Source organism: Extibacter muris (genome assembly GCF_004345005.1).
GTDB lineage: Bacteria > Bacillota > Clostridia > Lachnospirales > Lachnospiraceae > Extibacter > Extibacter muris.
The window spans coordinates 1-55,591 of record NZ_SMMX01000018.1 but is presented as its reverse complement, the minus strand read 5'-3'; the positions used below and the strand labels follow the sequence as shown (position 1 = coordinate 55,591).

62 protein-coding genes, 8 tRNA genes and 5 pseudogenes (1 of these 75 cut by a window edge) are annotated in these 55,591 nt (G+C 47.5%); 54 read left to right on the top strand and 21 right to left on the bottom strand.

Features of this window, described 5'->3' with window-relative positions:
* Positions 1-368: the beginning of an IclR family transcriptional regulator gene (locus tag E1963_RS16345; protein ID WP_132280277.1), read on the bottom strand. It extends 436 nt beyond the left edge of the window; the window shows 368 of its 804 coding nt (coding positions 1-368); it begins with the start codon at positions 366-368; the stop codon falls past the left edge of the window.
* 247 nt (positions 369-615) lie between these two features.
* On the opposite strand from E1963_RS16345, the gene E1963_RS16340 reads away from it, so the two are divergent.
* The 7 genes from E1963_RS16340 to E1963_RS16310 all read left to right on the top strand — a co-directional run bounded on the left by E1963_RS16340 (position 616) and on the right by E1963_RS16310 (position 7,200).
* A complete protein-coding gene (locus E1963_RS16340) occupies positions 616-1,503 on the top strand; it encodes a dihydrodipicolinate synthase family protein (protein ID WP_132280275.1) in 888 nt (295 codons plus the stop codon).
* 11 nt (positions 1,504-1,514) lie between these two features.
* Positions 1,515-2,504, top strand: coding sequence for a Bug family tripartite tricarboxylate transporter substrate binding protein (locus E1963_RS16335; RefSeq protein WP_132280272.1), 990 nt, complete (start codon positions 1,515-1,517; stop codon positions 2,502-2,504).
* Positions 2,505-2,581: 77 nt separating this feature from the next.
* Positions 2,582-3,055, top strand: a complete 474-nt coding sequence (locus E1963_RS16330; RefSeq protein ID WP_132280269.1) for a tripartite tricarboxylate transporter TctB family protein — start codon at positions 2,582-2,584, stop codon at positions 3,053-3,055.
* An 11-nt stretch (positions 3,056-3,066) separates the two neighbouring features.
* A complete protein-coding gene (locus E1963_RS16325; RefSeq protein WP_201272055.1) occupies positions 3,067-4,590 on the top strand; it encodes a tripartite tricarboxylate transporter permease in 1,524 nt (507 codons plus the stop codon).
* A 1-nt stretch (position 4,591) separates the two neighbouring features.
* Positions 4,592-5,551 carry a bifunctional 4-hydroxy-2-oxoglutarate aldolase/2-dehydro-3-deoxy-phosphogluconate aldolase gene (gene eda / locus E1963_RS16320; protein ID WP_132280266.1) on the top strand — a complete coding sequence of 320 codons (960 nt, stop codon included), beginning with the start codon at positions 4,592-4,594 and terminating at the stop codon, positions 5,549-5,551.
* An 11-nt stretch (positions 5,552-5,562) separates the two neighbouring features.
* Positions 5,563-6,570: a dihydroxyacetone kinase subunit DhaK gene (locus E1963_RS16315; protein ID WP_132280263.1), complete on the top strand. Its 1,008-nt coding sequence runs from the start codon at positions 5,563-5,565 to the stop codon at positions 6,568-6,570.
* Positions 6,571-6,579: 9 nt separating this feature from the next.
* Positions 6,580-7,200, top strand: coding sequence for a dihydroxyacetone kinase family protein (locus E1963_RS16310; protein WP_132280260.1), 621 nt, complete (start codon positions 6,580-6,582; stop codon positions 7,198-7,200).
* 329 nt (positions 7,201-7,529) lie between these two features.
* Here the strand turns inward: E1963_RS16310 and E1963_RS16305 are convergent, their stop codons facing one another.
* Positions 7,530-7,856: a sporulation initiation factor Spo0A C-terminal domain-containing protein gene (locus E1963_RS16305; protein WP_066579976.1), complete on the bottom strand. Its 327-nt coding sequence runs from the start codon at positions 7,854-7,856 to the stop codon at positions 7,530-7,532.
* 243 nt (positions 7,857-8,099) lie between these two features.
* Between E1963_RS16305 and E1963_RS19810 the strand changes: the two genes are divergently transcribed.
* From E1963_RS19810 to E1963_RS16225, 17 genes are all read left to right on the top strand, one after another.
* Positions 8,100-8,285 carry a hypothetical protein gene (locus tag E1963_RS19810; protein ID WP_167482229.1) on the top strand — a complete coding sequence of 62 codons (186 nt, stop codon included), beginning with the start codon at positions 8,100-8,102 and terminating at the stop codon, positions 8,283-8,285.
* A 192-nt stretch (positions 8,286-8,477) separates the two neighbouring features.
* Entirely contained in the window at positions 8,478-9,644 is a 1,167-nt protein-coding gene (locus E1963_RS16300; protein WP_132280257.1) for a THUMP domain-containing class I SAM-dependent RNA methyltransferase, read from the top strand.
* Positions 9,645-9,648: 4 nt separating this feature from the next.
* Positions 9,649-10,269: an RdgB/HAM1 family non-canonical purine NTP pyrophosphatase gene (rdgB, locus tag E1963_RS16295; protein ID WP_132280254.1), complete on the top strand. Its 621-nt coding sequence runs from the start codon at positions 9,649-9,651 to the stop codon at positions 10,267-10,269.
* Between the two features lie 11 nt (positions 10,270-10,280).
* A complete protein-coding gene (locus E1963_RS16290) occupies positions 10,281-10,760 on the top strand; it encodes a metallophosphoesterase family protein (protein WP_132280251.1) in 480 nt (159 codons plus the stop codon).
* Positions 10,761-10,884: 124 nt separating this feature from the next.
* Positions 10,885-10,959: transfer RNA gene (locus tag E1963_RS16285), tRNA-Pro, on the top strand.
* 7 nt (positions 10,960-10,966) lie between these two features.
* A tRNA-Gly gene (locus tag E1963_RS16280) sits at positions 10,967-11,037 on the top strand.
* A gap of 64 nt (positions 11,038-11,101) precedes the next feature.
* Positions 11,102-11,175 (top strand) — tRNA-Arg (locus tag E1963_RS16275).
* 67 nt (positions 11,176-11,242) lie between these two features.
* Positions 11,243-11,316, top strand: a tRNA-His gene (locus E1963_RS16270).
* 9 nt (positions 11,317-11,325) lie between these two features.
* Positions 11,326-11,397, top strand: a tRNA-Gln gene (locus tag E1963_RS16265).
* 9 nt (positions 11,398-11,406) lie between these two features.
* A tRNA-Lys gene (locus E1963_RS16260) sits at positions 11,407-11,479 on the top strand.
* A gap of 70 nt (positions 11,480-11,549) precedes the next feature.
* Positions 11,550-11,629, top strand: a tRNA-Leu gene (locus E1963_RS16255).
* 177 nt (positions 11,630-11,806) lie between these two features.
* Entirely contained in the window at positions 11,807-13,027 is a 1,221-nt protein-coding gene (locus E1963_RS16250; RefSeq protein ID WP_132280248.1) for a DNA-methyltransferase, read from the top strand.
* A 171-nt stretch (positions 13,028-13,198) separates the two neighbouring features.
* The gene (locus E1963_RS16245) at positions 13,199-14,629 is read left to right on the top strand and encodes a [FeFe] hydrogenase, group A (protein WP_132280245.1); all 1,431 of its coding nucleotides are present in this window, start codon (positions 13,199-13,201) and stop codon (positions 14,627-14,629) included.
* 70 nt (positions 14,630-14,699) lie between these two features.
* The gene (gene rbr / locus E1963_RS16240; protein ID WP_132280243.1) at positions 14,700-15,359 is read left to right on the top strand and encodes a rubrerythrin; all 660 of its coding nucleotides are present in this window, start codon (positions 14,700-14,702) and stop codon (positions 15,357-15,359) included.
* A gap of 193 nt (positions 15,360-15,552) precedes the next feature.
* On the top strand, positions 15,553-16,287 hold the full coding sequence (locus E1963_RS16235) for an ABC transporter ATP-binding protein (protein ID WP_132280240.1): 735 nt from the start codon (positions 15,553-15,555) through the stop codon (positions 16,285-16,287).
* Between the two features lies 1 nt (position 16,288).
* Positions 16,289-17,218, top strand: a complete 930-nt coding sequence (locus E1963_RS16230; protein WP_132280237.1) for a SufB/SufD family protein — start codon at positions 16,289-16,291, stop codon at positions 17,216-17,218.
* Between the two features lie 36 nt (positions 17,219-17,254).
* Positions 17,255-18,112 carry a DUF2238 domain-containing protein gene (locus E1963_RS16225; protein WP_201272053.1) on the top strand — a complete coding sequence of 286 codons (858 nt, stop codon included), beginning with the start codon at positions 17,255-17,257 and terminating at the stop codon, positions 18,110-18,112.
* On the opposite strand, the gene E1963_RS16220 is transcribed toward E1963_RS16225, so the two are convergent.
* On the bottom strand, positions 18,099-18,896 hold the full coding sequence (locus E1963_RS16220; protein WP_132280234.1) for a hypothetical protein: 798 nt from the start codon (positions 18,894-18,896) through the stop codon (positions 18,099-18,101). The genes E1963_RS16225 and E1963_RS16220 overlap by 14 nt on opposite strands.
* Positions 18,897-19,013: 117 nt before the next feature.
* Complete coding sequence (locus tag E1963_RS19805) at positions 19,014-19,172, bottom strand: hypothetical protein (protein ID WP_156519944.1); 159 nt, start codon at positions 19,170-19,172, stop codon at positions 19,014-19,016.
* Positions 19,173-19,269: 97 nt separating this feature from the next.
* Between E1963_RS19805 and E1963_RS19800 the strand changes: the two genes are divergently transcribed.
* The 3 genes from E1963_RS19800 to E1963_RS16210 all read left to right on the top strand — a co-directional run bounded on the left by E1963_RS19800 (position 19,270) and on the right by E1963_RS16210 (position 20,451).
* Entirely contained in the window at positions 19,270-19,416 is a 147-nt protein-coding gene (locus tag E1963_RS19800) for a hypothetical protein (protein WP_167482228.1), read from the top strand.
* 385 nt (positions 19,417-19,801) lie between these two features.
* The gene (locus tag E1963_RS16215; protein WP_066579960.1) at positions 19,802-20,002 is read left to right on the top strand and encodes a hypothetical protein; all 201 of its coding nucleotides are present in this window, start codon (positions 19,802-19,804) and stop codon (positions 20,000-20,002) included.
* A 107-nt stretch (positions 20,003-20,109) separates the two neighbouring features.
* Positions 20,110-20,451 carry a hypothetical protein gene (locus tag E1963_RS16210; RefSeq protein WP_132280231.1) on the top strand — a complete coding sequence of 114 codons (342 nt, stop codon included), beginning with the start codon at positions 20,110-20,112 and terminating at the stop codon, positions 20,449-20,451.
* A 97-nt stretch (positions 20,452-20,548) separates the two neighbouring features.
* Here the strand turns inward: E1963_RS16210 and E1963_RS16205 are convergent.
* From E1963_RS16205 to E1963_RS16190, 4 genes are all read right to left on the bottom strand, one after another.
* Positions 20,549-20,631, bottom strand: a tRNA-Leu gene (locus E1963_RS16205).
* A 63-nt stretch (positions 20,632-20,694) separates the two neighbouring features.
* Complete coding sequence (locus E1963_RS16200; protein ID WP_132280228.1) at positions 20,695-21,816, bottom strand: DUF4317 domain-containing protein; 1,122 nt, start codon at positions 21,814-21,816, stop codon at positions 20,695-20,697.
* A gap of 115 nt (positions 21,817-21,931) precedes the next feature.
* The gene (locus E1963_RS16195; RefSeq protein ID WP_132280225.1) at positions 21,932-22,810 is read right to left on the bottom strand and encodes a metallophosphoesterase; all 879 of its coding nucleotides are present in this window, start codon (positions 22,808-22,810) and stop codon (positions 21,932-21,934) included.
* Positions 22,807-23,715: a DUF4474 domain-containing protein gene (locus E1963_RS16190; protein WP_132280222.1), complete on the bottom strand. Its 909-nt coding sequence runs from the start codon at positions 23,713-23,715 to the stop codon at positions 22,807-22,809. The genes E1963_RS16195 and E1963_RS16190 overlap by 4 nt, the downstream gene beginning before the upstream one ends.
* Positions 23,716-23,883: 168 nt before the next feature.
* Between E1963_RS16190 and sdaAB the strand changes: the two genes are divergently transcribed.
* The 3 genes and pseudogenes from sdaAB to tnpA all read left to right on the top strand — a co-directional run.
* Positions 23,884-24,564 (top strand): L-serine ammonia-lyase, iron-sulfur-dependent subunit beta, encoded by a 681-nt coding sequence (gene sdaAB / locus E1963_RS16185; protein WP_132280219.1) that lies wholly within the window; start codon positions 23,884-23,886, stop codon positions 24,562-24,564.
* Between the two features lie 22 nt (positions 24,565-24,586).
* Positions 24,587-25,453, top strand: coding sequence for an L-serine ammonia-lyase, iron-sulfur-dependent, subunit alpha (sdaAA, locus tag E1963_RS16180; RefSeq protein WP_132280216.1), 867 nt, complete (start codon positions 24,587-24,589; stop codon positions 25,451-25,453).
* A 318-nt stretch (positions 25,454-25,771) separates the two neighbouring features.
* Positions 25,772-25,993 (top strand): annotated as a pseudogene (gene tnpA / locus E1963_RS16175) (IS200/IS605 family transposase); the annotation flags it as partial.
* 50 nt (positions 25,994-26,043) lie between these two features.
* On the opposite strand, the gene E1963_RS20795 reads toward tnpA, so the two are convergent.
* The 4 genes and pseudogenes from E1963_RS20795 to E1963_RS16155 all read right to left on the bottom strand — a co-directional run bounded on the left by E1963_RS20795 (position 26,044) and on the right by E1963_RS16155 (position 29,282).
* Positions 26,044-27,147: a recombinase family protein gene (locus E1963_RS20795; protein ID WP_465221085.1), complete on the bottom strand. Its 1,104-nt coding sequence runs from the start codon at positions 27,145-27,147 to the stop codon at positions 26,044-26,046.
* A pseudogene (gene mobV / locus E1963_RS23535) lies at positions 27,133-28,188 on the bottom strand (MobV family relaxase); the annotation flags it as partial. The pseudogene mobV and the gene E1963_RS20795, both read right to left, overlap by 15 nt.
* A 179-nt stretch (positions 28,189-28,367) precedes the next feature.
* Positions 28,368-28,757 (bottom strand): annotated as a pseudogene (locus tag E1963_RS16160) (replication initiator protein A); the annotation flags it as partial.
* 111 nt (positions 28,758-28,868) lie between these two features.
* Entirely contained in the window at positions 28,869-29,282 is a 414-nt protein-coding gene (locus E1963_RS16155; protein ID WP_132280207.1) for a cysteine-rich VLP domain-containing protein, read from the bottom strand.
* Between the two features lie 360 nt (positions 29,283-29,642).
* Between E1963_RS16155 and E1963_RS16150 the strand changes: the two genes are divergently transcribed.
* A complete protein-coding gene (locus E1963_RS16150; RefSeq protein ID WP_132280204.1) occupies positions 29,643-30,458 on the top strand; it encodes a helix-turn-helix domain-containing protein in 816 nt (271 codons plus the stop codon).
* Positions 30,459-30,470: 12 nt separating this feature from the next.
* Positions 30,471-31,171, top strand: a pseudogene (locus E1963_RS16145) (transglutaminase-like domain-containing protein).
* 154 nt (positions 31,172-31,325) lie between these two features.
* Here the strand turns inward: E1963_RS16145 and E1963_RS20185 are convergent.
* A complete protein-coding gene (locus E1963_RS20185) occupies positions 31,326-31,472 on the bottom strand; it encodes a hypothetical protein (RefSeq protein ID WP_201272052.1) in 147 nt (48 codons plus the stop codon).
* Positions 31,473-31,660: 188 nt separating this feature from the next.
* Here E1963_RS20185 and E1963_RS16130 point away from each other — a divergent pair.
* From E1963_RS16130 to E1963_RS16055, 16 genes and pseudogenes are all read left to right on the top strand, one after another.
* Positions 31,661-31,951: pseudogene (locus E1963_RS16130) on the top strand (transposase); the annotation flags it as partial.
* Between the two features lie 304 nt (positions 31,952-32,255).
* A complete protein-coding gene (locus E1963_RS16125) occupies positions 32,256-33,221 on the top strand; it encodes a beta-ketoacyl-ACP synthase III (RefSeq protein WP_132280201.1) in 966 nt (321 codons plus the stop codon).
* Between the two features lie 52 nt (positions 33,222-33,273).
* Positions 33,274-33,498, top strand: a complete 225-nt coding sequence (locus tag E1963_RS16120) for an acyl carrier protein (protein ID WP_132280198.1) — start codon at positions 33,274-33,276, stop codon at positions 33,496-33,498.
* A gap of 28 nt (positions 33,499-33,526) precedes the next feature.
* Positions 33,527-34,465 carry an enoyl-[acyl-carrier-protein] reductase FabK gene (fabK, locus tag E1963_RS16115; RefSeq protein ID WP_117770676.1) on the top strand — a complete coding sequence of 313 codons (939 nt, stop codon included), beginning with the start codon at positions 33,527-33,529 and terminating at the stop codon, positions 34,463-34,465.
* Positions 34,458-35,453 (top strand): ACP S-malonyltransferase, encoded by a 996-nt coding sequence (fabD, locus tag E1963_RS16110; RefSeq protein ID WP_132280195.1) that lies wholly within the window; start codon positions 34,458-34,460, stop codon positions 35,451-35,453. The genes fabK and fabD overlap by 8 nt, the downstream gene beginning before the upstream one ends.
* Before the next feature lie 13 nt (positions 35,454-35,466).
* Positions 35,467-36,204, top strand: a complete 738-nt coding sequence (fabG, locus tag E1963_RS16105; RefSeq protein ID WP_132280192.1) for a 3-oxoacyl-[acyl-carrier-protein] reductase — start codon at positions 35,467-35,469, stop codon at positions 36,202-36,204.
* A gap of 33 nt (positions 36,205-36,237) precedes the next feature.
* A complete protein-coding gene (gene fabF, locus E1963_RS16100; RefSeq protein WP_132280189.1) occupies positions 36,238-37,476 on the top strand; it encodes a beta-ketoacyl-ACP synthase II in 1,239 nt (412 codons plus the stop codon).
* A gap of 16 nt (positions 37,477-37,492) precedes the next feature.
* The gene (gene accB / locus E1963_RS16095) at positions 37,493-37,972 is read left to right on the top strand and encodes an acetyl-CoA carboxylase biotin carboxyl carrier protein (protein WP_132280186.1); all 480 of its coding nucleotides are present in this window, start codon (positions 37,493-37,495) and stop codon (positions 37,970-37,972) included.
* Between the two features lie 71 nt (positions 37,973-38,043).
* Positions 38,044-38,472, top strand: a complete 429-nt coding sequence (gene fabZ, locus E1963_RS16090; protein WP_132280183.1) for a 3-hydroxyacyl-ACP dehydratase FabZ — start codon at positions 38,044-38,046, stop codon at positions 38,470-38,472.
* A gap of 9 nt (positions 38,473-38,481) precedes the next feature.
* Positions 38,482-39,816: an acetyl-CoA carboxylase biotin carboxylase subunit gene (locus tag E1963_RS16085; RefSeq protein ID WP_132280180.1), complete on the top strand. Its 1,335-nt coding sequence runs from the start codon at positions 38,482-38,484 to the stop codon at positions 39,814-39,816.
* A 12-nt stretch (positions 39,817-39,828) separates the two neighbouring features.
* Entirely contained in the window at positions 39,829-41,538 is a 1,710-nt protein-coding gene (locus E1963_RS16080; protein WP_132280177.1) for an acetyl-CoA carboxylase carboxyltransferase subunit alpha, read from the top strand.
* An 11-nt stretch (positions 41,539-41,549) separates the two neighbouring features.
* On the top strand, positions 41,550-42,617 hold the full coding sequence (locus E1963_RS16075) for an NAD(P)H-dependent flavin oxidoreductase (RefSeq protein ID WP_132280174.1): 1,068 nt from the start codon (positions 41,550-41,552) through the stop codon (positions 42,615-42,617).
* 45 nt (positions 42,618-42,662) lie between these two features.
* The gene (locus E1963_RS16070; protein WP_132280171.1) at positions 42,663-43,136 is read left to right on the top strand and encodes a MarR family winged helix-turn-helix transcriptional regulator; all 474 of its coding nucleotides are present in this window, start codon (positions 42,663-42,665) and stop codon (positions 43,134-43,136) included.
* Positions 43,137-43,168: 32 nt separating this feature from the next.
* The gene (locus E1963_RS16065; RefSeq protein ID WP_132280168.1) at positions 43,169-43,840 is read left to right on the top strand and encodes an HAD family hydrolase; all 672 of its coding nucleotides are present in this window, start codon (positions 43,169-43,171) and stop codon (positions 43,838-43,840) included.
* A gap of 150 nt (positions 43,841-43,990) precedes the next feature.
* Positions 43,991-44,719, top strand: a complete 729-nt coding sequence (locus E1963_RS16060) for an NAD-dependent protein deacylase (RefSeq protein ID WP_132280165.1) — start codon at positions 43,991-43,993, stop codon at positions 44,717-44,719.
* Positions 44,720-44,889: 170 nt separating this feature from the next.
* A complete protein-coding gene (locus E1963_RS16055; protein ID WP_132280162.1) occupies positions 44,890-45,396 on the top strand; it encodes a recombinase family protein in 507 nt (168 codons plus the stop codon).
* On the opposite strand, the gene E1963_RS16050 is transcribed toward E1963_RS16055, so the two are convergent.
* The 4 genes from E1963_RS16050 to hydE all read right to left on the bottom strand — a co-directional run bounded on the left by E1963_RS16050 (position 45,368) and on the right by hydE (position 49,982).
* The gene (locus E1963_RS16050; RefSeq protein WP_132280159.1) at positions 45,368-45,967 is read right to left on the bottom strand and encodes a putative ABC transporter permease; all 600 of its coding nucleotides are present in this window, start codon (positions 45,965-45,967) and stop codon (positions 45,368-45,370) included. The genes E1963_RS16055 and E1963_RS16050 overlap by 29 nt on opposite strands.
* Positions 45,968-46,162: 195 nt before the next feature.
* Positions 46,163-47,377, bottom strand: coding sequence for a [FeFe] hydrogenase H-cluster maturation GTPase HydF (gene hydF / locus E1963_RS16045; RefSeq protein ID WP_132280156.1), 1,215 nt, complete (start codon positions 47,375-47,377; stop codon positions 46,163-46,165).
* A gap of 107 nt (positions 47,378-47,484) precedes the next feature.
* Positions 47,485-48,906 carry a [FeFe] hydrogenase H-cluster radical SAM maturase HydG gene (gene hydG / locus E1963_RS16040; RefSeq protein ID WP_132280153.1) on the bottom strand — a complete coding sequence of 474 codons (1,422 nt, stop codon included), beginning with the start codon at positions 48,904-48,906 and terminating at the stop codon, positions 47,485-47,487.
* A gap of 35 nt (positions 48,907-48,941) precedes the next feature.
* Positions 48,942-49,982, bottom strand: a complete 1,041-nt coding sequence (gene hydE, locus E1963_RS16035; RefSeq protein WP_132280150.1) for a [FeFe] hydrogenase H-cluster radical SAM maturase HydE — start codon at positions 49,980-49,982, stop codon at positions 48,942-48,944.
* Positions 49,983-50,308: 326 nt separating this feature from the next.
* On the opposite strand from hydE, the gene E1963_RS16030 reads away from it, so the two are divergent.
* From E1963_RS16030 to E1963_RS19795, 4 genes are all read left to right on the top strand, one after another.
* Entirely contained in the window at positions 50,309-50,803 is a 495-nt protein-coding gene (locus E1963_RS16030; RefSeq protein WP_132280147.1) for a DNA-deoxyinosine glycosylase, read from the top strand.
* Between the two features lie 20 nt (positions 50,804-50,823).
* Positions 50,824-51,627 carry a protein-ADP-ribose hydrolase gene (locus E1963_RS16025; protein WP_132280144.1) on the top strand — a complete coding sequence of 268 codons (804 nt, stop codon included), beginning with the start codon at positions 50,824-50,826 and terminating at the stop codon, positions 51,625-51,627.
* 98 nt (positions 51,628-51,725) lie between these two features.
* Positions 51,726-52,670 carry an AEC family transporter gene (locus E1963_RS16020; protein WP_132280141.1) on the top strand — a complete coding sequence of 315 codons (945 nt, stop codon included), beginning with the start codon at positions 51,726-51,728 and terminating at the stop codon, positions 52,668-52,670.
* A 41-nt stretch (positions 52,671-52,711) separates the two neighbouring features.
* Positions 52,712-52,870, top strand: a complete 159-nt coding sequence (locus E1963_RS19795) for a hypothetical protein (protein WP_167482227.1) — start codon at positions 52,712-52,714, stop codon at positions 52,868-52,870.
* A 327-nt stretch (positions 52,871-53,197) separates the two neighbouring features.
* Here the strand turns inward: E1963_RS19795 and E1963_RS16015 are convergent, their stop codons facing one another.
* From E1963_RS16015 to E1963_RS16005, 3 genes are read right to left on the bottom strand one after another with little or no spacing between them, the layout of a single operon-like run.
* Entirely contained in the window at positions 53,198-53,488 is a 291-nt protein-coding gene (locus E1963_RS16015) for a hypothetical protein (protein WP_132280138.1), read from the bottom strand.
* Positions 53,489-53,511: 23 nt separating this feature from the next.
* Positions 53,512-54,276: an IS3 family transposase gene (locus tag E1963_RS16010; protein WP_132280135.1), complete on the bottom strand. Its 765-nt coding sequence runs from the start codon at positions 54,274-54,276 to the stop codon at positions 53,512-53,514.
* Positions 54,273-54,605 carry a transposase gene (locus E1963_RS16005; RefSeq protein WP_132280132.1) on the bottom strand — a complete coding sequence of 111 codons (333 nt, stop codon included), beginning with the start codon at positions 54,603-54,605 and terminating at the stop codon, positions 54,273-54,275. Before E1963_RS16005 ends, E1963_RS16010 begins: the two co-directional genes overlap by 4 nt.
* Positions 54,606-54,813: 208 nt before the next feature.
* Between E1963_RS16005 and E1963_RS16000 the strand changes: the two genes are divergently transcribed.
* Both E1963_RS16000 and E1963_RS15995 read left to right on the top strand, forming a co-directional pair.
* The gene (locus E1963_RS16000; RefSeq protein WP_132280129.1) at positions 54,814-55,077 is read left to right on the top strand and encodes a type II toxin-antitoxin system prevent-host-death family antitoxin; all 264 of its coding nucleotides are present in this window, start codon (positions 54,814-54,816) and stop codon (positions 55,075-55,077) included.
* Positions 55,070-55,300, top strand: a complete 231-nt coding sequence (locus tag E1963_RS15995) for a type II toxin-antitoxin system RelE/ParE family toxin (protein ID WP_243117769.1) — start codon at positions 55,070-55,072, stop codon at positions 55,298-55,300. Before E1963_RS16000 ends, E1963_RS15995 begins: the two co-directional genes overlap by 8 nt.
* Positions 55,301-55,471: 171 nt before the next feature.
* On the opposite strand, the gene E1963_RS15990 is transcribed toward E1963_RS15995, so the two are convergent.
* On the bottom strand, positions 55,472-55,591 hold the full coding sequence (locus E1963_RS15990; protein ID WP_479686853.1) for a helix-turn-helix domain-containing protein: 120 nt from the start codon (positions 55,589-55,591) through the stop codon (positions 55,472-55,474).

Sequence of the window (55,591 nt, the reverse complement as noted above, 5' to 3'; positions counted from 1 at the left end):
AGGCCCTCAAGATATAAGACCTGGCCATTGATATACGAAACTAGGTAGATGATTTCACCGGTTTTATCCTGCAGGTCTTCCAGAAAAGGAAGTGCATATTGTACTACAGGCAATGAAGAGCGCAGTAAATAACTAAGATTTAATATTTTATATCCCAGAGTATAGTTCTGCGTCACGGCATCTTTTAATAAATAGCCGGAATGTTCTAAGGTACGCACGAGATTAAGAGTGGTGCTCTTGGGATAAGATAATAGCGAACTGATCTGAGCAAGGGAAAGCTGAGGCTGCTCAACAGAAAAACAGTTCAATATATTCAATGCCTTTTGGACGGAATTTACCAATCCGGTGGTCTCTTGTCTATGTTCCATATAATCAAATCTCCCTGAAATAAGTATTTCTTAAATCATATAACGTTTTTGCAGAGGTGTCAATGCAATATAGGATGACGATTCAAAAAACTGAATAGTATACAAAAATAAATAACAGAAATTAGTAAAAAATGACTATAAAAATAATATTGACAGAAAAATAATTGTATATTATGATTTATTTGTAAACAGTAATAAAGAATGACATTCAGTATTACTGAACAAATAAACAGAAGAAGGGAGAAGCATGAAAAAGTTATATGGAGTAATCACAGCAATGACGACGCCTTTTACATCAACCGGAGAAGTTGATAAAGAGGCACTGGAGCAGCAAGTAGAATTTTTGATTTCTAAAGGCGTGAATTGCCTCTATCCGACAGGAACTACAGGAGAGATGTACTTGATGAGCGTAGAAGAAAGAAAACTTGTAGCGGAAACTGTTGTGAAAAAAGCGGCAGGCAGGGTCACGGTCTATATTCACGTGGGGGCGATGGCTCAGGAGGATACCATCATTCTTGCAAAACATGCGGAAGAAATCGGAGCAGACGGAATAGGAGTAGTCACACCAAGCTATTTTACGGTAGATGATCGGGCGATGGTGGAATATTACAGGGCAGTATCTTCTGTTGTTTCAAAAGAATTTCCGGTATATGTCTATGTGATACCGCAACTTGCACATAACGATATTACCCCCGAGACGATGGAGATTATCTGTAACGAGTGCATAAATGTAATTGGCGTGAAGTACAGCTATCCGGACATGACCCGCCTTCTGCAGTACCTGCGGGTAAATGATGGAGAATTTTCTGTAGTGTTTGGTGCGGATCATATGTTTCTGCCGGCCTTGGCCGCAGGGGCAGACGGGACGGTCTCGGGGTGTTCCGGCCCGTTTCCAGAAGCTTTTGTAGAAGTCTACAAGCAGTTTAAGGCGGGAGATATGCAGGCGGCAAAAAAGGCGCAGGACAAAGCGACTTCCCTGGCATGGCTGATGAAGGGTGGAGCTGACATGTCTATTTTCAAACATATTTTAACATTCCGTGGCGTGCGTGGCGGACATATGAAAAAACCTTTGCTAGATCTGACAAAAGAACAAGTGGAACAGTTGAAAAAAGATGTAGAAGTGTATTTGGATTAAGGAGGATGAATATGAAGCTTAAAAAAGTGATTTCATTAACAGCAGTTTGTGCCCTGGCATTGTCCCTGGCAGCGTGCGGAAGCAAAGGAGGAGATACCCAGGGAGGAAAGAGTGATTTCCCGGACGGGAAGCAGATATCCATTGTTGTTCCATATGCGGCAGGCGGGGCATCTGATACAACGGCAAGAATTTTCGCTACTCAGTTTGAAGATGCACTGGATACTTCGGTTACGGTAACGAATGTTGAAGGGGCTTCCGGGGCAATCGGGCTTCAGCAGGTGGCGGACAGCAAACCTGACGGATATACCGTATCATATATGCCGGTAGAGTCCACGATGCTAAAAGCACTTGGATATACAGAAGTCTCGACAGATGATTTTAAATTTATCGGGCGGGCGATGACTATCCCGGCAGCCATTACGGTGCGGGCTGACAGTGAATGGCAGACATTCGATGAGTTCATAGAATATGCAAAAGCTAATCCCGGGGAGATCCAGATCGGCAACTCCGGAACTGGTTCCATCTGGCACATTGCGGCGGCAACGGTAGAACAGGAATGCGGCGTTGAATTCACGCATGTACCTTTTGATGGTGCATCTCCGGCGGTGGCAGCGCTGCTTGGAAAAAATATCCAGGCGGTGGCAGTAAGCCCGTCAGAAGTGAAGTCCAATGTGGATTCAGGAGAATTCAGAGTATTGACGGTTCTTGGAGATGAGCGTTCGGACGTGATCCCGGATGTGCAGACGGCGTCAGAACTTGGCTATGATATTACGATTCAGGGATGGGGCGGATTTGCAGTACCCAAAGATACTCCGCAGGAGGTTGTTGACATTTTAAGTGATGCTGCAGAAAAAGCGATTAATTCTGATGAGATGACAGAAGTATTGGAGACGAACGGATTCACACCTGCGTATTTAAGCGGATCTGAGATGGATAAAGTGGCCTCCGGGCTCCTGGCAGATTATGCAGAGCTTATTCCGACACTTGGAATAACACAATAGCAGGACACCAGAAACAGATATGACATCCAGGCTGCAGGAAGTGCAGTCTGGATTGTCATAGAGAGAGGAGAGCTTGTATGCAAAAGAAATTAAAAGGTGATACCGTGCCGGGAATGATAACTATTTTGATCGGCATCTTTTTTCTGGTAAAGACCTTGGCAACAGATAATCTCTCTTTTGTCGCTACCACATCAGACGGTGTACCGGGAGCGGGATTTTTTCCCTGCATATTAAGCGGAGCGCTTATATTTTCCGGCATCATCCTAATGATCCGCGGTCTTAGGCAAAATGGGGAAAAACAATATGTAGCATTAGATGCTGAGATGAGAGGTAACATTAAGATATTGCTGCTGACAGTGGCGGGCTTGGCCGTATTCCTTGCATTCTGGTATCTGACGGATCTGTTTATTGTTGGAGTGCTGCTGTTTGCGGTATTTCTGAATAAACTATACGAGCGGAAATGGAAATATACGATTATTTATGCTGTTATATTTACAGTCTTTATTTATTTGGTATTTATGGCGGCATTTTCCATTGGATTCACAGTCTAGGGGGTGACGGTATGACAGCTAGCGTATGGATGGAAGGGCTGGGTCTGGTTTTGCAGCCGTCAGTACTGCTGTTTTTATGTGCAGGGGTATTGATAGGTACTGCGATTGGAGCTTTGCCGGGGCTTTCGGCGACGATGGGTATCGCTATTATGACACCGATTACTTTTTGGTTCGAGCCAGTGGATGGCTTTGCCATGTTGATGGGATTGTGGAATGCAGCAATATTTGCCGGAGGGATTTCGGCCATCCTGGTCAATACTCCGGGCACGCCGGCATCCATTACCCAGTCCTTTGACGGATATGCCTTATACCGACAGGGCAAAGGCGGTCTTGCATTAGGCGTGAACGTGATATTCTCATTTATGGGAGGAATAATCAGTACGATCTGCCTTATATTATTTGCAGATCCTATTGCGAAATTTACTGTATCCTTTGGACCTGCAGAATATTTTATGCTGGCGCTGTTCGGAATCAGTATGATGATCGCGGTTGCAGGCAATGACCCGTTAAAAGGGCTGGTGCTCGGATTCGCAGGGATCTTGCTTTCCTGTGTTGGGCTGGATCCTATTCTGAGTATTCCAAGATTTACATTTGGCTCTACAAATCTCTTGAAGGGGATTTCATTTATTCCGGTTATGGTGGGAATGTTTGGCATCGGAGAAGTGCTGTATCAGATTTTCTGCAGAAAACGCGAGAGCGAAAAAGCTGAGATGGAAGCCCGCAAGGTCAATTTGAAATTAGGGAGAATACTCCCGGATCGTAAAAAGATGTTAAGCCTGACGCCAAGATGTATCATAGTAAGTTTGTTTTCTACTGTTATCGGAGCGATTCCGGCAGCAGGCGGTGATATTGCATCGATAATCTGCTGGGGAAACAGTAAGAAGGTAAGCAAACATGCTGAAGAATATGGAAAAGGTTCGGTAGAAGGCCTTGCAGTCAGTTCCTCGGCTAATAACGGTGTTATCGGCGGTGCCATGACAACTATGATGACACTGGGGATTCCGGGAGATGCTGTTACAGCTATCTTGATTGGTTCGCTTACGATGTACGGAATGCAGCCGGGCATTAAAATGTTTACGGAAAATGCCGTATTCACCTCTCAGATTATGATACTGATGGTTTTGGCAAATATTGCGTTCTTGATATTTGGACTGCTTACGGCAAAAATATCTGCAAAAGTGCTGAATGTGGCACAGCCCACCGTTTGGGTGGCAGTTTCCATTTTGTGTGTGGTTGGCTCTTATGCATTAAATAACAGTTATTATGATGTATTGATTATGTTTGTGGCTGGGTTATTAGGGTTTCTTTTTAAAGTATTTGATTTTCCCACCGGTCCGTTCGTATTGGGGCTGCTGCTTGGAGGTATGCTGGAATCCAATCTAAGAAGGGCGTTGGTAATGTCAAAAGGAAGCTATGATATCTTTGTCACAAGACCGGTATCTTGTGTGCTGTTAATAGTAGTATTGCTTACATTCCTTGTTCCGGTGATAAAAGCAGCTATGACGAACAAGACATCAAAAAAGAAAGAGGTATGATATGGAAGTGTTTCAGCTTATTGGAGAACTGGGAATTGTGCCTGTGGTGGAAATGCCGGCTATAGAACTGGCAGGCCCGCTTGCCGGCATATTGATAAAAGCAGGGCTGCCTGTTATAGAAATCATGTTCAGAAATGGACATGCTGCGGAATCGATCCGTGCTGTAAAAAAAGAGTACCCTCAGATGTGCGTAGGGGCGGGGACCATCCTGACGATAGGACAGCTGGACAGCGCAATAAAAGCAGGGGCAGATTTTATCGTAACACCCGGATATAAGCAGGAGATAGTAGAAAGAGCCGGACAAATGGAGGTGCCCATCCTTCCTGGATGTGTAACGCCGTCAGAAATCGAGAACGGCATGGGAAACGGTCTGTCTGTATTTAAATATTTTCCGGTGAAGGCGATGGGAGGAAGTGCGGCGCTTAGAGAATTGGAGGGACCCTATCCAAACAGCAGATTCGTAGTCACGGGAGGACTGAAGATGTCTGAGCTGGAAGAGTATTTTTCGACGAAAAATGTGCTTGCCGCAGGAGGAGATTTTATTGCATCTTTTGATGAAATTAAAAATGAAAGATGGGAACAGATTGAGAAAAACTGCGCGCAGGCAATCCAATTGTCCCTTGGATTCCAGCTTGCGCATGTAGGAATCAATTGCGGCTGCAATGAGAACGGAGATAAGACGGCTGGCAGAGTTGCTGATATCTTTGGGCTCGCTCACCGTAAGGGTGCAAAATCCGATTTTGCAGGGAATGCTGTAGAATTCATGAAAGAAGATTTCCCCGGGAAATCAGGTCATATTGCTATTGGTACATATTCTGTAGAACGGGCAGTTCGCTACTTAAAAAGCAAAGGGATCCATATAAGGGAACGATACCGGAATATCGCTGAAGACGGAACGCTGATAGCAGCCTATCTGGAAGAGGAAGTAGAAAGTTTTGCAATCCATGTGGTTCGCAGATAAGGAGCATGACAATGAAGAAAATAATTAATAAACCAGAAAATTATGTCAAAGAAATGCTGGAAGGTATCTATACGGCACATCCGGATCTTGTGAGGTATACGCAAGATGATGTGCATTGCCTGGTAAGCAGATACAAAAAGGAAGGAAAAGTGGGAATTGCGACAGGGGGAGGCTCCGGGCATCTGCCGCTGTTTCTCGGATATGTTGGAAAAGGAATGCTGGATGGCTGTTCGGTGGGAGATGTGTTCCAGTCTCCAAGTCCGGAACAGATGCTGGCTGTAACGAAGGAGATTGATTCTGGAGCAGGAGTCTTATATATCTATGGCAATTATAATGGCGATATATTTAACTTTGATATGGCTGCAGAGCAGGCGGATTTTGAAGAGGATATAAGAGTGGAAAGTGTCGTTGCCGGAGAAGATGTGGCATCGCCTGCACCTGAACCGGGCAGGAAGAACACACGGCGGGGAGTTGCCGGAATCGTATTTGTGTATAAATGTGCAGGCGCAGCAGCAGAGGCTATGCAGAGCCTTGATGAAGTGAAAAGAATTGCAGAAAAGGCCGCTGCGAATGTACGGACGATGGGAGTGGCATTAACCCCTTGTGTCGTGCCGCGGGTGGGGAAACCAGGTTTTGATATTGCGGAGGATGAGATGGAAATCGGCATGGGCATCCATGGTGAGACGGGAATCCGACGTGGGAAGATAGAGACTGCAGATAAAATCACGGAAGAGATACTGGAAAAGATCTTGGAGGATCTACCCTATCAGCCGGGAGAGGAAGCGGCAGTGCTTGTAAATGGCCTGGGCGCCACTACTTTAGATGAACAGTATATCGTAACTGGTAAAATTCATGAAATATTAAAGGGACGCGGGATAAAAGTACACAGATATTATGTGGGGGAATATGCGACTTCCTTGGAAATGGCGGGCCTGTCTATTTCCCTTCTGAAGCTGGATGATGAACTAAAAGCGTATCTGGATGCACCGGCCCACACTCCATTTTTTGTACAGGTATAGGTGGATGATATGGATATAGGAATCATAAAGAAATTTTTAGGGAATGCAGATAGAATCATGACGGAAAACAAAGAGTATCTGATTGGACTGGACAGCGTGGTAGGGGATGGAGACCTTGGGCTTACCATGAGCGACGGATTCAAAGCAGCATACGCCGCAGCAAAAAGCAGTGAAGAAAAGGATGTGGGAAAAGTGCTGTATCAGGCAGGAAAGGCCATGTCAACAGCGGTACCCTCAACGATGGGGACATTGATGGCTTCTGGGCTGATGCAGGCTGGGAAAGAGCTGAAGGGCAAAGAAATTATAGAGGAAATGGATATGGCAGCGCTCTTCCGGGCATATGCGGATGGTGTCATGAAAAGAGGAGGGGCATGTGAAGGAGATAAGACGTTCCTTGATGGGCTCCTTCCGGGAACCAGATGCTTAGAGGAGGCGTTGAACCGGGGGGAAGGCCTGAAGCAGGCCGCACAAAAAGCAGCGCTTATGTCAGAACAAGGATTTAAGAACACGACAACGATGGTTGCTGTACACGGGCGGGCCGCAACTAGAGGTGAAGCGTCAAGGACGCTGGAAGATCCTGGAGCAGCAGTCGCCATGTTATTGATGAAAGCTTTTTCCATGTCTTTATAACCATAGAAGAGTGCTGGATGCTTTGATGAAAGGAAAAGAATTTGCCATATAATTCCATGCATATATACATATGCCGGCACGGATATGGTACTGTTCTACAGGGAATTGCTGGTAAAAGTAAAAGACCGATGGGGGAGCCATCGGTCTTTTGAGGGGAGTATAAATAATTAATAAGGGGTTGTAGAAAGTATTCTTTCTACATGATTAAGTATAATATAGGGGACATTAAAAAGCAAGTTAAAAATTAAAAATTTCTTAAAATGGAAGCTTTTTGTGAAAGTTGCCAAAAATTGGCATTATAATTTTTATGAAGGAGCCCGCATGGCGGGCTAACCTTCTTCGCTTAAATAATTGTAGAGAATATCGATAAATTCTCCATTTGCCGGTTTCTGCCTAAGCTCGTATCCAGAGATGGTTATCAGGAGCTTTCGATTGCCTTTGTACCAGCAGTTAGAAATGGCAGTACGGATACAGTGCTCTACATTATCCCTGGAGGTGCCAAAATGTGTGGCCACATCAACATAGAGAGTTTTGTAGACAGAGAGCAGATACTCATCATTTGATAAGCACAGCTGCAGCGCATATAGCAGGAAATAAAATCCTTTCAATGTAGACCGTATCCCGAGCCTTAACAATAGAGCTCTCGATTTATCCATAATGCCTCCTACCGACCTTACAGCCTAATTGTATACAATAACTTGTCGATTGAAAAATAACAGAAACGAAAAGAATAAAATAGATGAAATTCGATGATATTAGACTGCTTCGTTTTTTCGCTGAAAAAAGATTGAAAGAATTATGGAAATAGTTTTTTTGTGCATCTTACATAAAAGAATGGAATCAGGACATAATAATCTCGTAATCAAAAAAATTGATTAGAGTGATTAGGAGGAATTAACATGGCAAAGAACTATAATTCATCTAACAGCAATTCAAATGCATCAAACCAGAACGCTTCTAGCCAGAATGTATCAAACCAGAACGCTTCTAACAGAAATGCATCAAACAAGAATGCATCAAACAAAAATGCATCAAATCAGAATTCTTCAAACAGAAACAGCAGCAACGAGAGCAACAACTACTAGATTGTAAGCGAAAGAAGAGCAGAAAAAGGACGTATCCACAGGGTACGTCCTTTTCTGTGGATAAGTGCCCTGGGGACAGGGGAAAACGAATTGGGGACGGGGGTTTTTTAAAAAACCCCCGTCCCCAATTGACAAAACGTGTACACAGCAAGTAAGATAAAAAGATAAGATTAAAAAAATTGGAGAATTTTTATGGATAGAATTGAATTGATTGCCCCATGTCATTTTGGACTGGAGGCCGTGTTGAAGAGAGAGATACAGGATTTGGGTTATGAGATTGCGGGCGTGGAGGACGGAAGGGTGACGTTCTATGGCGACACGGAGGCGGTGTGCCGTGCGAATGTCTTCCTGAGGACTGCGGAGCGGATCTTATGGAAGGTTGGTTCTTTTAAAGCAGTTACTTTTGATGAACTGTTTGAAAAGACGAAGTCGCTGCCATGGGAGGAGTTTATCCCTAAGGACGGCAAATTCTGGGTGGCGAAGGCAGCTTCTGTAAAGAGTAAGCTTTTCAGCCCTTCCGATATACAGTCTATCATGAAGAAGGCAATGGTAAAGCGGCTTCAGGAACATTATCATATGGAATGGTTCCAGGAGGACGGAGCATCTTATCCGGTACGTGTTTTTTTAATGAAGGATACTGTTACGATAGGTATAGACACCTCCGGCGTATCCCTGCACAAGAGAGGATACCGGGAAGTGTCCGGCAAGGCGCCCATCACGGAGACGCTGGCGGCAGCGCTTATCATGCTGACACCATGGAATAGAGAACGTATTCTCGTAGACCCGTTCTGCGGCAGCGGTACATTTCTCATAGAAGCGGCGATGATGGCAGCGGGCATTGCACCGGGGATGAACCGTTCTTTTACCGCAGAGGGCTGGACAAACCTTATTACTAAAAAGCAGTGGTACGATGCGGCAAATGAGGCGGACGGCCTTATACGGCGCGATATTGAGGTCGATATCCAAGGGTACGACGCCGATGACAGCGTGGTTAAGATTGCAAGGCAGAATGCGGCGGAAGCAGGAGTCGGGCATCTGATTCATTTTCAACAAAGGGATGTGAAGGAATTGAGGCATCCGAAGAAATATGGTTTTATCATAACAAATCCCCCATACGGGGAACGGCTGGAAGAGAAAGAGAACCTGCCGCAGCTATACAGGACTTTCGGGGAGAGCTTCAAGGAACTAGATTCCTGGTCTGCGTACATGATAACTTCCTATGAAGAAGCAGAGCGGTACTTTGGAAGGAAAGCGGACAAGAACAGGAAGATATACAACGGGATGCTCAAGACGTATTTTTACCAGTTCCTGGGCCCGAGGCCGCCGAAGCGTTCGGGAAGCCATAAAGAAAGGAAGTAAGAGAATGAATAAGGTAATATTTGCAACAGGCAATGAACATAAGATGGTGGAAATCCGTATGATACTGGAAGACCTCGGCATGCAAGTCCTGTCTCAGAGAGAGGCCGGTATTGCCGCGGATATCGTGGAGGACGGAAGCACATTTGAAGAAAATGCTTTGATTAAAGCAACTAAGATAGCGGAGCTTGCACATGGGATGGATGTGTACAAAGAGGCTGTGGTTCTTGCGGATGATTCCGGCCTTGAAATCGACTGCCTGAACAAAGAACCCGGTATATATTCCGCAAGGTATATGGGAGAAAATACATCCTATGATATCAAGAACCAGACGCTCCTCAACCGGCTTGACGGCGTGCCGGATGACGAACGTACGGCGAGATTCGTCTGTGCGATAGCGGCAGTATTCCCTGACGGGACGGCTGAAGTCGTGCGTGGTACGATGGAAGGCATTATTGGACATGAGATCGTCGGTGAAAATGGATTTGGTTATGATCCTATCTTCTTCCTGCCCCAGTTTGGCATGACAAGTGCGCAGCTGTCTCCGGAAAAAAAGAACGAGCTGAGCCACAGGGGAGAAGGCCTGCGGAAAATGCGTTCTGTCATTGAAAGTAAGATGTTAGGATAAGAGGAATTAGTATGAAAATATTAATTGTAAGCGATACACACAAATCTCATAAGAATCTGGAGACGGTGCTTGAGCGGGAGGGGCAGATTGACATGCTTATACACCTGGGCGACGCAGAGGGAAAAGAGGACTATATAGGTGCGCTCGTAAGCTGCCCGTTCCATGTCATAAGTGGAAATAATGATTTTTTCTCCGATCTTCCGAGAGAAGAGGAGTTTTTTATCGGTGGATACCACGTGTTCATCACGCACGGACATTACTATTATGTCGGTATGTCGGAAGAGCGTCTGAAGGCCGAAGCGAGAGGGCGCGGCGCTGATATCGTGATGTATGGGCACACACACAGGCCGGCGCTTACGGTAGAGGACGATCTGGTGGTGCTCAACCCAGGAAGTATCGCTTATCCAAGGCAGGAAGGCAGAAGATCAAGCTATGTCGTCATGCGTACCGATGCCAGAGGAGATGCCGGTTTTGAGATTAAATTCGTGTAGAAAGCTGTTTATAAAAAAATGGAAAAAAATATGTTGACAAGCTGGTAACCTTCATATATAATAACTCTTGTGTCACGGCGATACGGCGGAAGACGAGACTTCATGTGACAGAAAAAGAATATTTCGGGGTGTGGCTCAGCTTGGCTAGAGCGCCTGGTTTGGGACCAGGAGGTCGCAGGTTCAAATCCTGTCACCCCGATATGTATGCGGGTGTAGTTCAATGGTAGAACACTAGCCTTCCAAGCTAGATACGTGGGTTCGATTCCCATCACCCGCTTTCTTAAAGCCTTGATATCGAATGCAGGGAATTAAGAAAAAGCAGTTCCAAAGAGCTGGTTTGTGAGTCTGTAGCTCAGCTGGATAGAGCAACGGCCTTCTAAGCCGTAGGTCGAGGGTTCGAATCCCCCCAGGCTCGTTAGAGCCACACAATTGAATAAGGTGGTACTTAGTTGGACACTATAGTTCAATAGGTAATATATATGGTGGGTATGGTGCAGTTGGTTAGCGCGCCAGATTGTGGTTCTGGATATCATGGGTTCGAGTCCCATTACCCACCTTTTTTTATTGGGCTATCGCCAAGCGGTAAGGCACAGGACTTTGACTCCTGCATTCGCTGGTTCGAATCCAGCTAGCCCAGGTTACGTATGGGCGTGTAGCTCAGGTGGTAGAGCACTTGACTTTTAATCAAGTTGTCCGGGGTTCGAATCCCCGCACGCTCACTGGAAAACGGTCCCTTTTCCTGATAAGTATTCAGGAAATACGGTCCGTTTTCTATTTAAAATAGAACATGCGGATGTGGCGGAACTGGCAGACGCGCTAGACTTAGGATCTAGTGGGAGACCGTGCAGGTTCGATTCCTGTCATCCGCATTACTGAGCCGTAATCTCTTGATTATCAAGGGGTTACGGCTTTTGTCGCGTGCCGTAATCCGTAATTATTGCAATGATTGTCACCTAATAGGCCGAAAACTGTAAGATGGATATTTGATGTATTTGGATATAGTGATATAATTAATTTCAAAGAAATGGCCAATCGGCTATAATCTAATGAATAAACTCTTGAAAGCTTATGATGGAAAGGTAAGGATGATGAATAATAATAAAATTAAGATAGAAAAGTTTTTTAAGCTGCTGGATGTTCCTAACTACGAGACATTGAAGAACTTATCGAAGGAGACAGGGATTCCAACAAGCAGGCTGCGATATTATAATGATAATATGATACTTCCAATGGGCGAAGATATGGACAGACTTTGTGCATATACAGGGTATAGTAAGGAATTGATAGAAATAAGCTTAGGACATATTTCGCCGGAAGTACAATCCTGGATCATCAATCATGGAGAGGATATTCTAAAAGAAATTGCGGTACCTGATTTGAAAGTTTCTGAAGTCTCACCTGTTTTTAATACTCCATTCGGTACGCTGTTTCATGATGACTGTGTAAAAGTATTGGTCAGTATGCCGGATGAATCCGTGGATATGGTTTTTGCAGATCCACCTTTTAATCTGAATAAAGATTATGGGGACAGCATAGACGATGATATGACTAAATCAAAATACATCAATTGGTGTGAGGTCTGGATAAAAGAATGTGCCAGAGTGCTAAAGCCGGGCGGGGCATTTTATATATATAACTTACCGTATTGGAATACATTTCTTTCTAACATCTTAAATAAATATATGAACTTTCGACATTGGATAGCAGTATCTATGAAAGGTCTGATACCGGTACAAGGCAAATTGCAGCCGGAACACTATGGACTGCTCTATTATATAAAGGGGGAAAAGCCTAGGGTCTTTAATAAGCAGAGGATTCCTCTAGTCACTTGCAGACATTGTGGAGGGGAGATAAGAGATTATGGTGGGAAAAAGAGCAGTTTGAACCCGGAAGGAATATCTATCTCAGATATTTTTATGGATATAAACCCTGTCAGACATAAAAAATATAAAAACAGGTCCGCAAATGAACTGCCATTACGGCTGTTACATCGATTAATCTCTTTATCTACAGATGCCGGCGATATAGTGCTGGATCCTTTCGGGGGGGCCGGCACAACTTATGTGGCGGCGGAGTTTCTGGAAAGAAATTGGATTGGTATGGAGATTGGCGATACGGATATCATTATTGAACGGTTAGAAAAAAATGAGAGGGACAGGGAACTGCTATTAAAGATAGAAAAGGATTCAAACCTATTATTTACAGAGGAACAGGTCAGATTAAGACAGAAGAATAATTTCTGGACCTATGAAAAGTTAAGGGATTAGGAATCTTTTAAGGGCCGCAATTACCTGATTATCAGGTGGTTGCGGCTCGTTGCCTGTCCATGCAAGAGATGAGGATTACATCCACGTAATTATTAATTTAGGACTTGCACATGATGGAAAAATATGCTTTATTAATAACAGTTACTAATATTGATTTAAAGAAGTGAAGAGATGAAGCCCAGTTTTGCAGACATCAGGATACCTATCGAACCTGATAATCCTGCAGTGAGAAGAGAGGAAAGCCTGTGCATCAAATGCGGGCAGTGCAGGCAGGTGTGCGAACGGGATATTGCCGTAGGCCGGCTGTATGCTCTGAAAAGTACAAATGATACGGCTATATGCGTACATTGTGGGCAGTGCGCTAATGTCTGTCCGGTGGATTCCATAAAGGAAGTGTACGAATACGGAGAGGTCAGGCAGGCTATAGAAGATCCTGAAAAAATAGTTATTTTCAGTACATCTCCTTCGGTACGTGTCGGACATGGGGAAGAATTTGGATATCCGGCGGGCAGTTTCGTGGAAGGCAAGATGGTGGCGGCACTTAGAAGCCTGGGTGCCGACTATGTACTGGACACCAATTTCGCCGCCAATCTGACGATTATGGAGGAGGCATCAGAACTTGTAGAAAGAGTGACCAAGAAGACGAAGCCGCTGCCGCAGTTTACGAGCTGCTGTCCGGCCTGGGTAAAATTTGCGGAGACATTTTATCCTGAGATCCTTCCGCATATATCCAGCGCCAAAAGCCCGATTGGAATGCAGGGACCTACCATTAAGACATATTTTGCTCAAAAGAATAATCTGGATACTTCTAAGATTGTCAATGTGGCAGTGACGCCTTGTACCGCCAAGAAGTTCGAGATACAAAGAGGCGAGATGAACATATCGTCTGTCAGCAATGGGGCGGAAGATATGCGTGACATGGATTATGTCATCACTACGAGAGAGCTTGCAAGATGGCTGCGAGAAGAAGGCAGGGACTTGAGAGACATGCCGGAATCTCCATACGATTCGCTTATGGGTGCCGCATCAGGAGCCGGGGTTATATTCGGCAATACGGGCGGCGTCATGGAAGCCGCGGCAAGAACTGCCTATTATCTTATTACCGGTGAGAATCCGCCGGAGGATTATCTGAACCTGGCACCTGTACGCGGCATGGATGGAATCCGGGAGGCGGAAGTCGTCATCGGAGACGTCCCGCTCCGGTTGGCAGTTATCCATGGCTTGGAGCATGCCAGGCAATTTATAAAAAGGATGGCTGACGGTGGGAAGAATTATGACTTTGTCGAGGTCATGACGTGTCCCGGCGGCTGTATCGGCGGCGGAGGGCAGCCAAAGACGGAGGTGCCCATGACGGACGACATCAGGCAGGCACGGATCCGTGCGTTATATGACAAAGACGCATCCATGGTAGTGAGGTACAGCCATAAAAATCCGGATATCAAGAGAGTGTATGAAGAGCATTACATAAAACCGTTGAGCGAAGTGGCGGAAGAACTTCTGCATACCCGCTACAACGACAGAAGCAAAGACCTGGGGGCGGCAGGCATGCAGGAGAAGCCCGCTGACGCCTTCTCCCTGGGAAAGCGCTGGAGAAGAACGTAATAAGCAAGAACAGCATAATGATCGAAACAGGATGAAGAATAGAGAAATGAATGAAAAGGAGATAAAAATCATGGCTAAATTCAAATGTACAGTATGTGCTTATATTCACGAGGGAGCCAATCCGCCGGAAGCATGTCCGATCTGCAAGGTAGGCCCAGACAAATTTGTAAGGCTGGAAGAGGAAAAGACAGGCGGCAGTAAATATGCGGGAACTAAGACAGAGAAGAATCTGATGGAAGCATTTGCCGGAGAGTCACAGGCTAGAAATAAATATTCCTTCTTCGCAGAGATAGCAAGACAGGAAGGGATGGAGCAGACGGCAGCTATCTTCACCGAGACAGCCGAACAGGAAAGGCAGCATGCCAAGATGTGGTTCAGCGAGTTCCATGGATTAGGGGATACGGCAGAAAACCTTCAGACTGCCGCGGACGGCGAGAACGAAGAGTGGTCCGACATGTACAAACGCATGGCAAAAGAAGCAAGGGAAGAAGGCTTTGAAGAGCTTGCCTTGAAATTTGACAACGTAGCAAAAGTAGAGGCATCTCATAAGAAGCGATATCTGAAGATTCTGAACACATTGAAGGCGGAGAAGACCTTCAAAGGCGATGCGCCGCTCGGCTGGAATTGCCGCCAGTGCGGGTTCATCTACGAAGGAGAAGAGGCACCGGAGAGATGTCCGGCATGCGGATATTCACGGGCATATTTTGAGAGGAAAGTGGAAAATTATTAAAACATCGAACGAAATGGGGACGGAGGTTTTTTAAAAAACCTCCGTCCCCATTTCGTTTTGCCGTGTCCCTTTTTGTATTCCTTTATGTTGATAATGTGGATAAAAGAGATTATAATGGACTGGTACTGTTAAAAATCAATATAGGATCTAGTGGTTTCTGGAATTTATAAGAGATAAAGGAGCGATGCAGAAGATGCTTGAAGTAAAGAACCTGACATTCAAAGTGGATGAAAATGGTGTGGAAAGAAGTATTGTAAAGGACATCAGTTTCCAGGTGGAAGACGGAGAGATGCTTGTGATTACGGGCCCTAACGGGGGTGGTAAGTCGAGTCTTGCCAAAGTGCTGATGGGGATAGAGGATGCCGACGAGGGCAGGATCGTCCTGGATGGAGAGGATATCACGGACTATGATATCAGCCACAGGGCAGATGCGGGGATTGGCTTTGCGTTCCAGCAGCCGCCCCGATTCAAGGGCATGACAGTTGATAAATTATTATCTCTGGCCGCGGGCAGGCCGTTGACGGAGCCGGAATGCTGCAAGATGCTGAGCGGTGTTGGATTATGCGCCAGAGAATATATCAAGAGAGAAGTAGATGCCACCTTGTCGGGCGGGGAGATGAAACGGCTGGAAATCGCGACGGTCCTAGCAAAGCCTCATAAGCTATGCATCTTTGATGAGCCGGAAGCCGGGATCGACTTGTGGAGCTTCTCCATGCTTGTGCAGCAGTTTGAACGGATTCACAAGAAAAAGGAAGAAAGCCTTATCCTCATCTCCCACCAGGAGAGGATTATCCAGATGGCAGACAGGATAATGGTAATAGAGGATGGGAAGATAGGAGCCATAGGCACACGCGATGAGATACTTCCGAATCTGCTGAGCGAAGGACAGTGTGCATGCATGGACAGGCAGCAGGAAGGAGGAAACTAAGTTGGGAAAGCAATTGGACAGGATTATAGAAAAGGTGCTCGAGCAGATAGACGGAGCCGGATTCAGGCAAAAAGGCGCTTTTAACCTTAGATACAACGGAACTGCACTCTGCCATGGTGACAGCGAACACATTAAGATAAAGAAGAAAACAGATAAGCAGGGCATAGATATCTATATCGATGCGGAGACGAAAGGCGAGCAGGTGCATATCCCTGTTGTCGTCAATGCCACCGGCATGAAGGACGAAGTATATAATGATTTCTTCGTGGCGGACGGCGCGGAAGTAACCATCATAGCAGGCTGCGGCATCCACAACAGCGGGTGCAATGAGAGCCGGCACGACGGGATCCATACGTTCCATGTAGGCAGAGGAGCAAATGTCCGCTACGAGGAGAAGCATTACGGAGAAGGTGAAGGGACCGGCGCAAGGGTCCTGAACCCGGTTACAAAGATCATACTTGACGAGGGAGCGGTATTTACGCTGGATACGGCACAGATCAAAGGGGTAGATTCCACGGTGCGCACGACAGATGTCATAATGGGCGCCGACGCGAAGCTCTACGTGGTAGAGAAGCTGATGACCCACGACAGCCAGACGGCGGAGTCCGATATGGAAGTACAGATGAATGGAGAGGGCAGCTCCGCACAGATCGTATCCAGATCCGTGGCAAAGGGGGCGTCGGTACAGACGTTTCACCCAAAGGCTGTCGGCAATGCAAGATGCCATGCACATATCCAGTGTGATTCCATCATCATGGACAAGGCAGAGGTATGCTCCATACCGGAAATCAATGCGAGGCATCTCGATGCTGCCATTATCCATGAGGCGGCTATCGGACGTATCAACGATGAACAGCTCATTAAGCTGCGGACGCTGGGCATGACGGAAGAGGAAGCGGAAGGAGTAATAATCGAAAACTTTCTGGAATAGACTTCTGTGGGATAAGACGAGAAGGATGTAGAACATATGAAGAAAAAGATGAGCAGGATAAGGATTATGGGCAGGGCGATCAAAATGGAACTGCGGGAGCACAAAAGCTCTTTTATGGTTTACGTGACGCTGCGGGCACTGGTCGTTCTGATGATGATACTGCAGATATTAAACGGCAATTACGAAAATGTATTTTTGTGTATATTGACATTGCTGCTCCTGATAATTCCAAGCCTGGTGCAGGTAAATCTAAAGATAGAGCTGCCCACAGCCCTTGAGATTATCATACTGCTGTTTATATTTGCAGCGGAGATACTGGGTGAAATACAGTCCTATTATATTATATTTCCCGGGTGGGACACGCTGCTGCACACGCTGAACGGTTTCCTGATGGCAGCAATCGGGTTTGCGCTCGTAGATATACTGAACCGCAACGAACGCTTTTCCTTCAAGCTGTCGCCGGTGTTTGTGGCAATCGTGGCCTTCTGCTTTTCCATGACCATCGGTGTCATCTGGGAATTCTTTGAATTTGGCATGGACCAGATCTTCCGCTTCGATATGCAGAAAGACACGATAGTGCATACCATATCGTCCGTAATGCTGGATCCGGCAGGAAGGAACCACCCGGAAGTCATCCGCAATATCACGGACATTTCCATAAATGGCGAGAGCCTGGGACTTGGCGGTTATCTGGATATCGGACTCATCGATACGATGAAGGATCTGCTCGTGAACTTTGTGGGGGCAGTCCTGTTCTCCATAATCGGATATTTCTATGTAAAGAACCGAGGAAAAGGAAAGTTTGCCAAAAGATTCATCCCCAGGCTTAAGACCAAAGATGCAGATTTTCTGCAACAGGCGGAAGCTGAGGATGAAAAAGCTAATGAAAAATAAATTTACGTATGAGACAGCTGATAACGCCCATCACACAGAGAGGAAACAGCGTCTGATTCAGGGAGCCGTAGACGGATACGGCTCCTTTTAGTCCGCCAAGCGCCTGAGGCACCTCTGGAATCAGGCTGCCCAGATGTACAGACAGGTAAGAGCCGATATATATGATGAGGAAGGAACATATCCCTCTTCCGGTATCGAGCTTTCTGATACGGCGGCCGTCCTTTATCTTCTGGCCGGAAAGCGTCCAGAAAAATGAAATAAGTTCAAAAATCAGCAGCAAGGCTGCAAAGCCAAAATACGCGGCAAGCGCATAATTCTTCTCCGCGACGGCAGCCGCAGGATTCCCATAAGCCGCGTGGCCATTCCAGAAGCTGATTCCAAGCAGGACGGTAATAACAGTAATAAGCAGCAGAGAAGCCGCTTTTAAGACAGTACGGATAATGCTGCCGGCTGCCTTGCCTCCTGCTTGGACTGTCTTTGCCGCAGGAGATAACAGATTCGGCAGTTTCACCCTGCCTTTTTTCCGTCCTTCTTTCTCGTCACCGTAATCTTGGCTGCGGGAGGTATCCGCTGCCCGCCGCTCATTCTTCCGGGCCGGCCTCTGCCTTTTCGGCCGTGCCTCTTCTTCATATTCATCATGGTAGTGCATATCATCCCCGGGCCACGGCTCATCCGGACCGCTGTCATAATCGATATAATCATCCAGCTCATCCAGGGCATCGTATATTACTTCAAAATCATCATCGAAATGTTTGGCGTAATCCTTATCAATATATTCGTTCATGCAATCCCTCCTAACAATGTGTTATATTCTATATCGTTTGAAGCAAATTCTCAAGAGGGAAAACAGAAGCTTCACAAACTTATAAGGTTTTCTTAAAGATTCACAATAATACACATCTTACTTCTTGCTATCGGTATCATCTTTCTGCAGAAGCTCCTCAGGGAATGGAATCGTGATATCGCTCGTGTTCTCCTGCCTGTTACGGGATTCTGTGCCAGCAGCGTTCCGAAGGGCTTCCGGTAACAGGTCTAATTTTAAATCTGATAAATCTTTCATGTAAACACTCCTTTTTTATATAGGATGTACTCCTGAGAAACAAGGTATACAGTATAATAAATGTATTGGGGAGAAATACTGTTTATGAGGTGATATTATGGACAAAAAACGACAGGAAAAGCAGAATCAGAAGAAGAATCTGGAGAAATTCAACAGCATTACGGAAAAAGTGAAGCCTGAGAACCAGAATCAGGAGCATAACGCAAGAAAAGAAGCAGTAGATGTTAAAATGAGGCAGGTTTAGGCTTCGCAGGAAGGCAGTAAATTGTAAAAAGCAACGCGCAGTCCCCGGTATGGGAACTGCGCGTTACGATATATAGGTTCGGGATGTATCTAATCTCGACAAGCCGTCATGCTCGCTGATACATATGGGCTATCTTGCCATCGTTGGCTATTGAAATATTATAATAGAAGTAGGAACATAGGAAAAAGAATATAGTTGATCAAAAGTAATGTGACGTAATCACAGAAGAGAGAATATCAATCTGATATGATGAATCCATAATAAAAAGGAGGTAAGAATCATGAATGTTATATTGGATAATAGTTTGAAGGAATATATGGAAGAAAAACAGTACACGGATATCGTCGTTGAGCCGGCGGTGTGCAATACATGAGGCGGCTCCTATGTGGAGATATCAGCAAGGTTTGCTGATAAGGAAGAAGTCAAGGGCCTGGAGGAAACCGGATATAAGAGTATACCGAGCGAGGCGGGTAAGATTGTCCTGCCGGGGAAAGGAGTCGGTATCGCGGATACGGTAAAGCTGAAGCTTGCCAGAATCCTCTGGAGCAAGAGAATCGTGGTAGAGGGCCTGACATATGAGGGCTAAAATATGAATCATCGCTATGGCGGCGGCGCTGCTGCTGTCGGTCTGCCAGGATCCTGCCGGGAACCAGGAGAAGACAGAAGAAAAGGCAGGGATACTGTAAAGAAGAGATGAAAACGCTCGGTGATATCGGGAGAAAGTATGCAGGAAAAGGGGTACAGATACTTGGCATCGCAAGAGGGATTGATGCGGAGAATGAAGAGGAAGCAGCTACAATAGCCGCTGCGGCAGGTGCAGATTATGTCCAGCTGATTGCAACAGAAAAGATGGAGGAAAACGTGCTCCATAACTATGAAGCAGCTCCGGCTACGATTATGGTCGGCAGAGATGCCGAGATACTCGGGGATGCTGTTACGGGTACAAAGGACAGTGCTTACTGGAACAGTGAAGTCGAGAAATATCACAGCAAAGTGTGCGTGAATGACCATCCTGCAGACTGCGGCGTGGGATGAGGCTCCTGGTAGGCAGCGGGCAGCTGCAGTAAACAGGCATACGAAAAAAAGCACCAAGCACCGTCTAATCTAACAGTGTTTGGTGTTTTTACTTCAATGCGGAGAAAGGGACTTGAACCCTCACAGGATAACTCCCACTAGAACCTGAATCTAGCGCGTCTGCCATTCCGCCATCTCCGCTCGCAAAAAATATTCTAGCACATATTTGGACATAAGGCAAATGTTTTTTGCGTTTTTAACAAATTATTTTACAATCTCAATTCCATTGACTTCCAGGTGGTCGTCTATCGCAATGACGAGGCATTTTCTGCCGTCAATCAGCTTTGTCTCTACAAGGTCAGACCGTTCCGGATTCACTTTTACGATTACGTCAGGCGTCTCAATCTGGAACGTCTTCGTATTCACGATGTTAGAGGCAAGGAGTGAATGTTTCTCTCCTACGATCTCTTCGTATTCTTTATCAAAAGATTCCATGCGTTCATTCGGGACACCGCTCTTTTCAAGAAGGCGCTTGACATCCGGCCTGGAAAGCTCAAGCGGCTCAGGCGCTTCTTTATGCTCCTCGATTAGCTCGGTCAGATTATCGTGTATGCTGCGGACGACATCATAATCGCATTCTTCCCCGAGCGTATCGCTAATAATGGCGTGGAACGTCTCCTGCTGGTCTTTGGCTGTGAGCGGTATCGTACTGCCAAGGACATTCCCGATAAAATCCGGCTGCAGTTCTTCCGGCTTCTTAGAGTAGTACAGGATATTATGTATATCTGCAGAACGGTCCTGAAATGCAGGGAACAGAAAGCCCTTAGCGGGAGCGTCTACAATCCAGTCCCGGATCCGGTCCTCGATACTGTTTGTCGCGGCATTGTAGCTGAGTCCTGCCTTAGACAGGTTGACCGGGCAGATGCTGCACATGATATGTTCATACACTTCATCCGAGGCGTCAAACATCTCCATATTGTCAGATGCTTTGCCTGGTATGTCATAGGCGGCATGGATAAGGATGATATAATAGTTTTCTGCGTAGATGTAATTCTCAATCACTTTATCGTAGAATTCTTCTACGAGCATCTCATCTTCGAGGCGGCTTTGGCGGAGCTTGAGCAGAAAGTCCTGTGTCCCTCCCGGCTTTTCCTGGTCAAGAGGAAATTCCATATTAATGAGGTTCTTTCCAATGGTGCCGGAGAGAGTCTTTTTGAATATATCAAAATATTTAAAAGCTTCCTCCTCCGGCATGGAAAGAAATGCCTTCTTAAGTTCCAGTATCTTCTGCTTTTCATGGTCTACATAACAGCCGCAGATTCTTGTGATTGTACAGTTCTCAGGCGAAAACTGCTTGCGTATTTCAAGTACTTCTTTTTTATTCATTACATGACACTTCCTTCTAAAAAACTGTACACAATCTTATCATATCCGAAGCAATTTGACAACCGGCATATGAACGGGGAAATAATACCGCGGGGCGGATATTTATTCCAGCTCCTTAATACTCGTCGATGCAGACAGGTCCCGCAAGTTCCTCCCTACCGACATAGAGCGTCATGTCGTCGCGCGTCCGAAGCGTCCATTTTACGAGAGTCATGCAGCGGTCTGTCACTTCGATGCAGGTGATGCATCTCGGATGTACGCAGCTTCCGGTGTTAAAGTACGGAGATTCTTTTGTGCCAATCATCGGCCGGTGCGTGTGGCCCGATATGAGTATCCTGTCATTATCGATGGCCCATCCCGTGAGCAGCCTTTCTGTCTTCCACTTTTTCGTATTATTTTTTGCCGCGCTTGTCGGGTCAAGAAAGCCTATGTGCTCCATTGGTTTCCAGATATAGCGCACGAGAAAACGGCTGAATTTCCAAAGGACGGAATTCAGGAAGTCTGCCTGATGCCCGTGGGTGAGGTACAGATCTCTTTTGCCGAGGAGGTCTTTTAATATCAGCCCTTCGTAGAAGGTAATGCCGGGAAACAAGGGCTGCGTCTTGTTCGTGCTGCATATATACGAAGAGAAATGCTGGCCGCTGTACTGCGGATTCCGCTTTATGAGGTCATGGTTGCCGTACAGAAGCCAGAGCCGTTTCTGCTTGTAGTAAAGGGACAGGAGCCAGAACGTATTGTCGTGGATAGACTTTATCTGTTCCATAGACCGGTTCTCCCACAATTCGTCACCGTCTCCAAGCTCGATATACGTGAACTGCCGGTCATAATAATATCGGAGCGCCGCAAAGTACAGGTTCTGGTTCTTCAGGAAATTATCATAAGACATTCCGGTCCCCCGGTGGCAGTCGCTGAACAGCACATATCTGGAATCAGAGCCCAGGGGCAGGACAGGAGCATCCGCAAATGCGGCATCCAGCCGGTCTGCCGTGCTCATGACTGCTTCCTCCGTCTCGGTTTCCTCCGGGAATAGCAGTGTATACGCATCATGTGGCGGAAGACGAACGGCAGATATTCGTACAAGTACAGGAGCTTATCGAGCGTATGGCAGAATACTTTCGTAATCCGGCAGTAGAAGAAGAGGAACAGCCGGTCTTTCCAGAGCGCCCAGGCCGAAATGAAAAGATGCGACATGCGCGGCTGAGGAGTCTTGGGCCTGTCAAATACAAAAGAAACGGAATTACCGCATATATTGATATCGCCTGGACAATATCCGGTTTCATACATGCTGTCCAGAAAGGCATACATCATCTGCCTGTTGCCAAAAGTAATAGTGATATCCATTTTCAGCAGTTCCGGCACGGAATAGCAGCCCATGCTGAAGCCGGCCAGCCACCAGTGCTTCCTGCATGATAAGTTGTAAAGAAGCGAGGTGCCGTTATACATGCGGACAGAAAAAGAGAGCATTTCCTTTTCGGGCACCGCATGAAACAATGCATGTTTCCGCTCGGCGGGGGGAATAATACGTTCAGCCTGGTATATGCCGATTTCACCGCCGATATTGATACCGTACTGCCCCTTCCAGAATTCAAGCATCCATGTGCGTCCGTCGTAATCAAAATAGACAGGCTCACAGTCGAATACCATATTAAAGTGGGCGGCATTCTTATCGTAGAGCCAGCGGTAGCCAAAGTCCCGCTGCCATGCATCTGTCCGGGAAGTAAAGACGTCATGGCACAATTCGTAGCAGAACCCGAAGGGGGCGGTTAATTCGTTAAGAAGCTCCAGCTTCTCTTCCGTACACATACATTTTATTTTACATATGATTCTTTTTTTACGGAAATGAAATATTACTGCCAGCACCATCATAAATAAGAGCAGCAGGGGAAATAAGAGATACATACCAATATACCTTCTCTCATAAATATAGTAATTAATGCATATTATGTGAATTTAATGAAAAGGGTGCCATGTGAGACGGGGGAGGCGAAGCGGAAATAGTCGTTGTAAACCGTTCCAAACCAAAGTATAATAAAAGAAAGCTAAACTTAAGAAAAGAGAGGTTATAACATGGGCAGTATATTTGATATTCTGGGACCTGTGATGGTGGGGCCATCCAGTTCCCACACAGCGGGAGCGGTACGCATCGGATTGATCAGCACCCAGTTATTTGGCAGGAGGCCCGGGAAGGCCACGATCTACCTCCACGGTTCCTTCGCGGCTACGGGGAAAGGCCACGGGACAGACCGCGCAATCGTCGCCGGACTTCTGGGGATGAAGCCGGATGACATGCGGATTCCTGACAGCTTTGAGATCGCGGTGGCGGAAGGCATGGAATTTACCCTTGCGGAGAAGGAAATCAAAGGGGCGCATCCGAACACGGCGCAGATCATCCTGGAAGCAGAGGGCGCGGAGACGATGAGGATAGAGGCATTTTCTATCGGGGGCGGCAGAATACGTGTCAGCAAGCTGGACGGTATCGATGTAAGCTTCAGCGGCGAGAGCAATACGCTTATCGTACGTAACATCGACCAGCCGGGATGCATCACGGAGGTTGCGGCGTCCTTAAGCGAGGAGGACATCAACATAGCGACCATGCAGGTGTTCCGGGACAAGCGCGGCGGGTGTGCGGTAATGGTCGTTGAGACGGACCAGGTCGTGTCAAGAGAGGCGCTGGACCGTCTGGAAGGCAAAGAAGGAATCGTCAATGTCACGTTCCTGAATGTAAACGGAAGTATTGAAGAGAAATAATCGGCAGGAGGAAGAAAAACGTATGTCATTTCAATCGATTGAAGAGGTAAGGGCAAGATGTGAAAAAGAAAATGTACCGTTCTGGAAAGCAGTCCAGTCAGAAGATGCACAAGAGCGTGATGTCCCGGCAGAGGACTCATGGAAAGAGATGAAGCATATGTGGCAGGCTATGATTGACGGCGTGGATGCATATGAACCGGGCCTTGTGTCCAGAAGCGGCCTTGTGGGGAAAGAGGGCGGCCTCATGGAAGAATACGCAAGGACGGGCGAGCCGCTGTGCGGCAGATACATGGCCAAGGTCATGACAACAGCGCTGAAGATGGGGTGCAACAATGCCTGCATGAAGCGAATCGTGGCGGCTCCTACGGCAGGAGCCTGTGGAGTACTGCCGGCAGTGCTCGTGACTTATTACCGGGAGTATGATGTTCCTGAGGACAGGATGATAGAAGCCATGTACGTGGCTGCGGGTATCGGGCAGATTATTGCAAACCGTGCGTTTCTGGCGGGGGCATCCGGCGGATGCCAGGCGGAGATCGGATCTGGTTCCGGTATGGCGGCGGCAGCCATCACGTATGTGCGCGGAGGAAGCTTTGACCAGATAGGACATGCCTGCGCCATGGCGCTGAAGAATCTGATGGGCCTCGTATGCGATCCGGTAGGAGGGCTTGTGGAAGTACCTTGTGTCAAAAGAAATGTAGGTGGAGCCGTCAATGCAATGGCAGCCGCAGACATGGCACTCGCCGGCATCGTGAGCCAGATTCCGGTTGACCAGGTGATAGATGCCATGCGGGAAGTGGGAGAGAAAATGGACGTCAGCCTAAGGGAGACAGGCATAGGCGGCGTGGCCGGAAGTCCAAGGGGCCAAGAAGTTGGAAAAAATTTACAGTAGTAAAATATGGAATAATTCTTCTACAATAGAGAAATAACAAAAAATAGTTTCTCAATAGAATAAGGGAGGGTTATTCGCATGTCAAATACGTTTGGCTACATCAGAGTGTCGACAAAAGATTAAAACGAAGCAAGGCAGCTGGCGGCTCTGGAGGAATATCAAATTCCCCGGAGCCGCCTTTTTATTGTATACCTATTCAATAAAACCACCTGCTATGCGGGTGGTTCCCCAACCGGCTTTAGCCCTAGATAAAAAACCTCCCGAGTTATAATAAGTGTGGGTCCTAAACCGCACCAAAATAACTAAGGAGGTATCCAAATGGATAAGAATACTTTATCACACACCACCTGGGAGTGCAAATACCATATTGTATTTGCACCCAAATATAGGAGACAAGTGATTTATGGGGCGATAAAAGCAGACGTTGCCAATGTATTAAGCACATTATGTAAAAGAAAAGGCGTGGAAATAATTGAAGCAGAATGTTGTGTGGATTACATACACATGCTGGTAAGAATACCACCAAGTATAAGTGTAGCTTAGTTTACAAAGGGCGAAAGGTTGCGTTGTATGGCAGCGCTTATGCGCCGTCATATCTTCCAAATGATGTTGATACTTTCGCTTGTGGCGTAAATTGCGGAAATCATCAAATCCACCACCCGCCGCTTGTCGTCAAAGTCCACATCTTCCCATGTGTCCAGATAGCCGGAAATTTCTTTGACCTGTTCCGGGCTGATGATATCCACACTCAACTCCGCTATCTTTTTGACAAGCTCCTGCTTGCGTCCGTCCAGTTCTTCAATCTTGCTGTTCACATAGGAGAGCAGGACGGGATTTGCCCCGGTCAGCGTGTCAATGAGCGTTTCAATTTCATGCTGGACTTGTGCGAGTTCCACTTGTAGAGCAGTCAGCTTCGGATTGGACTTCATGGCGTTTTTCCGCCCCTTGATGGTCTGGAACGGTTTTAGCTTTTTTACCATAGCGGCATAGATAACAGCTTCCGTATCGGGAATACGGAGCGTCCCTGCGCCTTCACAGCTTTTGTTGTCGGAACGTTTGCTACAACGGAAGTACCACCGCCCATAACTACCCTCGGCTTTTAACGCTTTCTGGCACCTGCCGCATTTGATTTTCCCGGCGAGCCAAGTATTGACCGCTTTTCTTCCCGCCTGATAACTGGCGTTGGCTAAAATCTTCTTTCTACATTTCAGCCACAGTTCGGAAGAAACCAAGCCCTCACTGGGAGCCATAACCAGCGTATGTCCTTGCAGATTATGTTTGGTGTCGCCTTTCATTCCCCGGCCACGATAGAAGTAGCACCCGTTCATTCCAGTAAAGTCGGCGGCGTCATTGACAATGACCGTCCCTTGACTTTTGAAAAATTTATAAATATCAAGGTCAGCCTTGACATAAATGGGATTGCATAAAATGCTTGCAAGTGCCGGACGGGAAAAATATTTAATACCATGCTCCGCAAAATGCCGTACAATATCGCCGTAGGAAGTTCCCGGCTCGGCATACATCTCAAACATCAGCTTGACCTGTTCCGCTTCTTCGGGATTTGCCACTAACTTTTTTGTATTGATACCATCTATCTTGATTGGCTCCGTGTGAAACCCATAGGGAGCCTTGCCGCCCATGCGGAAACCCTTTAGGCTTCGGGAGTAGTAGGCATCGGCCCCCCGCTTCTGTATTGTTTCCCGTTCAAGCTGGGCGAACACGATACAGATGTTCAGCATAGTCCGCCCCATAGGAGTAGAGGTATCAAACTTTTCCGTAGAGGACACAAACTCCACATTGTACTGCTGGAACAGTTCCATCATATTGGCAAAATCCAGAATGGAACGGCTGATACGGTCAACCAGCCTTTGAATGTTCTGTAACTCGCTTTCCAGCTTCGCCCGTTCCATGCGGTCTTTCATCTTGCCGCTTTCACTGGCCTTTGCCCTTGCTTCCAGCTTTTCATTTTCTTCCAAAAGGTCTTTTATCGTGACCTTGTATTTTTTCAGTTGCCCGGAGAAGTCCTCCATCTGCGGAAACCACTTTTTCAGCAGGGAGAGAGCTTCCTCTTTCTTCTTCCCGGCGTTCAGCGGGTTAATGCCGTCAAGGGCGGCTTCAATGGCTCTTGCCTGTTTGGAGAGGGAAACAGCCTGCTTGAAAAGCCGGGTGGGGATATGCTTCCTGCCTGTCTTGCTTGCGCTCTCCCCACGCTCCAAATCCGGGTATTTCTCCACCATGTAGGCGTGAAAATCGTCCTGCCACTTCGTCAGGTTTGCCCGGTTGCCCAAAATCTCTTTGGCGCACAGGCGGTTGTCCTTTGTAAGTGGAACAAAGGTCAAATGCAGATGGGGCGTTTTCTCATCCATGTGTACTACCGCCGACACGATGTTTTCCCGACCTACCCGCCCGATTAGAAACTCCGCCGCCCTCTGGAATAACGCCTGTATCTCCTTTGGGGATTTCTTCTTGAAAAATTCCGGGCTGGCGGTTATCAGCGTATCGACAAACCGTGTGCTGTCTTTCCTTGTCCGGCATCCGGCCTGCTCGATACGGCTCTGAATGAAGTGGTAATAGCGTCCCTCTGGCTTGACGATATGGAAGTTGTATTTACTCCGGCTTGTGTCAATGTCGGGATTGCTGGCGTACTGTTTTTTCTGTCTTTCGTGATGGGCTTCCAGCGGCCTTGCCGGATTGCCCTTGTGCTTTTCAAAACGCAAAATTGCGTGTTGTGCCATGAAACTCCTTTCCCCATTCCATTCCTTTCCGACGGGTTTCCCCGCCGAAATTATCTCTGATAGGATAGGAATGGAATAGATATAAATAAATCGTTTTAATCTCTGTATTTTTATATACCGTCCGGTTTCCGTACTTCAAGAGGATTGATTATCGTACTTGCCGGGTACGGTTTTCCGCCCTCCGGCGTTCCAAAACCGGATTTCTTGAAGTCGGTGTTTGAAACCGCTTCATAGGATTTTGGGTAAATACAGTTGGGTTTTCCACAGCCCTGTTTCTTAATGTCAATCAGCTCCGCATACTGTAACTCCCGCAGGGTATTGACAGCTTTCTGCCGCCCACAGTGGAGCAAGTCCGCCACCTCACAGATGGGATAGTACAGGTAAATACGCCCGTACTCGTCCGCCCACCCGTTTTTCCGGGATAACTCTGCCCGCCGCAGGATAAAGGCATACAGTAGCTTTGATTCGTTGGACAAGGGCTGGAATGTGGGAGCTTCAAAGAGGAAATTCGGGAGCCAGGTGAAGCTGAACGCCTTTTCCGGCTGATGGATATAAATCGTGCTTGTCATAGTGTGTTTTGTGGACGATTAGAAGCCCGTTTTCCGGGGAAGATGATGCTTTATACCACCCGCCCCAGTTTGGGGCTTGCGAAGCCTTGTAAATCAAGGTTTTTTTCCTGCCTAACTGTCCACAGCAGACCTCCTTTTCCGTTCACTTTCTGTTTTCTGCCGTCTGTGAACTCTGGCGGCACAGTCAGGGCAGTATTTTGCCCGGTTGGATTTTGGGACGAACACGCCGCCGCAGACCGCACAGCGTTTCAAGTCCCTGCCCCGGTAAATTTCCGCTTCCAGCGTCCCGGCAAGCGGCAAGACCGCCCACCGAAACCATTTACAGCAGACCGAGAAAGAAACCGTCTGCGGGCAAGTGCAGGTGTCCCCATCGTCAAGGACAATGCAGTTGCCGTCCTCACAGTTACAGCACTCCTGCCGTATCAAGGCGCTGGCCTGTTTCCGCTGTGCCGGGGTCATGCGGTAGGGTGTGCCGTCCGGCTTACGCTCTAACGGCGGCAGGCGTTTATATGGATTGTCTTTCATGCGTCTCTCCGTTTATTCTCCGTTGCCGTTCTCCCCGAAAAGCCTTCCTGCCCCATTCCTGCGGCGTGTTCCGGCGTTGGCACGCTCCCCACAGCTTCGGGCCATTGTGACCCGAAGTTACCTCTGGACAAAGTGTCCAGAAGTCGGCTCTCTGCGTGCTTCCCCAGCCAGATATTCCTTTTCGGACGGTCATTCTGTTTTCAAGGTGCTGTTCACCGATGAACTACCCTAAGTCTACACGAAAAAAAATGCAATCCCCGGAATTTTGCGAGAATTGCATTTTGATGAAGTTTACACTTTGAAAATTGTATTTTTGCAATTTTGCTGTATAATGGAGGTATGCGGAGGAGGTGCGTGTCTATGGCTTTACCCGGAACACCCGGACAGCGGATTTCCGATTTATGCAACGGAAACCACATCACACAAAAGGAACTTGCGGAGAAGATAGGCGTTTCCGCTTCCCAGTTGAGCCGGATTGTCAGCGGTGAAACGAGAACGGTCAGCAGTGATATTCTCATAGGCGTGGCAAAGGAATTTAAGGTATCAACGGACTACATACTGGGCTTGTCCACCGTGAGTGTCCGCAAAAGCTATGATATTTCTGAATTGGGCTTATCCGAGAGAGCCGTGAGGGGGCTTGTGACGGGCGCAGTCGATGTGCAAATCCTCAACCGTCTCTTGGAACACAAGAGCTTTCCCAAGCTGATAGATTTGATACGGATTTATTTTCAGGACACGGCGGCAAAGGGGATAACGGCAAGAAACCAGCTTATTGAGATAGCGACGGCTTCCCTGTCCGACCTAATGAAAGAACACCCGGAACACCGGGCAGGCGCAAGGCCGGATCTACAGCTTTTGAACGCCCAGGAAATGGGGGAACACGAAGCGGAGATTGAGAAAATCAAGAGTGTGTTCCTTGCTATCCTGCGGGATATTAAAAAAGATATGGAAAGCGGAGAACAGCCGGGAGAAGCTGTGACCGCCACCATGTTCCAGGCCATGCGGGACGCATTGGCGGAGCAGAAGCAAACACCGCTTTCCATTGACGATGTAGCGGCGATGGTTGCCGGACAGATCGGACAGCTTGCGCCGATGGACGAGGAAGCCGCCGACCTGTTTCAGAAGTTAGCAAAAAAGATGATTGAGCAGGCTGAATATAAAATTCAAAGGAGATAGCAGGTAGATTATATGGAAGAATATTTGAAAGAAACACCAATGTTAGATTTTTCGGCCATCAATATACAGCAGTTAATAAGTGATAGAAAATGGAAAGATATTGATACATTCCATCGTATCCAGCAAATATATAATTTTGTCCGTGATGAAATTTTATTTGGTTACAATGTTGATGATAGTATTCCGGCATCAAAAGTTTTGACTGATGGATATGGACAATGTAATACAAAAGGAACGCTTTTTATGGCATTGCTTCGTGGAGTAAATGTTCCATGTAGGGTGCATGGATTTACGATTTACAAAAAATTGCAAAAGGGCGCAATGACTGGCATCGTATATAAAAACGCTCCCCAAAATATTTTTCATAGTTGGGTAGAAGTTTATTTGGATGGAGTATGGTATGAGCTGGAAGCGTTTATATTAGATAAGGCATACCTCTCACAATTACAAAGTATAAATTCTACCTGTATGGGGCTTTTTGCGGATATGGCGTGGCTGTGAAAGATTTCCGCAAGCCTATAATTGATTTTGAACGAAACAATACTTATATTCAAAGTGAAGGAATAAATCAAGATTTTGGAATTTATGATTGTCCCGACAACCTACTCAAAGAACATCATCAAGAAATGTCAGCACTTAAAGCATTTCTATATAGAAATTTAGGCAGACATTTAATGAACCACAATATAAAAAAGATAAGAAATTCTGCATGATAGATTTCAGTTTATCAGGAAAGTAGCAAAGCCAGCCGAGCCAGTCAACGGTCAAGATAAACGGCGCATTTCATGCGCCGCCGTTGACAGCCCCGCCCGTCTTTGCTAAAGGGTAATCAAGGCGGGAAAGCCCTAAAATGGCTTCCCGCCCATTTCAATTTTGAGAAAAGAAACGCCCCAACATCAGAAAAAGAGCGGCCAAGAACTTTGAGGGATTGGCCGCCTTGTCCACTGATGAAACCAGGGCTGCGCTTGCGGCTTCACGCCACGCAATCACAGCCCTGTTTTCCTGCCGCTTCAAATGCCCTTGCCCTCCCCGGCGGCAACGGCATTTGAAGCGGCAACGCCGACAGAGCGTATAACACACTACACTTTGCAAGCAAAGTCGTGTGCCAAGGGGCAAGCCCCTTTGGAAACCCCAGACAACAAAACAGGCGGTATGCTACCCTCTCCGGGAGCATACCGCCGTTTGTTGTCAGCAGCCCGTTTCACGGTCTGTTTTCGCCCTTTGTAAAGTTCGGCGTGTCAACATTTATGGGGTATTTAAAAGGGAAGAGTTCACATATGATTTTCGACCGACATGCAAATCTGAAATATAAGTATGGAAACAGAAAATTTTGGTGTAGAGGCTACTATGTAGATACACGTGGAAAGAATGCGAAGAAAATACAAGAGTATATAAAAAATCAGCTCATGGATGATCAAGCATACGACCAATTAAGTTTAAAAGAATACATAGACCCGTTCACGGGTGAGCCAGTAACCAAAGACAAAAAATAAGTCCTTGTAAGGACTAAGCCAGAGAATAAGGTGCGGTTGGGGCTTTTATTCTCGAAGGGCCTTTGAGGCCCAAGCCGGCAATAGTCCCTTACAGGGACGGAAATCACTACCACCAGCTAAGATGGTGGTAGTGATTTCCGTCCATTAAAATAATTGTCGAATTGTTTTGGCACTCAAACTACTTGACAAAATTATATTTTAGATATATACTTTGAAAGTCAAAATAATTGAAACACAAAACAATAAACCGGAAAGCATCAATCCAGACATAACCGTCTGAAATGTATATCAAGAGGACAATCACATGACAGCAGTAATACACGGAACGGGTTCTTATACCCCATCCTATGCAATGGACAACAATGACCTGGCAAAAATTGTAGAGACGAGCGACGAGTGGATCCGTGAGCGGACAGGAGTCATTCGCCGTCACATCATACAGGAAGAAACGACCGTTTCCATGGCTGCAGAGGCAGCAAGGCTCGCTCTTGAGGACAGAGGGACCCGCCCGGAGGATATCGATCTGATACTTGTGGCAACGATTTCTTCTGATGTCATCCTTCCCTGTGCTGCCTGCTGTGTACAAAAAGCTATCGGCGCAGTCAATGCGACCTGTTTTGACCTGGGCGGCGCGGCATGCTCGGGGTTTGTCTTTGCTTATAATACTGCAATGGCATACATAGCAAGCGGTATGTACAACTGTGCTCTTGTGATTGGCAGTGAGAGCCTGTCCACCCTTACTAACTGGCAGGATCGCGGGACATGTATCCTGTTTGGCGACGGTGCGGGAGCGGCGGTGCTGAAAGCTGCGAACGGACGTATGTACCAGTCCGTGACACATTCTGACGGACGGAAAGGTGATGCATTAACATGTAAGAGCCGTTATGTAAAGGACCGGAAGAGTCTGCCTGAGGAAGAAACGTATATACAGATGGACGGCCAGGCCGTATTCAAATTTGCGGCACGGCGCGTTCCGGAAGTGATTCGAGAGGTATTGGATATAAATGAGCTTTCCACGCAGGATATTGACTATTATGTCCTCCACCAGGCGAATAAGCGGATTGTAGAAGCCGTTGCAAAGAGGCTTGGGGAAGATATGGAAAAATTTCCTATGAATCTTCAGGAATACGGTAATACGTCATCTGCAAGCATTCCAATATTATTGGATGAAATGAACAGAGACGGGCGGTTGAAAAAAGGACAGCGGATTATTATCTCGGGATTCGGCGCAGGCCTTTCCTGGGGAGCTAGCGTCCTTGAATGGCAGTAAGTTACGCCTTCTGGCGAAACTATATAAAAAATGTATATAAAGGAGAACGACGATGTTTGAAAAGATTAAATCAATGGTAGCAGAAAACTTAGGAGTAGAGGAGAGCACGATTACAGAGGCTTCTTCCTTCAAAGATGACCTTGGCGCAGACTCTCTTGACTTATTCGAGCTGGTGATGGCGCTGGAGGAAGAGTTCGGCGTGGAGATTCCGACGGAAGACCTGGAGCAGATTGCTACAGTCGGCGATGTTATCAAATACGTAGAAACACACAAATAAACAGAACGAATAAAGCGAGGTTGGCAGTATGAAGACAGAAGTAACCAGATTATTGGGAATTGAATATCCGATCATCCAGGGAGGCATGGCCTGGGTCGCCGAATATCATCTGGCAGCAGGAGTATCCGAGGCCGGCGGACTTGGACTTATCGGTGCGGCAAGTGCTCCGGCTGACTGGGTGAGAGACCAGGTCAGAGAGGCAAAGAAGCTGACGGATAAGCCATTCGGGGTGAATATCATGCTCATGAGCCCATATGCGGATGAAGTGGCAAAGGTAATCGTAGAAGAAGGCGTGAAAGTTGTCACAACCGGGGCTGGTAATCCTGAAAAATACATGAAGATGTGGAAAGAGGCAGGAGTGAAGGTGATTCCTGTGGTTGCTTCTGTAGCCCTTGCAAAACGTATGGAACGCTGCGGCGCAGACGCCGTCGTGGCAGAAGGATGCGAAGCAGGCGGGCATATCGGCGAGAATACGACGATGGTGCTCGTGCCGCAGATCGTGGATGCGGTACATATCCCTGTCATCGCTGCGGGAGGCATCGCGGACGGCAGAGGCGCGGCTGCGGCATTTATGCTCGGTGCGCAGGGGATACAGATGGGGACACATTTTGTAGTGACAGATGAATCCATCGTACATGACAATTACAAAGAGAGAATCATCAAGGCGAAGGATATCGATTCCAGAGTGACAGGCAGGACGACCGGGCATCCGGTGCGGGCTCTTCGCAATGAGATGACAAAGAAATATATCGAACTGGAAAATAACGGAGCAAGTTTTGAAGAACTGGAGTACCTTACGCTGGGCGGCCTGAGGAAAGCGGTCGTGGACGGCGATGTGAAGAACGGTAGCGTCATGGCAGGACAGATTGCAGGCATGGTAAAAGAAAGAATGTCCTGCAAAGAGTTGATTCAGAAGCTGGTGAGCGAGACAGACGCACTGGTAAAGGGAGCGAAAGTATATGAGTAAGATTGCATATATCTATCCGGGACAGGGTTCCCAGAAAGCAGGGATGGGCGCAGATTTCTATGAGAACAGCCCCATTGCCCGGGACATATACGAGAAAGCCTCCGAGGCGCTCGGTCTGGACATGAAAGCACTGTGCTTCGAGGAAAATGAAAAACTTGATCTGACAGAATATACACAGGCGGCACTTGTGACGACGTGCCTTGCCATCACAGAAGCCTTGAAAGATGTGACAAAGGGGTCAGGCCCCTTTCGGGAGGAATTTTCGTCCATTGGTTCAGCTGTTAACGGAAGGAACGTAAGGGGCCTGACCCCAACTGTCACCGCAGGCTTAAGCCTTGGTGAGTATTGCGCCGTCGCAGCGGCAGGAGGGATGGATGTCATGGACGCTATCCGTCTTGTGCGTAGGCGCGGCATACTGATGCAGAACACCGTGCCGGCGGGAGAGGGAGCCATGGCCGCTATCCTCGGTATGTCCGGGGAAGCCATTGAGCAGGTGATCAATGATACGGCCGGGGTTACGATTGCCAATTATAACTGCCCGGGGCAGATTGTCATTACCGGAGAAACAAAAGCGGTGGAAGAGGCCTGTGAGGCATTGAAAGCTGCGGGGGCGAAAAGAGCGGTCGCGCTTAACGTAAGCGGCCCGTTCCATTCGCCGATGCTGAAGGACGCAGGCCGCAGGCTTGCGGCAGAACTGGAAAAAGTTGAGCCGCACGAGCTGACGGTACCGTATGTGACGAACGTGACCGCCAAAAAGGTGACGGACATCGCACAGACAAAAGCGCTGCTGGCGGAACAGGTAAGCATGCCGGTGCGCTGGCAGCAGAGTGTAGAGACGATGATAGCAGACGGGGTGGACACATTTATAGAAATCGGGCCTGGCAGGACGCTGGCCGGATTCATGAAGAAGATTAACCGGTCTGTAACGGTATATAACATTGCAGAATGGGCTGATATGGAGACAGTGATCAGCGCTTGCATGGATTAGAAGGAGGCACGGCATGGAAGGAAAAGTAGCACTTGTCACAGGAGGATCGCGTGGCATTGGAAAGGCAATTGCCCTGGAACTTGCCAAAAGTGGTGCCACGGTAGTGATTAACTATAATGGCTCCCGGGATAAGGCGATGGATCTGAAGCAGGAGATAGGGGGCAGAGGCGGAAGGGCAGAGATATATCAGTGCAATGTTTCTGACTTTGCCAAATGTGAAGAGCTGGTTCATGGTATCGTGAAGCAGTATGGAAGCCTGGATATTCTCGTCAATAATGCTGGCATTACAAAGGACGGACTGTTGATGAAGATGTCCGAGGAAGACTTCGACAAAGTAGTTGATGTCAACTTAAAAGGAGCGTTCAATACGATTCGTTTCGCTTCTCGGCAGATGCTGAAGCAGAAGAGCGGCAGGATTATCAACCTGTCCTCAGTGGTAGGCGTTGCCGGCAATGCCGGCCAGGCAAACTATGCGTCGTCCAAAGCGGGCATCATCGGGCTTACGAAGGCGGCTGCAAAGGAGCTGGCGTCCCGTGGCATTACGGTGAACGCCATTGCGCCCGGATTTATCGAGACAGACATGACAGATGCCCTGCCGGAGAAGGTTAAAGAGGCGACGGTATCCCAGATACCGCTCGGAAGGTTCGGAAGGCCCCAAGATGTGGCGAGGCTGGCGGCATTTCTCGCATCAGAGTCGTCCGGTTATATTACCGGACAGGTCATCCACGTCGACGGCGGCATGGTAATGTAGCATAAGTGCAGATAGATAGAGGGAGACATCGATATGAAGAAAAGAGTTGTGGTTACAGGGCTGGGAGCAGTGACTCCGATAGGAAATTCTGTAGAAGAGTTCTGGTCCGGTATCAAGGAGACAAAGGTCGGCATCGGAGAGATAACGAAGTTTGATACAACAGAATATAAGGTGAAGCTTGCGGCGGAGGTAAAAGATTTCTCTGCAAAAGACCATATGGATTTCAAAGCTGCAAAAAGGATGGAATTATTTTCCCAGTATGCAGTAGCCGCAGCTCTGGAAGCATATAAGGATTCAGGGCTTGCTATCGAGCAGGAAGATCCCTACCGCGCGGGAGTCATCGTAGGATCAGGCATCGGCAGCCTGCAGCGTGTGGAACAGGAGCATACGAAGATTCATGAGAAGGGGCCGGGCCGGGTGAATCCGCTCATGGTGCCTCTTATGATTTCCAATATGGCGGCCGGTAACATTTCCATACAGCTCGGATTCAAAGGGAAATGTACCAATGTGGTGACGGCCTGCGCGTCGGGCACGAACTGTATCGGGGACGCTTATCGGGCAATCCAGTACGGGGATGCCGACATAATGATTGCAGGAGGGACGGAGAGCTGTATCTGTCCGACAGGTGTGGCGGGCTTTACGAGCCTGACCGCGCTCTCTACATCCACAGACCCGAAGCGTGCTTCTATCCCATTTGACAGAGACAGAAATGGATTCGTACTCGGCGAGGGTGCAGGTGTTGTCATGCTGGAAGAGCTGGGGCATGCCCAAAAACGAGGCGCCAGAATATATGCGGAAGTAGCGGGCTATGGTTCCACCGGGGATGCGTACCACATCACGTCACCGGCAGAGGACGGAGGGGGTGCTGCAAAGGCAATGGCCCTGGCAATAGAGGAGGGCGGAATCAGACCGTCACAGATAGATTATATCAATGCACACGGAACAAGCACCCACCACAATGACCTGTTCGAGACACGGGCTATCAAGCTGGCGCTGGGCGATGCGGCGAAAAAGGCCGTAATCAACTCCACCAAATCAATGATCGGCCATCTCCTCGGAGCAGCCGGCGGGGTGGAGTTCATCACCTGCGTGAAGTCCATACAGGACGGATTCATCCATCAGACGGCCGGTACAGAGACGGTAGACGAAGCGTGCGATTTAAATTACGCGGTCGGAGCGCCGATAGAGAAGGATGTCACATATGTGCTTACCAATTCCCTTGGATTCGGAGGGCATAATGCAACCTTATTAGTAAAGAAATTTGAAGGTTAGAAAGGACTTGTATAATATGGAAATTGAAAATCTGCTATCACTTATAAAAGCTGTATCAGAGTCAGAACTGACCGGATTAAAATACGAAGAAAACGAAGTGAAGATCCATCTCACGAAGAAACAGGACCAAGTACACGTCGTGGCAGCCGGGCAGGCCGCCATAGCCGAGGCACCTGCGGGAGGCCCAATGGCAGCTCCTGCCCAGAGCGCCACGGTACAAAAGGAAGAGCCTGAAGCAGCCGCTCCGTCGGCCCAGTCCATCGGAAAGATTGTAGAATCCCCCCTTGTAGGGACCTTCTACACAGCACCGTCAGAAGAGGCCGAAGCCTTCGTGTCAGTAGGCGATACCGTAAAAAAAGGGCAGACACTGGCAATTGTAGAGGCAATGAAATTGATGAACGAGATAGAAAGTGACTACGACGGCACAATCGTAGAAATCTATGTAGAAAACGGCCAGGCAGTAGAATACGGCCAGCCATTGTTCTGCATCCGTTAATTTGGGTACAGGGCAAAGTTCAATTTGGGACGTAACCCTTTTGAAAAAGATCACGTCCCCAAGGAGGAAATATGAATCATTTGGACATCAGTCAGATTAAGGATATCATCCCTCACCGTCACCCGTTTCTTCTGGTTGACTATATCGAGGATTACGAGCCGGGACAGTATGCCGTCGGCTATAAATGTGTCACATACAGGGAGGACTTCTTTGCAGGCCACTTCCCGCAGGAACCGGTGATGCCGGGCGTTCTTACCGTAGAGGCGCTTGCGCAGGTGGGAGCAGTGGCTATCCTGAGCCAGGACGCGAACCAGGGCAAGATCGCTTATTTTGGTGGAATTAACAAATGTAAGTTCAAAGGAAAAATCATACCGGGAGACAAGGTGCGCCTGGAGACGAAGATCATCAGGCAGAAGGGTCCTGTCGGCGTGGGAGAAGCTGTAGCATCCGTGGACGGCAAGACCGTCGTAAGCGCGGAACTGACATTTATGATTGGATAGGTGAGTTACATGATGAAGAAGATATTGATTGCCAACCGTGGGGAGATTGCGGTGCGTATCATCCGTGCATGCCGGGAGATGGGAATTGAGACGGTGGCTGTATATTCAGAAGCAGATAAAGATGCCCTCCATACGCAGCTGGCCGACGAGGCCGTATGCATCGGACCTGCTCCGTCGAGCGAGAGCTACCTGAGCATGGACCGCATTATCAGCGCAACGATAATTACGGGCGCAGACGCTATCCACCCGGGATTTGGATTCCTGTCCGAGAACAGCAAATTTGCAGAACTGTGTGAACAGTGCAATATAACGTTCATCGGCCCGGGCTCCGATGTAATCGCCAGACTCGGGAACAAGCAGGAAGCGAGAAATACCATGACTGCGGCAGGCGTGCCGGTCATTCCGGGAAGTACAGAACCTATATATGATGCGGACACAGGTGCCGGCATAGCAGCCCAGATCGGATATCCGGTTATCGTGAAGGCGGCCCTCGGCGGAGGCGGCAAAGGGATGCGGGTGGCAGAGACGCCGGAGGAATTCCCCCAGGCATTCCAGACTGCCCAGAAAGAGACGCAGATGGCGTTTGGCGATAATACGATGTATATCGAGCACTTTGTACAACAGCCAAGACATATCGAGTTCCAGATATTAGCGGACAGCCAGGGACATGTGATACACCTCGGAGAGCGTGACTGCTCTATCCAGAGGAACCACCAGAAGATGATAGAGGAATCCCCTTCCGTCGCGCTGGATGAAAATCTCAGGAAGAAGATGGGTGACGCGGCGGTCAAGGCGGCCAAGGCGGCAGGATATGTCAACGCCGGAACGATAGAATTTCTGCTGGAGAAAAGTGGGAACTTTTACTTTATGGAAATGAACACACGCATTCAGGTAGAACATCCCGTAACCGAATGGGTTACCGGCATTGATTTGATTAAAGAACAGATACGTATCGCGTCCGGCAGACCCCTTTCCTATACGCAGGATGAGATACAGCTTTCCGGCTATGCAATCGAGTGCAGGATCAACGCAGAGAATCCGGCGAAAGGATTCCGCCCGTCCCCTGGCACGATTACAGATATGTATCTTCCGGGAGGCAAAGGGATCCGCATAGATTCAGCCATCTACAGCGGCTATACCATTCCGCCTTTCTACGACTCCATGGTAGCAAAGCTCATCGTATGGGCCAAGAACCGTAAGGAAGCGATACGTAAGATGCAGAGTGCCCTCGGAGAAGTGATTATCGAGGGAATCGATACGAATGTAGACTACCAGTATGAATTATTAGGCCATCCTGATTATCAGGCAGGCAACATTGATATTGAATTTATCGAGAAAATGTAAAGGTGAGCTCCTATGAAATTGGAAAATATGTTCAAGAAGACAAGGCTTTCTTCCAGCCGGAAGAATTACATCTCGCTTAAGGCGGCCAAGCCGGAAGTGCCTCGGGGACTTTTGAGAAAATGTAATCGATGCGGCCAGGCTATCATTACAGAAGATGTAAAAGCAGGTGGCTACATCTGTCCAAAATGTGGAGGCTATTTCCGGGTACATGCATACCGCAGGATAGAGATGGTAGCTGATGAAGGAACATTTGAAGAATGGGACAAAGGACTTACGACAAGGAATCCTCTGGACTACAAAGGATATGAAGAGAAGCTGGAAGCTCTGAAGGAGAAGACTGGACTGGAAGAGGCGGTCATTACGGGCAGAGCCTGCATAGACGGCACGGAAGCCGTAATCGGGGTATGTGACGGACGCTTTCTCATGGCCAGCATGGGAGAGGTTGTCGGAGAGAAGATAGCAAGGGCAGTGGAGCGGGCGACGAAGGAAAAGCTTCCGGTCATTATATTTGCCTGTTCCGGCGGTGCCAGGATGCAGGAAGGCATCACTTCCCTCATGCAGATGGCAAAGACGTCCGCTGCACTGAAACGGCACAGTGATGCCGGGCAGCTGTATATCAGCGTGCTGACGGATCCGACGACTGGGGGCGTGACAGCCAGCTTTGCCATGCTGGGAGATATCATCCTGGCGGAACCGGGCGCCCTCATCGGATTTGCCGGGCCGAGGGTTATCGAGCAGACGATCGGCCAGAAGCTGCCGAAAGGATTCCAGCGTTCCGAGTTTCTGCTTGCACATGGATTCATAGATGGGATTATAGAGCGGCCTGAGCTCAAAGGCACACTTTCTCGTATCCTGAAGCTCCACGCCGGCTGGGGGAAGACGGAACCCAGTACGGAAGGAATGCAGCGAAAGGATAACATTCCAGATCAATATAACAAAGTAGCGTCGGTATGGGACCGGGTGGAGATATCGAGGATGAAAGACCGTCCGGTCGGAGAAGATTACATCCGGACCATGTTTACAGACTTTATAGAGTTCCACGGCGACCGGTGCTTTGCAGACGACAAGGCGATTATCGGGGGAGTAGGAAGGTTTGAAGGACGTCCCGTGACCGTTATTGCCCAGGCCAAGGGTACGAATACGAAGGAAAATATCGAACGTAATTTTGGAATGCCGTCTCCGGACGGATATCGGAAAGCGCAACGGCTCATGAAACAGGCGGAGAAGTTCCGCCGTCCTGTTATCTGCTTCGTGGATACGCCCGGCGCGTTCTGCGGGCTGGAGGCAGAAGAGCGGGGACAGGGCGAGGCGATTGCCAGAAGCATATATGAAATGTCCGCGCTCAAGGTGCCAGTTTTATCCGTCATCATAGGAGAAGGCGGCAGCGGCGGAGCTCTTGCCATGGCGACGTCAGATGAAGTATGGATGCTGGAGAACTCGGTGTACTCTATCCTGTCCCCGGAAGGATTTGCGAGCATTCTGTGGAAGGACAGCACGCGGGCAAAAGAGGCTGCAGAGGTGATGAAGCTTACAGCCGGAGACCTGCTCGAGGCGGGAATCGTCGAGCGTATCGTAAAAGAGCCGGTACACTATACGATACAGAACCTGAGAGAGGTTACGTCTGAGCTTAAGAAATATATGGAGGGATTTCTCGGAACTTATGGGCAGATGTCGGAAGATGAGCTGACAGAGCGCAGATATATGCGGTTCCGTAGAATGTAGGAGATATCACGATGAAAACAGCACCATTGATAATGGGAAACATCAAAGCAGAGGTACCGGTCATACAAGGCGGCATGGGCGTTGGAATCAGCCTGGGCGGCCTGGCCGGGGCTGTGGCACGAGAGGGCGGTACAGGGATTATCTCTGCCGCCCAGATTGGTTTTAAAGAACCTGATTTTGACAGGAACACGCTGGAAGCAAACCTGCGGGCAATCCGGAAGGAGTATGATAAGGCCAGGCAGGCTGCGCCCCATGGAGTAATCGGTTTCAACATCATGGTGGCGATGCGCCATTATGAGGCATACGTACGTGCCGCGATAGAGGCGGGGGCGGACTTGATCATCTCTGGAGCGGGCCTTCCCACGGAGCTTCCGAAGATTGCAGGTGATTCGGCGGTTAAGCTGGCACCCATCGTCTCCACGGATAAATCAGCACAGGTAATTTTAAAATACTGGGACAGAAAATATAAACGTGTCCCTGACCTGCTTGTTATCGAGGGGCCAAAGGCCGGAGGGCATCTGGGGTTTACACGGGAACAGTTGGAGCTGTTCGGAGGAGAATCCTATGATGCCGAGATTCTGAGGATTATGGACACGGTAAAGGGATATGAAGACAGATATGGCCATAAGATACCTGTCGCCATCGCAGGGGGAATAGAGACAGCAGCCCAGGCTGCGCATGCATTTTCCCTTGGAGCAGATGCCATCCAGGTGGCCAGCAGGTTCGTCACCACAGAGGAGTGTGACGCGGACATCCGCTATAAAGAAGCATACTTAAAAGCCGGGAAAGAAGATATCGTTATCGTAAAAAGCCCGGTCGGTATGCCGGGGAGAGCAATTAGAAATGCATTTATGGAGCAGGTGCTTTCAGGGAAGAGAATACCTCACAGCCCATGCCACGGCTGCATTCACAAATGCAGCCCGGACGAGATTCCGTATTGCATTACGGACGCGCTTATCCATGCGGCCAGGGGAGAAGTGGAAGACGCGCTTCTGTTCTGCGGAGCCAATGCATATAAAGCAGACCGGATAGAAACCGTAAAAGAAGTTATTGATTCTCTTCTGCCTGAGAGGGTATAATGGTAGACAGGTAAATGTTGATGGTATACAAAGAGGGAGCGTAAGATGGAAAACGCTTATAAGACAATTAACCATATACTGGTGAACTTGATCAATGAGATATGGGAGCTCGAGGAAAAGGCGATAATTACAGAGGAGTTCAAAGACCTGACGAATAATGACATGCATGTGATAGAGGCGGTCGGCCTCGGGGACGGTAATAATATGTCTGCGATAGCCCGCAGGCTCGGCATCACCGTAGGCTCTCTCACGACTGCCATGAACAGCCTTGTGAATAAAAAGTACGTGGAGCGCAGGAGAAGCGAGGAAGACAGAAGGGTCGTGTATGTGAAGCTGACGGATAAGGGAGTAAGCGCATACAGGCACCATGAAGACTACCATCGCCAGATGACACAGGCTATTTTGGATAAGCTCAGCGAAGATGAGATTCCGGTACTGGTCAAGACGCTGGATGCTCTTGATGAATTCTTCTGCGGCTACAGCCAGCACCGTGATGGCGGGAGCGGCAGCAGGAGCTAAGAAAACAGTGTACAGATGGCAGGAGAGGGCAGATGGTAAGAGGCGTAATATTTGATATGGACGGTACGATGTTCGATACGGAACACCTGTCTACCGTGACATGGCGGATGGCCGGGGAGAAGCTGAATCTGGATATCGATGACAGGCTTATTGAAAGTTTCAGGGGCGGGAACCCGGCGCAGATAAGAAGATTATTTTCTGAAGCACTTGGACCGGATGTGGATTATGAATATGTGAAGGAAGTAAAGCATGAATTTTTTGAAATGCTTACGGAGAGAGACGGCATACCAATCAAAAAGGGGCTGTTTGAATTGATGAACTTTCTGAAGGAAGAGCAGATTCCGATGGCAGTTGCCACATCTACCGCTCATGATAGGGCTGTGGATATCATCAGACGTGCAGGGGCTTATGAGTACCTGACGGCCTGCATCTGTGGAGATGTGGTGGAAAAGAGCAAGCCGGAGCCGGACATTTTCTGGAAAGCAGCCGAAGAGCTCGGATGCAGCTCTTGCGAATGCCTTGTGCTGGAGGACAGTACTGCAGGAGTCATGGCGGGCAAGGCGGCCGGGGGATATATTATATATATTCCGGATGAAACAGATATACCGGAAGAAGTCCTGGACGGGATAACAGCCCGGATGGGCAGCCTGCTCGAAGTGATAGACTGGATAAAGGCAGCAAATAAGGAGACAAGCCGCAGATAGAAGATTATAGAGACCATGCTGTATTTAAACAATTGCAGCATGGTTTTTTTGCGCTATAATAGAAGTACAGTGTAATTGAGTCAGGTAATGGAAATGCAGGCAGACCAATGAAAGTTCAATATTTATGAAAAACCGACAGGAGGTAATACCATGGATGAGGATGTAAGGAGACTTCAGGAGATTATCGATGAGAGCAGCCGCATCGTATTTTTCGGAGGCGCGGGGGTATCTACAGAGAGTAGTATTCCGGATTTCAGAAGTGCAGATGGACTTTACAGGCAGAAGTACAAATATTCACCGGAGCAGATAGTGAGCCACAGCTTTTTTACGAGAAATACAGAAGATTTTTATGAGTTTTATAAGGAGAAGATGATGTTTCTGGATGCAGAGCCGAACCCGGCCCATAAGAAACTGGCGGAACTGGAGGAGGCAGGAAAGCTGACGGCAATCGTGACTCAGAATATTGACGGGCTGCATCAGGCCGCCGGAAGCAGGAATGTACTGGAACTTCACGGCAGTATCCACAGAAACTATTGCCAAAATTGTGGAATGTCCTATGAGGCATCATATGTCAAGCAGGCAGACGGCATCCCAAGGTGCGGGTGCGGCGGGCTCATCAAGCCGGATGTCGTACTTTATGAGGAAAGTCTGAACGCGGCGGTCATATCAAAAAGTATTAAGGCAATCTGCGAGGCGGATACGCTGATTATTGGCGGCACGTCGCTTATAGTATACCCGTCGGCGGGATTTATCGACTATTTCAGAGGCGGCCACCTCGTAGTGATCAACAAAAGTGCTACGGCAAAGGAAGTCGGCGCAGACCTGACAATTGCGGCACCAATCGGTGAAGTGCTTGGACAGATAGTTGTGCATAGATAAGAAATATGTTGATATAATATAAAGTGGCGGAGCGCCTGCAGGCGCTCCGCCACTTTATATTATAATAACATTCTATTATAATAACTGTTTTATATCATAACATATGGTAATATTTGGAAATATATAATACTCTCATTTTCGATATTATATACGGAGAAGGAAAGATTGGAATGGATAGAATATGCTATGGTTATGTCAGGGTATCGAGCAAGGAACAGAACATCGGACGTCAGATTGCAGCGTTGGAAAGGGTGCCAGTGCCACAGGAAAACATATACATAGACAAGCAGTCAGGAAAAGACTTTGACCGGCCGAATTATCGGAAGATGGTAAACGGGCTGCGCGCTGGTGACGTGGTGTTTGTGAAGTCGATCGACCGGCTGGGGAAAAATTATGATGAGATTATAGAACAATGGAGGCTCCTGACGAAAAAGAAAGATGTTGATACCGTCGTCATAGATTTTCCGCTGCTGGATACGAGGAATCAGGTAAACGGACTTACCGGTAAGTTTATCGCAGATATCGTACTACAGTTACTGTCGTATGTGGCCCAGATAGAACGTGAGAATATCCGGCAGAGGCAGGCGGAAGGAATTGCAGTTGCCAAATCGAAGGGTGTTGCTTTTGGCCGGCCTGCATTTGCTCTGCTTATGAAGTTATACCGAATCCCATATTAGGTGCTATAAACATGTGCACTAGGTCGCCCAGAAATACAGCGGTCAAAAATACACACACGATGAATTTAGACCTAGCTGAAAACCTTTGCAGCAGGTTGTCCATTTTAGGGGCGATGATATATATAAAGAAAAGACCGCCGATACCGAATATCACAAGACCTTCCACACAAACCCTGCCGTTGATGTTAAGGAACATATCGCTGTAATCCCACCATCTGGCCCCAAATAATGTTTCCAGCATAAGGCTTGTTACATATTCAATCACTCCGCATAATCCCATAATCATGCAGAGCAGCTGCATAGGACGGTTTCTCCAGCGCTTCAGAACCACCAGCATCAAGACGCCGCCCATACCATATATAGGGAGCCATGGACCTGTCATAACGCCGCGGTTTATAATCATGCCGTCTTCAATGATATGTAAAAATACCTCCCAAATCCAGCCGATGCCGGAGAAAGCGAAAAACATCAGAATTAAGGAATCAATAGAATACGTACGTTCATAGTTTAGTTCAGTAAAAGGACTGAGTGATAAAACAGAGCTTTCAATTTTCTTTGCCATTGCCTTCATATCAAAATCCCCCTTAGGAAAAGATAGTGTTTTAATTTGATATGAATATTGTAACGAAAAGAAATAAAGATGTATTGTAGCATTTCTGAAGAATTTATAAAGAATATCACGGCAAGTTTTAGAAGTTCTGAAGAAATTGGGGACGGAGGTTTTTTAATTTTCCTCCGTCCCCAATTAAAAATAGGGTGTCCCTTTTTAGAATTCCGGGAATATTTCAATGCTCCGTTCCAGTATCCCATTCATATGTGCTATGGCGATTCCGTAGTTCGTTATTGGCAATTGTGCATCTTCTGCGCATTTCAGGCGGTATTTCATTTCGCGTTCGTTTAAGGTACAGCCGCCGCAGTGGATTGCCAGCTTATATGTGGATAAGTCTATCGGGAATTCTGTACCGCTTGCAAATTCAAAGGTGATATTTTTCCCTGTGTAATTCTGAATCAGCCGAGGCAGCTTTACGGTACCTATATCATCGCACTGTCTGTGATGTGTACATCCTTCGGCGATGAGAACCGTATCTCCGTCCTCCAGTGTATCTAATGTCCTGGCACCGTCTACCACTGTTCTTAAACTGCCTTTATATCTTGCAAACAAGATTGAGAACGATGTAAGTGGAATATCTTCCGGTGTTTCTTTTGATACTTTCCCAAATACCTGGCTGTCAGTAATGACCATTGCCGGGCGTTTCTCAAGCGTGGATAGGGTGTGGGCTAATTCATTTTCTTTTATGACGATGGCAGCGGCATCAGCTTCTAGGATATCGCGTATGGTCTGCTGCTGAGGTAATATGAGGCGTCCCTTTGGAGCGGCCTTGTCAATTGGTACGACGAGTATTATAAAGTCAGAAGGCTTGATAAGATCGCCGACAATTCTTAGCTTAAGGTCATCTGTAGGAGCAAGTGTTGCGATTAGTTCTTTTAATTCAAATATATTACTCTTATCGGATGCGCTAACCCACATAAAATAATCCTCTGGGCCCAGTCCAAGTGATGTGGCATCCGTAAACCGCCCGGGTATAGCGATATCTGCCTTGTTTAAGACGATGACGGATGGGATACCCTTTTCTTTTATACGATTTAAAATCGAATAGTCTTCTCTGGTCATCCCGACAGTTCCGTCGACAACAAGTATCGCAATATCTGTTTTATTCAATACCTGATAAGCTTTTTGAATTCGGAGGGCTCCCAGTTCGCCTTCGTCATCAAGACCGGGTGTGTCAATCATTACGACCGGGCCGAGTGGGAGAAGCTCCATTGCCTTGAGAACAGGATCGGTAGTCGTACCTTTCACATCCGATACGATGGCCAGGTTCTGCCCGGTAAGAGCATTGATAATGCTGGATTTGCCAGCATTGCGCTTTCCGAAGATACCGATATGGGTACGTTCGGAAGAAGGGGTGCTGTTTAAACTCATATATAATTCCTTTCCGTCAGGGACATGGTAAATTGAAAAAGGGACAAGGATATTTTAATTGGGGACGGAGGTTTTCTAAAAAAACCCCGTCCCCAATTAAACCCCAATTAAAACCGGAAGTCTCGCCGATTGTTTTCGCGTATGAGGCGAAGGTTTTCGAGTACGACTTGTCGGGCTTTTTCGTTTGGTACGTTTAAGACTTCTTTATCTATCAATTTGTCACCGATGGCTTTCGTTTCGGGTGATGCGTAATCCATCAGGTATTCTTCCAGCGTCATCAAAGCATTTGGATGGCAGCAGTTCTGTATCTGCCCGCTCTTGCAAAGAGACATGAAGCGGTCGCCTGTACGGCCTTCACGATAACAGGCGGTACAGAAGCTTGGCAGATAGTCCATCTCCATAAGCCAGCGTACGACCTCATCAAGCGTACGGTTGTCGATGACATCGAACTGTTCGGATTTCTCGTCTTCCGGCTCCGGTTCGCAGTAGCCGCCTACGCTCGTCCTGGAACCGCCGCTGATTTGCGAGATGCCGAGATGGAGCACTCTTTCACGCGTTTTCTGGCTTTCACGTGTGGAGATGATCATACCTGTATAAGGCACGGCGATTCGTATACAGGCAACTATTTTGGCGAAGGTGTCGTCATCAATACCATTTGTAAATGCATCGGCATCGATATCGTCCGCATTTCTCAGGCGTGGCACGCTGATAGTATGTGGGCCGACTCCGAACGCAGCTTCCAGATGCTCAGCATGCATGAGCAGCCCCGCAAACTCATAGCGGAATTTGTCGAGACCGAACAATACGCCGACGCCCACATCATCTATGCCGCCTTCCATGGCGCGGTCCATGGCTTCCGTATGATAGTTGTAATCATGCTTTGGTCCGGTCGGATGAAGCTGCAGGTAACTTTCTTTGTGATATGTTTCCTGGAAGAGGATATAGGTGCCGATTCCTGCTTCTTTTAATAACCTGTAGTTATCTACCGTGGTAGCGGCGATGTTGATATTTACCCTTCGGATCGCGCCGTTTTTATGTTTGATGCTGTAAATGGTGTTGATACAGTCAAGATAATACTCCATGGTATTGCGTACCGGGTCTTCGCCGGCCTCAAGGGCAAGCCGCTTATGTCCCATGTCCTGCAGGGCGATGACTTCTTTGCGGATTTCTTCCTGTGTGAGCTTCTTGCGGGCGATATGCTTGTTCTTCATATGATATGGACAGTATGTACAGCCGTTGATGCAGTAATTGGAAAGATAGAGCGGGGCAAACAGAACAATCCGGTTTCCATAAAAATCCTTTTTAATCTGTTCTGCCAGACGGAAGATTTTTTCGTTCATATCCGCATCTTCACAGGCGAGCAGAACAGAAGCTTCACGGTGGGTCAGCCCCTTTCTCAGCTTTGCCTTCTCGATAAGTGACTCGATCAATGCAAGGTTGTTTTTGTTCTCGTCGGCATAAGCCAGCGTTTCCAGGATTTCTTCTTGATTGATGAAATCATCCGCATGTTTTGAATTTACATCATACATAGTACATTACCTCCATTATTTTATAAGATTTTAAGTTATTTATTCAGTGAGTCACCACGAGCGGTAACTACATGATATCCGATTGATTCCATACGGCGCTCCAGGCAGTTCCTGCACTCCGCAGCCTCATCGCCGGTACAGATCTTGTTGTCATAGAGCGCATAATCTTTCCGGACAGATGTAGGAGACAGATTTGGCATGACAACATTGGCGCCCGCCTGGATACCAAGTTCCCGCCCTTGTGGATGAATCGTTCCAAGCGCTGTCGTGGCGGGCAGAAGCACCTTGGGAATCATGAGCCTCAGCAGACCGAGCATAAATAATGTAAGTTCCAGCGTGCCGGAGGGCTGTCCGGCAAATGGCGTGTCATGGTGGGGAATGAATGGGCCGATGCCAACCATCTGGGGATCTAGTTCCTTTATAAACATCATATCCTCTGCAAGATGTCCGGCTGTCTGGTAAGGAGAGCCGACCATGAAGCCGGTCCCCACCTGATAACCGGCTTTTTTCAGGTTCCAGAGGCAATCCTGACGGTCTGCCGCTTTCAACAAGGGCGGATGCAGCTTTGCGTAGTGCTCTGCATCGTATGTTTCATGACGGAGAAGGTAACGGTCTGCGCCTGCGTCACGGAGAGCCTTATAACTGTCATAGCTGCGTTCCCCGACAGATAAAGTAATAGCACAGTCCGGCCAGCCCGTCTTTATAGCGGATATGATGTCACATAGCCTTGCATCGTCATAACCGGCATCTTCCCCACCTTGAAGTACAAAAGTGCGGAACCCCAGGCTATAACCTGTTTTGCAGCAGGAGAGTATCTCCTCCTTGGACAGCCTGTATCGGGACGCCTTCAGGTTGCTTTTACGGATACCGCAGTAGAGGCAGTCATTTTTGCAATAATTGGTAAATTCAATCAGTCCCCGGACATATACATCCCGTCCGTAATACCTGTGGCGTACGCTGCGTGCCTGCCGGAACAGATATTCAGCAAGTTCTGGCGACCGCCCCTCAATCAGTACGGTCCATTCATGTTTGGATAAAGCCTTGCTTTCCTGCAGCTTATCGATGAGCTCTTTCATATATCACCTCTGGAAGAATATCGTAGGAAATAAAAAATCTGCACCTACAGGCGCAGACCTTCGTCAGAGGATAGTATCCCCTTGTTAAATCGAACTTTCTGTGCGCCTTTTCACTCAGGAATGCCCCTTTGTGATTAGTACGTTTGTAAGAAGTATAGCATAATGAGTAAATTTACTCAATAAAAGTTTAAGATTTCACGAATTGACACCATACGGTTTGACGCGCCAGGCGTGATGCTGTATAGTATAAATGATTGACGTCAATTGGCAGTTATTAGCCTTGTGTTCCTCTGCCAGCTGACCTTATACAGACAGGAGATATGAAGATGCAGCAGGAATATATTACACATAATTTTCAGCCTATTTATAATGAGCAATCCCGTATATTGATGCTTGGCACGATGCCATCTCCCAAATCCAGGGAGGCTGGTTTCTATTATGGACATCCAAGGAACCGGTTCTGGAAAGTGGTCCCAGATGTATGCGGGGCGCCGCAGCCGCATACGAAAGAGGAAAAGACGGCATTTGCCCTGAAATATAAGATTGCAGTGTGGGATGTGCTGGCAGGCTGTGAGATAAAAGGCGCGGATGACAGCAGCATCCGCAATCCCGTGGCGAATGACTTGGATATCATATTGAAACATGCACCGATACAGGCAGTGTTTACCACTGGCACGAAGGCAGCCCAACTGTATAAGCGGTACTGTCTGCCAAAGACAGGAATCGCCGCGGTTGCGCTTCCGTCTACAAGTCCGGCAAATTGCAGGATGACATACGAGGAACTGTACGAAGCATATTCGGCCATAAAGCAATATATCTAATGTAAGATAAGAGGTGGGTTATGAACAGAGAAGACAAGATAGACTATTTGATTGACCAGCTTCTCGCGGAAAACCCGGGTTATGCGTCTATTCCGCGACCTGTTGACATACGGGAAAAAAGAAGGCTTTTAAGGAGCCTGATGAACGTCCGGTTTCCCGGACCGGTGTCCCCGGAAGTCTTAAAAGTACAGGATGAACTGCTCCGAGAGGAATTGGAAGAAAAAGGGGTCGTAGATATCAAGAAGCTCCCGGCAATCGGAGACGAATATCCATGTACCGAAATTAAAAATGCAGACCGGATCATTCTCTGGCAGGGTGATATCACCAGGCTCAGAGCAGATGCGATAGTCAATGCCGCCAACGCCCAGATGATGGGATGCTTCGTCCCATGCCATGGATGTATCGATAATGCCATCCACTCCGCGGCAGGGCTTCAGCTTCGCAACGAATGTGCACAGATAATGGAGGAGCAGGGACACGAAGAACCAACCGGAAAGGCAAAGGTAACGGGCGGATATAATCTGCCTGCCGGCCATGTCATACATACGGTAGGACCGATAGTAGGGAAGGAAGTAACCGTTCAGCAGATAGAACAGCTGAAATCCTGCTACAAAAGCTGCCTGAAGCTGGCAGAAAGACACAATCTGAAATCTATCGCATTCTGCTGCATCTCGACAGGAGAATTCCATTTTCCAAATAAGCTGTCAGCAGAAACCGCCATCCACATAATAGATAAATACTTATCCACATCCAATGTGGAACGTGTAGTGATAAATGTGTATAAAAACGAAGATTATAATATATACAAAAAATTATTTCTCTAAAGAGGGACACGGCAAAACGAGTTGGGGACGGAGGAAAATTAAAAAACCTCCGTCCCCAATTAAATCTCGGGTGTCCCCAATCCGGCCAGGGAGGTAACATGGAAAATTTGATTTTTAGTTTAAATGCGACAGTTCCTATTTTTATATTGATGCTTCTGGGATTGCTGCTCAAGTATATCGGATGGATTGATGACGATTTTGCAGCGAAAATGAATAGGTTTGTATTTCTTATCCCACTCCCGGTACTTGTATTCAATGACCTTGCCACGGTGGATTTCAGCCAGGTCTGGGATACAAGGTTTGTTATGTTCTGTATTATTGCGACTATTGCCAGCATAGCTATGTCCGCGGCTGTCTCTTTTTTATGGAAGGATAGAACGATTCAAGGAGAATTTATCCAGTCTTCCTATCGAAGCAGTGCCGCCCTCCTGGGAATAGCATTTATGCAGAATATATACGGAACGGCAGGAATGGCGCCGCTCATGATAATAGGAAGCGTGCCGTTGTATAATGTTATGGCAGTTGCTATGCTGTCTGTTTCTCGTCCGGGACGTGAGAAGATGAACAGCAAGGTGCTAAAGATGACGCTGCAGGGGATTGTTACAAATCCAATTATCATCGGTATCACAGCAGGACTCTTATGGTCTGCACTTAAGATTCCGATGCCTCATATCATTGAAAAAACTGTTACAAGCATCTCGGGAATGGCAACGCCCATGGGCCTGATGGCGATGGGGGCCTCTTTTGATGTCCGCAGGGCCTTCGCAAAAGTGAGACCTGCCCTTGCCGCCGCCGTGTTAAAACTGGTAGGGTTCTGCGCTTTGTTTTTGCCGGCAGCCATCCATATGGGCTTCCGCGAAGAGAAACTCGTCGCAATACTTGTCATGCTAGGGTCTGCTACGACGGTAAGCTGCTTTGTGATGGCAAAGAATATGGGTCACGATGGCATATTGTCATCAAGCGTTATCATGCTGACAACTTTTTTCAGCGCGTTTACCCTTACCGGCTGGCTATATATTCTGAAGTCATGGGGGATGCTCTGAGACGGAGACGGACGTAGCAGAAGGAGCTCTTTTTATCAGGATTGCCGGTAGAAAAAGAAAATACTTCAAGGTTGTCCCTCCAAGTCCCACTTGCACTTGATAGGATACAGCTATCAAATAACAAGGAGGACATACATATGGAAAAGACAACAAGCTTCATTCCGGAAATCTACATCGGTGAGTATGCAACTGGTACATAGGAGCATCTGACACCCAGGTGCCGGCCACCGGCCCGAAAGGCGATAAGGGCCATAAAGGGGAGACCGGACCAATGTGTTCCCAGGGGGAAACTGCTGCACTCATATATGCATAACTTTGCTTCTAAAAAACGGGAAAGCATTTGGGGCTAATCAGATAGCTCTTTTACTTTCCAATACTTCCAACTCCCGGCGGTTGCTCTCGATATATTCAAGCACCCGTCTGTGTTGGTCTGCTAAGTTAAATTCGTTAGTTAATTCGCCGCCTACGTGGACGTAAATGGTATTAACAAGTTCAACCAATATTCCACGTTCCAGGTGGCTTATATTTTAGTGTTTGAGGAATGTTGTCAAATACGGCTCGTCGGTGTTCACTCCCATAGCAAGGGCTTCTTTTTCCTGTTCCAGCTGTTCAATCACTCCTTGAAGCTGTTCAATCTGTGTTTCAAATTTGCCTTTCATTCTTCGGTATTCTGCCTTTATGATTTTCCCGGTACGCCAATCCATATAAAGATTATCGGTTACGGTGGTCAGCTTTTCTAACTCTTTTTGTTTAGAGCTTAAAAGATGATTTATCCGTTTCGATTCAGTATGAATGATATTGTCAATATTAGTTGACACATTTTTCTCAAAGATATCACGGACTATGCTGCCAGTTCCAAAGCCTCATAATACTGTTTGCGTTTTATCATAGGAAGAAGGCCGCCATTGGCAGAGCAGATTCTCCGATTGTTCCAGTAGCTGAGGAAATATCTCCAGATGAGTACCTTTAATTCTTCTACCGTCATCTGCTCTGTATTATAGCGGTCATAGAGAAGTTCGGTCTTCATCCTGGCCCACATACTTTCACAGCGTGCGTTATCATGGCAGCGTCCTCCGGTACTGTTCATGCTTTGGCGGATATGGTGTTCCCGGATCGATTTGCGGTAGGCTTCGCTGGTATGCTGCGTTCCGCGGTCACTATGGATAATAGCGCCTTCCAGGGCCGGATAAGCGGTGAGAGCGTTCTCCAAAGTATGGACACACAGCTCCGCCTTCATGTCCGTTTCCATTGCCAGGCCGAGAACGCCAAGATCAAAGCAGTCGAAAATCGCGGATACATACAGTTTCCCATCGAACGCCTTAATCTCCGTGATATCGGTGACACACTTTTCCAATTGAGCATCCCAATGGAACTCCCGTTTCAGCAGCAGTGCCTGGTACATCCGGACCCGCCCGTAAGTATCGTTGCATTCGTCCTCGCTGACGATTTCTTTCATGGCCTCAGCCAGATCCTGATACTTCCACGGGCGCTCCTTATTGGCAAGATATTTATAGAAGCCTTGCCTGCTGCCCCCAAGCATACGGCAATAAAATGCAATTTTCCCTTTGAATCTGCCATCCTCTGTCTTGAGAGCCAGAAAGATCATTCTCTGGTTTCTGCTGACTTCCGACGGCTGGCGGCGAAAAAAGCGCTGGCTTCTTCCAGGAACTCGTTTTCTTCCTTTAAGCGGCGGATTTCCTTATCCTGTTCTTTGAGACGCTTACGCAGCATTGTAATTTCTTCTGACAGGCTCATGGCGCTGGCAGGGGTATGGGAGCCTTCCCGGATATCCAGCCTGCCGGCTCTAACTGCTTTAAGCCATGTGTGGATAGTTCCTTCGGGGATCCCTAATTCTTTAGCAGCCTTAGCGCCACCGATTTCTTTCGCCAGCTTTACTGCCTGTACTTTGTATTCATGGTCATATTTACGTGCCACTTTAAGTACCTCCTTATTCTCATGATTTTATTATGAAATCCTTGAGAATAAGCTGTCAACTTTTTTTATACCACACCACCCCCTGTATCGGGTATTGTATCAGGAAGATAAAAAGGAATGACACTTAAATTTTTTGTCGGTATAGAAATCTTGTATTTTGCACATAATTCTGCTATAATTATATACAAGAAAGGGGGGGCGTAAATTTATGCCACAGATTAGACCGATTACAGACCTTAGAAATACCACAGAAATATCCGAGCTTTGCCATGCAAGACGCGAGCCGCTTTTTATTACAAAAAATGGTTATGGGGATTTAGTGGTAATGAGTATCGAGGCATACGAGGAAATGATAGAAACAGCGCGGACAGACGTAGCAATCAGTGAAGCAGAAAAGGAATATGCGGCGGACGATGTTTTGTTGGACGCACGCGAAACACTTTCCTCTTTACGGAGGAAACACTTTGGATAAATTTACTGTAAAACTCTATGCCCGCGCCTATCGTGATTTAGACGGTATCTATGCTTATATTGCAGAAAATCTTTTAGAGCCTGGCACCGCTTTAAATATGGTTGATGAAATAGAAACAGCAATTTTTAGTTTAGGGCAGCTCCCGGAACGGGGCGCGCTCCGACAGATTGGGGCTTATGCAAACGGCGATTACCGTCAATTATTTTTCTTAAATTTTATATAAGATTTTGAATTATTCCCATAAACACTACATTTATAAGCAATTTCAAAATTGAAAAACATTCATTTTACCACGAATTTACCACGATTGAAGAACCTTGATATGACAATATAAACCACAAGGGAGATAGCACATGAAATGAAACTGTGTATCTCCTTTTTTCATACCACTTGACTACTTCTCTCTGATTTCAAACCTTAAAATGGCTTTCATCATTTCTGTATGAATTTGACCTTTTAATTCTTCATCAACCTGCATATTTACAGTACCATTTGCATGATAGCATGGACGCAA

Coding starts and splice junctions, on each gene's coding strand:
- E1963_RS16120 (WP_132280198.1), top strand. CDS start 33,274: ATGTTTGAAAAGATTAAATCAATGGTAGCAGAAAACTTAGGAGTAGAG.
- E1963_RS16340 (WP_132280275.1), top strand. CDS start 616: ATGAAAAAGTTATATGGAGTAATCACAGCAATGACGACGCCTTTTACA.
- E1963_RS16330 (WP_132280269.1), top strand. CDS start 2,582: ATGCAAAAGAAATTAAAAGGTGATACCGTGCCGGGAATGATAACTATT.
- fabZ (WP_132280183.1), top strand. CDS start 38,044: ATGAATCATTTGGACATCAGTCAGATTAAGGATATCATCCCTCACCGT.
- E1963_RS16210 (WP_132280231.1), top strand. CDS start 20,110: ATGAAAACGCTCGGTGATATCGGGAGAAAGTATGCAGGAAAAGGGGTA.
- E1963_RS16125 (WP_132280201.1), top strand. CDS start 32,256: ATGACAGCAGTAATACACGGAACGGGTTCTTATACCCCATCCTATGCA.
- E1963_RS16190 (WP_132280222.1), bottom strand. CDS start 23,715: ATGTATCTCTTATTTCCCCTGCTGCTCTTATTTATGATGGTGCTGGCA.
- sdaAB (WP_132280219.1), top strand. CDS start 23,884: ATGGGCAGTATATTTGATATTCTGGGACCTGTGATGGTGGGGCCATCC.
- E1963_RS19805 (WP_156519944.1), bottom strand. CDS start 19,172: ATGAAAGATTTATCAGATTTAAAATTAGACCTGTTACCGGAAGCCCTT.
- E1963_RS16075 (WP_132280174.1), top strand. CDS start 41,550: ATGAAAACAGCACCATTGATAATGGGAAACATCAAAGCAGAGGTACCG.
- E1963_RS16050 (WP_132280159.1), bottom strand. CDS start 45,967: ATGAAGGCAATGGCAAAGAAAATTGAAAGCTCTGTTTTATCACTCAGT.
- E1963_RS16155 (WP_132280207.1), bottom strand. CDS start 29,282: ATGAAAGACAATCCATATAAACGCCTGCCGCCGTTAGAGCGTAAGCCG.
- E1963_RS16325 (WP_201272055.1), top strand. CDS start 3,067: ATGACAGCTAGCGTATGGATGGAAGGGCTGGGTCTGGTTTTGCAGCCG.
- hydE (WP_132280150.1), bottom strand. CDS start 49,982: ATGAAAGAGCTCATCGATAAGCTGCAGGAAAGCAAGGCTTTATCCAAA.
- E1963_RS16085 (WP_132280180.1), top strand. CDS start 38,482: ATGATGAAGAAGATATTGATTGCCAACCGTGGGGAGATTGCGGTGCGT.
- rdgB (WP_132280254.1), top strand. CDS start 9,649: ATGAATAAGGTAATATTTGCAACAGGCAATGAACATAAGATGGTGGAA.
- E1963_RS16245 (WP_132280245.1), top strand. CDS start 13,199: ATGAAGCCCAGTTTTGCAGACATCAGGATACCTATCGAACCTGATAAT.
- eda (WP_132280266.1), top strand. CDS start 4,592: ATGGAAGTGTTTCAGCTTATTGGAGAACTGGGAATTGTGCCTGTGGTG.
- hydG (WP_132280153.1), bottom strand. CDS start 48,906: ATGTATGATGTAAATTCAAAACATGCGGATGATTTCATCAATCAAGAA.
- E1963_RS16305 (WP_066579976.1), bottom strand. CDS start 7,856: ATGGATAAATCGAGAGCTCTATTGTTAAGGCTCGGGATACGGTCTACA.
- E1963_RS16225 (WP_201272053.1), top strand. CDS start 17,255: ATGAAGAAAAAGATGAGCAGGATAAGGATTATGGGCAGGGCGATCAAA.
- fabK (WP_117770676.1), top strand. CDS start 33,527: ATGAAGACAGAAGTAACCAGATTATTGGGAATTGAATATCCGATCATC.
- E1963_RS16065 (WP_132280168.1), top strand. CDS start 43,169: ATGGTAAGAGGCGTAATATTTGATATGGACGGTACGATGTTCGATACG.
- E1963_RS16310 (WP_132280260.1), top strand. CDS start 6,580: ATGGATATAGGAATCATAAAGAAATTTTTAGGGAATGCAGATAGAATC.
- E1963_RS16025 (WP_132280144.1), top strand. CDS start 50,824: ATGAACAGAGAAGACAAGATAGACTATTTGATTGACCAGCTTCTCGCG.
- E1963_RS16220 (WP_132280234.1), bottom strand. CDS start 18,896: ATGAACGAATATATTGATAAGGATTACGCCAAACATTTCGATGATGAT.
- E1963_RS16010 (WP_132280135.1), bottom strand. CDS start 54,276: ATGATCTTTCTGGCTCTCAAGACAGAGGATGGCAGATTCAAAGGGAAA.
- fabG (WP_132280192.1), top strand. CDS start 35,467: ATGGAAGGAAAAGTAGCACTTGTCACAGGAGGATCGCGTGGCATTGGA.
- E1963_RS16315 (WP_132280263.1), top strand. CDS start 5,563: ATGAAGAAAATAATTAATAAACCAGAAAATTATGTCAAAGAAATGCTG.
- E1963_RS16020 (WP_132280141.1), top strand. CDS start 51,726: ATGGAAAATTTGATTTTTAGTTTAAATGCGACAGTTCCTATTTTTATA.
- E1963_RS16195 (WP_132280225.1), bottom strand. CDS start 22,810: ATGAGCACGGCAGACCGGCTGGATGCCGCATTTGCGGATGCTCCTGTC.
- E1963_RS16070 (WP_132280171.1), top strand. CDS start 42,663: ATGGAAAACGCTTATAAGACAATTAACCATATACTGGTGAACTTGATC.
- hydF (WP_132280156.1), bottom strand. CDS start 47,377: ATGAGTTTAAACAGCACCCCTTCTTCCGAACGTACCCATATCGGTATC.
- E1963_RS16055 (WP_132280162.1), top strand. CDS start 44,890: ATGGATAGAATATGCTATGGTTATGTCAGGGTATCGAGCAAGGAACAG.
- E1963_RS16030 (WP_132280147.1), top strand. CDS start 50,309: ATGCAGCAGGAATATATTACACATAATTTTCAGCCTATTTATAATGAG.
- E1963_RS16335 (WP_132280272.1), top strand. CDS start 1,515: ATGAAGCTTAAAAAAGTGATTTCATTAACAGCAGTTTGTGCCCTGGCA.
- E1963_RS16080 (WP_132280177.1), top strand. CDS start 39,829: ATGAAATTGGAAAATATGTTCAAGAAGACAAGGCTTTCTTCCAGCCGG.
- E1963_RS16060 (WP_132280165.1), top strand. CDS start 43,991: ATGGATGAGGATGTAAGGAGACTTCAGGAGATTATCGATGAGAGCAGC.
- E1963_RS19800 (WP_167482228.1), top strand. CDS start 19,270: ATGGACAAAAAACGACAGGAAAAGCAGAATCAGAAGAAGAATCTGGAG.
- rbr (WP_132280243.1), top strand. CDS start 14,700: ATGGCTAAATTCAAATGTACAGTATGTGCTTATATTCACGAGGGAGCC.
- sdaAA (WP_132280216.1), top strand. CDS start 24,587: ATGTCATTTCAATCGATTGAAGAGGTAAGGGCAAGATGTGAAAAAGAA.
- E1963_RS16250 (WP_132280248.1), top strand. CDS start 11,807: ATGAATAAACTCTTGAAAGCTTATGATGGAAAGGTAAGGATGATGAAT.
- fabF (WP_132280189.1), top strand. CDS start 36,238: ATGAAGAAAAGAGTTGTGGTTACAGGGCTGGGAGCAGTGACTCCGATA.
- E1963_RS16200 (WP_132280228.1), bottom strand. CDS start 21,816: ATGAATAAAAAAGAAGTACTTGAAATACGCAAGCAGTTTTCGCCTGAG.
- E1963_RS16235 (WP_132280240.1), top strand. CDS start 15,553: ATGCTTGAAGTAAAGAACCTGACATTCAAAGTGGATGAAAATGGTGTG.
- E1963_RS16000 (WP_132280129.1), top strand. CDS start 54,814: ATGCCACAGATTAGACCGATTACAGACCTTAGAAATACCACAGAAATA.
- E1963_RS16150 (WP_132280204.1), top strand. CDS start 29,643: ATGGCTTTACCCGGAACACCCGGACAGCGGATTTCCGATTTATGCAAC.
- E1963_RS19810 (WP_167482229.1), top strand. CDS start 8,100: ATGGCAAAGAACTATAATTCATCTAACAGCAATTCAAATGCATCAAAC.
- accB (WP_132280186.1), top strand. CDS start 37,493: ATGGAAATTGAAAATCTGCTATCACTTATAAAAGCTGTATCAGAGTCA.
- E1963_RS16290 (WP_132280251.1), top strand. CDS start 10,281: ATGAAAATATTAATTGTAAGCGATACACACAAATCTCATAAGAATCTG.
- E1963_RS16300 (WP_132280257.1), top strand. CDS start 8,478: ATGGATAGAATTGAATTGATTGCCCCATGTCATTTTGGACTGGAGGCC.
- fabD (WP_132280195.1), top strand. CDS start 34,458: ATGAGTAAGATTGCATATATCTATCCGGGACAGGGTTCCCAGAAAGCA.